General features: G+C 64.7%; 53 protein-coding genes and 1 pseudogene (2 of these 54 running past the window's edge). 32 read left to right on the top strand and 22 right to left on the bottom strand.

Translation table 11 applies throughout. The annotated features are described in order from the left end of the window. A protein-coding gene (locus tag AC5Y46_RS06410) for an SDR family oxidoreductase (protein WP_499946058.1) crosses the window boundary here: on the bottom strand, positions 1-664 show its 5' portion. 182 nt of this gene lie to the left of the window's left edge; 664 of the gene's 846 nt are visible here — the first part of the coding sequence; its start codon is at positions 662-664; its stop codon lies off the left edge, out of view. Between the two features lie 151 nt (positions 665-815). Here AC5Y46_RS06410 and AC5Y46_RS06405 point away from each other — a divergent pair, with 151 nt between their 5' ends. The 5 genes from AC5Y46_RS06405 (at position 816) to AC5Y46_RS06385 (ending at position 5842) form a co-directional block, all read left to right on the top strand. Continuing rightward, complete coding sequence (locus AC5Y46_RS06405; protein ID WP_499990454.1) at positions 816-1832, top strand: LLM class flavin-dependent oxidoreductase; 1017 nt, start codon at positions 816-818, stop codon at positions 1830-1832. Between the two features lie 3 nt (positions 1833-1835). Then, positions 1836-3032 carry a cytochrome P450 gene (locus AC5Y46_RS06400; protein ID WP_499990452.1) on the top strand — a complete coding sequence of 399 codons (1197 nt, stop codon included), beginning with the start codon at positions 1836-1838 and terminating at the stop codon, positions 3030-3032. 158 nt (positions 3033-3190) lie between these two features. Next, positions 3191-3541, top strand: coding sequence for a hypothetical protein (locus AC5Y46_RS06395; RefSeq protein ID WP_499946097.1), 351 nt, complete (start codon positions 3191-3193; stop codon positions 3539-3541). Positions 3542-3851: 310 nt separating this feature from the next. Further along, positions 3852-4964, top strand: a complete 1113-nt coding sequence (locus AC5Y46_RS06390; RefSeq protein WP_499990451.1) for an ABC transporter substrate-binding protein — start codon at positions 3852-3854, stop codon at positions 4962-4964. Between the two features lie 71 nt (positions 4965-5035). Continuing rightward, positions 5036-5842, top strand: a complete 807-nt coding sequence (locus tag AC5Y46_RS06385) for an MBL fold metallo-hydrolase (RefSeq protein WP_499990450.1) — start codon at positions 5036-5038, stop codon at positions 5840-5842. Here AC5Y46_RS06385 and AC5Y46_RS06380 read toward each other — a convergent pair. Together AC5Y46_RS06380 and AC5Y46_RS06375 are read right to left on the bottom strand one after the other, a co-directional pair. Beyond that, positions 5839-6822 (bottom strand): alpha/beta fold hydrolase, encoded by a 984-nt coding sequence (locus tag AC5Y46_RS06380; protein ID WP_499990448.1) that lies wholly within the window; start codon positions 6820-6822, stop codon positions 5839-5841. The genes AC5Y46_RS06385 and AC5Y46_RS06380 overlap by 4 nt on opposite strands. A gap of 11 nt (positions 6823-6833) precedes the next feature. Then, positions 6834-8144, bottom strand: a complete 1311-nt coding sequence (locus AC5Y46_RS06375; RefSeq protein ID WP_499990447.1) for a M23 family metallopeptidase — start codon at positions 8142-8144, stop codon at positions 6834-6836. 202 nt (positions 8145-8346) lie between these two features. On the opposite strand from AC5Y46_RS06375, the gene AC5Y46_RS06370 reads away from it, so the two are divergent. Next, entirely contained in the window at positions 8347-9357 is a 1011-nt protein-coding gene (locus AC5Y46_RS06370; RefSeq protein WP_499990445.1) for a 5'-methylthioadenosine/S-adenosylhomocysteine nucleosidase family protein, read from the top strand. 138 nt (positions 9358-9495) lie between these two features. On the opposite strand, the gene AC5Y46_RS06365 is transcribed toward AC5Y46_RS06370, so the two are convergent. From AC5Y46_RS06365 to AC5Y46_RS06355, 3 genes are read right to left on the bottom strand one after another with little or no spacing between them, the layout of a single operon-like run. Beyond that, positions 9496-10350, bottom strand: a complete 855-nt coding sequence (locus tag AC5Y46_RS06365; protein WP_499990444.1) for a sulfurtransferase — start codon at positions 10348-10350, stop codon at positions 9496-9498. 19 nt (positions 10351-10369) lie between these two features. After that, positions 10370-11089 carry a hypothetical protein gene (locus AC5Y46_RS06360; protein WP_499990443.1) on the bottom strand — a complete coding sequence of 240 codons (720 nt, stop codon included), beginning with the start codon at positions 11087-11089 and terminating at the stop codon, positions 10370-10372. Continuing rightward, positions 11086-11952, bottom strand: a complete 867-nt coding sequence (locus AC5Y46_RS06355; RefSeq protein ID WP_499946068.1) for an LLM class F420-dependent oxidoreductase — start codon at positions 11950-11952, stop codon at positions 11086-11088. The genes AC5Y46_RS06360 and AC5Y46_RS06355 overlap by 4 nt, the downstream gene beginning before the upstream one ends. A gap of 17 nt (positions 11953-11969) precedes the next feature. Here AC5Y46_RS06355 and AC5Y46_RS06350 point away from each other — a divergent pair, with 17 nt between their 5' ends. Both AC5Y46_RS06350 and AC5Y46_RS06345 read left to right on the top strand, forming a co-directional pair. After that, a complete protein-coding gene (locus tag AC5Y46_RS06350) occupies positions 11970-12515 on the top strand; it encodes a TetR/AcrR family transcriptional regulator (protein WP_499990442.1) in 546 nt (181 codons plus the stop codon). Further along, positions 12512-13762: a cytochrome P450 gene (locus AC5Y46_RS06345; protein ID WP_499990441.1), complete on the top strand. Its 1251-nt coding sequence runs from the start codon at positions 12512-12514 to the stop codon at positions 13760-13762. Before AC5Y46_RS06350 ends, AC5Y46_RS06345 begins: the two co-directional genes overlap by 4 nt. 75 nt (positions 13763-13837) lie before the next feature. Here the strand turns inward: AC5Y46_RS06345 and AC5Y46_RS06340 are convergent, their stop codons facing one another. Together AC5Y46_RS06340 and AC5Y46_RS06335 are read right to left on the bottom strand one after the other, a co-directional pair. Next, positions 13838-15433 carry a Na+/H+ antiporter gene (locus AC5Y46_RS06340; protein WP_499990440.1) on the bottom strand — a complete coding sequence of 532 codons (1596 nt, stop codon included), beginning with the start codon at positions 15431-15433 and terminating at the stop codon, positions 13838-13840. 31 nt (positions 15434-15464) lie between these two features. After that, on the bottom strand, positions 15465-16580 hold the full coding sequence (locus AC5Y46_RS06335) for a DUF5685 family protein (protein WP_499990439.1): 1116 nt from the start codon (positions 16578-16580) through the stop codon (positions 15465-15467). Positions 16581-16648: 68 nt separating this feature from the next. Between AC5Y46_RS06335 and AC5Y46_RS06330 the strand changes: the two genes are divergently transcribed. Together AC5Y46_RS06330 and AC5Y46_RS06325 are read left to right on the top strand one after the other, a co-directional pair. Continuing rightward, complete coding sequence (locus AC5Y46_RS06330) at positions 16649-17065, top strand: protease inhibitor I42 family protein (RefSeq protein WP_499990438.1); 417 nt, start codon at positions 16649-16651, stop codon at positions 17063-17065. Between the two features lie 2 nt (positions 17066-17067). Continuing rightward, positions 17068-17763 carry a mycothiol-dependent nitroreductase Rv2466c family protein gene (locus tag AC5Y46_RS06325; protein ID WP_499990437.1) on the top strand — a complete coding sequence of 232 codons (696 nt, stop codon included), beginning with the start codon at positions 17068-17070 and terminating at the stop codon, positions 17761-17763. Here the strand turns inward: AC5Y46_RS06325 and AC5Y46_RS06320 are convergent. Further along, on the bottom strand, positions 17743-18882 hold the full coding sequence (locus AC5Y46_RS06320) for an acyl-CoA dehydrogenase family protein (RefSeq protein ID WP_499990436.1): 1140 nt from the start codon (positions 18880-18882) through the stop codon (positions 17743-17745). The two genes, AC5Y46_RS06325 and AC5Y46_RS06320, sit on opposite strands and share 21 nt — an antisense overlap. A gap of 25 nt (positions 18883-18907) precedes the next feature. Then, complete coding sequence (locus tag AC5Y46_RS06315) at positions 18908-19429, bottom strand: TetR/AcrR family transcriptional regulator (protein ID WP_499990485.1); 522 nt, start codon at positions 19427-19429, stop codon at positions 18908-18910. Between the two features lie 71 nt (positions 19430-19500). On the opposite strand from AC5Y46_RS06315, the gene AC5Y46_RS06310 reads away from it, so the two are divergent. From AC5Y46_RS06310 to AC5Y46_RS06300, 3 genes are all read left to right on the top strand, one after another. Then, entirely contained in the window at positions 19501-20928 is a 1428-nt protein-coding gene (locus AC5Y46_RS06310; protein ID WP_499990434.1) for a serine/threonine-protein kinase, read from the top strand. A 139-nt stretch (positions 20929-21067) separates the two neighbouring features. Further along, on the top strand, positions 21068-21298 hold the full coding sequence (locus tag AC5Y46_RS06305; protein ID WP_499946077.1) for a FitA-like ribbon-helix-helix domain-containing protein: 231 nt from the start codon (positions 21068-21070) through the stop codon (positions 21296-21298). Then, positions 21285-21680, top strand: coding sequence for a type II toxin-antitoxin system VapC family toxin (locus AC5Y46_RS06300; RefSeq protein ID WP_499946078.1), 396 nt, complete (start codon positions 21285-21287; stop codon positions 21678-21680). The genes AC5Y46_RS06305 and AC5Y46_RS06300 overlap by 14 nt, the downstream gene beginning before the upstream one ends. 24 nt (positions 21681-21704) lie before the next feature. Here AC5Y46_RS06300 and AC5Y46_RS06295 read toward each other — a convergent pair whose 3' ends face one another. Beyond that, entirely contained in the window at positions 21705-24944 is a 3240-nt protein-coding gene (locus tag AC5Y46_RS06295) for a DEAD/DEAH box helicase (protein WP_499990433.1), read from the bottom strand. A 108-nt stretch (positions 24945-25052) separates the two neighbouring features. Continuing rightward, positions 25053-26417: an FAD-binding oxidoreductase gene (locus AC5Y46_RS06290; RefSeq protein ID WP_499990484.1), complete on the bottom strand. Its 1365-nt coding sequence runs from the start codon at positions 26415-26417 to the stop codon at positions 25053-25055. A gap of 103 nt (positions 26418-26520) precedes the next feature. On the opposite strand from AC5Y46_RS06290, the gene AC5Y46_RS06285 reads away from it, so the two are divergent. Further along, positions 26521-27894, top strand: a complete 1374-nt coding sequence (locus tag AC5Y46_RS06285) for a WS/DGAT/MGAT family O-acyltransferase (protein WP_499990432.1) — start codon at positions 26521-26523, stop codon at positions 27892-27894. A 74-nt stretch (positions 27895-27968) separates the two neighbouring features. Here the strand turns inward: AC5Y46_RS06285 and AC5Y46_RS06280 are convergent. Beyond that, positions 27969-28240 (bottom strand): annotated as a pseudogene (locus AC5Y46_RS06280) (cytochrome P450); the annotation flags it as partial. A 65-nt stretch (positions 28241-28305) separates the two neighbouring features. Between AC5Y46_RS06280 and AC5Y46_RS06275 the strand changes: the two are divergent. From AC5Y46_RS06275 to AC5Y46_RS06250, 6 genes are all read left to right on the top strand, one after another. Next, entirely contained in the window at positions 28306-29550 is a 1245-nt protein-coding gene (locus AC5Y46_RS06275) for a M24 family metallopeptidase (protein WP_499990431.1), read from the top strand. After that, on the top strand, positions 29547-30707 hold the full coding sequence (locus AC5Y46_RS06270; RefSeq protein WP_499990430.1) for a M24 family metallopeptidase: 1161 nt from the start codon (positions 29547-29549) through the stop codon (positions 30705-30707). Before AC5Y46_RS06275 ends, AC5Y46_RS06270 begins: the two co-directional genes overlap by 4 nt. Beyond that, positions 30707-31159, top strand: coding sequence for a VOC family protein (locus tag AC5Y46_RS06265; RefSeq protein ID WP_499990429.1), 453 nt, complete (start codon positions 30707-30709; stop codon positions 31157-31159). Before AC5Y46_RS06270 ends, AC5Y46_RS06265 begins: the two co-directional genes overlap by 1 nt. 1255 nt (positions 31160-32414) lie before the next feature. Continuing rightward, complete coding sequence (locus AC5Y46_RS06260; RefSeq protein ID WP_499990428.1) at positions 32415-35516, top strand: DEAD/DEAH box helicase; 3102 nt, start codon at positions 32415-32417, stop codon at positions 35514-35516. 63 nt (positions 35517-35579) lie between these two features. After that, positions 35580-38018, top strand: coding sequence for an AAA family ATPase (locus tag AC5Y46_RS06255; protein WP_499990427.1), 2439 nt, complete (start codon positions 35580-35582; stop codon positions 38016-38018). Then, positions 38015-38377, top strand: coding sequence for a hypothetical protein (locus AC5Y46_RS06250; protein WP_499990425.1), 363 nt, complete (start codon positions 38015-38017; stop codon positions 38375-38377). The genes AC5Y46_RS06255 and AC5Y46_RS06250 overlap by 4 nt, the downstream gene beginning before the upstream one ends. A 5-nt stretch (positions 38378-38382) precedes the next feature. On the opposite strand, the gene AC5Y46_RS06245 is transcribed toward AC5Y46_RS06250, so the two are convergent. Further along, positions 38383-39006, bottom strand: a complete 624-nt coding sequence (locus AC5Y46_RS06245) for a helix-turn-helix transcriptional regulator (protein ID WP_499990424.1) — start codon at positions 39004-39006, stop codon at positions 38383-38385. 268 nt (positions 39007-39274) lie between these two features. On the opposite strand from AC5Y46_RS06245, the gene AC5Y46_RS06240 reads away from it, so the two are divergent. Then, positions 39275-39964: an ankyrin repeat domain-containing protein gene (locus AC5Y46_RS06240; protein ID WP_499990422.1), complete on the top strand. Its 690-nt coding sequence runs from the start codon at positions 39275-39277 to the stop codon at positions 39962-39964. Positions 39965-40011: 47 nt separating this feature from the next. Continuing rightward, positions 40012-41475, top strand: coding sequence for an ADP-ribosylglycohydrolase family protein (locus AC5Y46_RS06235; RefSeq protein WP_499990421.1), 1464 nt, complete (start codon positions 40012-40014; stop codon positions 41473-41475). Between the two features lie 75 nt (positions 41476-41550). On the opposite strand, the gene AC5Y46_RS06230 is transcribed toward AC5Y46_RS06235, so the two are convergent. Next, positions 41551-41865: a hypothetical protein gene (locus AC5Y46_RS06230; RefSeq protein ID WP_499990420.1), complete on the bottom strand. Its 315-nt coding sequence runs from the start codon at positions 41863-41865 to the stop codon at positions 41551-41553. Between the two features lie 22 nt (positions 41866-41887). On the opposite strand from AC5Y46_RS06230, the gene AC5Y46_RS06225 reads away from it, so the two are divergent. Next, positions 41888-43570, top strand: a complete 1683-nt coding sequence (locus AC5Y46_RS06225; RefSeq protein ID WP_499990419.1) for a nuclease-related domain-containing DEAD/DEAH box helicase — start codon at positions 41888-41890, stop codon at positions 43568-43570. Here AC5Y46_RS06225 and AC5Y46_RS06220 read toward each other — a convergent pair. Next, entirely contained in the window at positions 43512-44555 is a 1044-nt protein-coding gene (locus AC5Y46_RS06220; RefSeq protein WP_499945300.1) for an ERCC4 domain-containing protein, read from the bottom strand. The genes AC5Y46_RS06225 and AC5Y46_RS06220 overlap by 59 nt on opposite strands. A gap of 87 nt (positions 44556-44642) precedes the next feature. On the opposite strand from AC5Y46_RS06220, the gene AC5Y46_RS06215 reads away from it, so the two are divergent. After that, a complete protein-coding gene (locus AC5Y46_RS06215) occupies positions 44643-45077 on the top strand; it encodes a hypothetical protein (protein WP_499945301.1) in 435 nt (144 codons plus the stop codon). A 48-nt stretch (positions 45078-45125) separates the two neighbouring features. On the opposite strand, the gene AC5Y46_RS06210 is transcribed toward AC5Y46_RS06215, so the two are convergent. The 3 genes from AC5Y46_RS06210 to AC5Y46_RS06200 all read right to left on the bottom strand — a co-directional run bounded on the left by AC5Y46_RS06210 (position 45126) and on the right by AC5Y46_RS06200 (position 46469). Then, positions 45126-45512, bottom strand: a complete 387-nt coding sequence (locus AC5Y46_RS06210) for a type II toxin-antitoxin system VapC family toxin (protein WP_499945302.1) — start codon at positions 45510-45512, stop codon at positions 45126-45128. Beyond that, complete coding sequence (locus AC5Y46_RS06205; RefSeq protein ID WP_499945303.1) at positions 45509-45778, bottom strand: hypothetical protein; 270 nt, start codon at positions 45776-45778, stop codon at positions 45509-45511. Before AC5Y46_RS06205 ends, AC5Y46_RS06210 begins: the two co-directional genes overlap by 4 nt. Positions 45779-45890: 112 nt before the next feature. Continuing rightward, a complete protein-coding gene (locus AC5Y46_RS06200; protein WP_499945304.1) occupies positions 45891-46469 on the bottom strand; it encodes a TerD family protein in 579 nt (192 codons plus the stop codon). A gap of 503 nt (positions 46470-46972) precedes the next feature. On the opposite strand from AC5Y46_RS06200, the gene AC5Y46_RS06195 reads away from it, so the two are divergent. The 4 genes from AC5Y46_RS06195 to AC5Y46_RS06180 all read left to right on the top strand — a co-directional run bounded on the left by AC5Y46_RS06195 (position 46973) and on the right by AC5Y46_RS06180 (position 49764). Beyond that, positions 46973-47491, top strand: a complete 519-nt coding sequence (locus AC5Y46_RS06195; protein WP_499990483.1) for an O-acetyl-ADP-ribose deacetylase — start codon at positions 46973-46975, stop codon at positions 47489-47491. 174 nt (positions 47492-47665) lie between these two features. Then, entirely contained in the window at positions 47666-48289 is a 624-nt protein-coding gene (locus AC5Y46_RS06190; protein WP_499945305.1) for an AIM24 family protein, read from the top strand. A gap of 9 nt (positions 48290-48298) precedes the next feature. Continuing rightward, a complete protein-coding gene (locus tag AC5Y46_RS06185) occupies positions 48299-48997 on the top strand; it encodes an AIM24 family protein (protein WP_499945307.1) in 699 nt (232 codons plus the stop codon). After that, complete coding sequence (locus tag AC5Y46_RS06180) at positions 48994-49764, top strand: AIM24 family protein (protein WP_499945309.1); 771 nt, start codon at positions 48994-48996, stop codon at positions 49762-49764. Before AC5Y46_RS06185 ends, AC5Y46_RS06180 begins: the two co-directional genes overlap by 4 nt. 2 nt (positions 49765-49766) lie before the next feature. Here AC5Y46_RS06180 and AC5Y46_RS06175 read toward each other — a convergent pair whose 3' ends face one another. From AC5Y46_RS06175 to AC5Y46_RS06165, 3 genes are read right to left on the bottom strand one after another with little or no spacing between them, the layout of a single operon-like run. Beyond that, the gene (locus AC5Y46_RS06175) at positions 49767-50468 is read right to left on the bottom strand and encodes a TerD family protein (protein WP_499945311.1); all 702 of its coding nucleotides are present in this window, start codon (positions 50466-50468) and stop codon (positions 49767-49769) included. Between the two features lie 29 nt (positions 50469-50497). Next, a complete protein-coding gene (locus AC5Y46_RS06170) occupies positions 50498-51652 on the bottom strand; it encodes a DUF475 domain-containing protein (RefSeq protein ID WP_499945314.1) in 1155 nt (384 codons plus the stop codon). Further along, on the bottom strand, positions 51636-52211 hold the full coding sequence (locus AC5Y46_RS06165; RefSeq protein ID WP_499945316.1) for a TerD family protein: 576 nt from the start codon (positions 52209-52211) through the stop codon (positions 51636-51638). The genes AC5Y46_RS06170 and AC5Y46_RS06165 overlap by 17 nt, the downstream gene beginning before the upstream one ends. A 253-nt stretch (positions 52212-52464) precedes the next feature. Here AC5Y46_RS06165 and AC5Y46_RS06160 point away from each other — a divergent pair, with 253 nt between their 5' ends. The 4 genes in view from AC5Y46_RS06160 to AC5Y46_RS06145 are tightly spaced (each overlapping or abutting the next) and all read left to right on the top strand, a layout consistent with a single transcriptional unit that may run on beyond the window. Then, positions 52465-53568 (top strand): hypothetical protein, encoded by a 1104-nt coding sequence (locus tag AC5Y46_RS06160; RefSeq protein ID WP_499945318.1) that lies wholly within the window; start codon positions 52465-52467, stop codon positions 53566-53568. Continuing rightward, on the top strand, positions 53565-54752 hold the full coding sequence (locus AC5Y46_RS06155) for an HpcH/HpaI aldolase/citrate lyase family protein (RefSeq protein WP_499945320.1): 1188 nt from the start codon (positions 53565-53567) through the stop codon (positions 54750-54752). Before AC5Y46_RS06160 ends, AC5Y46_RS06155 begins: the two co-directional genes overlap by 4 nt. Next, positions 54749-55957, top strand: coding sequence for a phosphoribosyltransferase family protein (locus AC5Y46_RS06150; protein ID WP_499945321.1), 1209 nt, complete (start codon positions 54749-54751; stop codon positions 55955-55957). Before AC5Y46_RS06155 ends, AC5Y46_RS06150 begins: the two co-directional genes overlap by 4 nt. Next, positions 55954-56567, top strand: the 5' portion of a protein-coding gene (locus AC5Y46_RS06145; protein WP_499945323.1) for a cysteine protease StiP family protein. 496 nt of this gene lie beyond the right edge of the window; only the first 614 of its 1110 coding nucleotides appear in the window; the start codon lies at positions 55954-55956; its stop codon lies off the right edge, out of view. Before AC5Y46_RS06150 ends, AC5Y46_RS06145 begins: the two co-directional genes overlap by 4 nt.

Here is a 56567-nt window from a genome sequence, read left to right as displayed (position 1 = left end):
CGGTGCCGGTGTCGTCGCGGTAGTCCTGGGCGAAGGTCAGCCACAGGTCGGCGTTCGCGCGGGCCAGCGGAGTGTCGGTGGGGCCCGGGCAGACGGCGTTGATCCGGATGCCCTTCTTCTGGAAGTGGTAGCCCTGCCAGGCGACGTAGCCGTTGATCGCCTTCTTGCTGAAGCCGTAGTGGATGATTCCCTTCGGCTCGCGCTCCTGGCACCAGTCGTGCGCCGACTTGTAGTCGGGCGTGGCCAGGAAGTCCTGCACCAGTTCCAGGTCGTTCTCCCACCCCATGCCTGCCACCGACGAGATGAAGCAGATGGCCGCGCCGCGCTGGAGCAGGTCCTTGTCGAGCAACCGTTCGATCAGGTGGCGGTGCCCGATGAAGTTCACCTGCATCAGCTTCGGGCCGTCGGCGACACCGGCGGCGGAGAACAGCGAGTGGACGGGTCCGTCAAGCTCGTCGACCGCACGGTCGATCGAGTCCTGGTCGCTGAGGTCGAGCGAGATCACCTTGTCGGTGTCGAAGTCGACGGGCGCGAAGTCCATCACCGTGACGTGTGCGCCGAGATCCTTGGCGATCTGCGCCGCGGCTGCGCCCATGCCGGTCGCACCACCGACCACCAGAACGCGCTTTCCTTCATAACCCAGTAAGTCTGACGCCGTCGTCATCTTTCCTCTTTTCGCTGGTGGTTAATGCACCGACGTTACAATATCCGGACCAGCTGTAAGTTACAAACCTGTCCCGGTTTCAGCGGTTGACCTCGATCGCGGGTCCCACGTAGCGTACGTGAGACAAATATTAGGTCGGCTAGGAGTAGCTGTGTTCACCCTGCGCTTCGACATGCGGGCTCCGGCGTTCGGAGCCGACCCGACGGCGCTGTATGCCGCCGCGCCGCAGATGTGCGCGTGGGCGGAGGGGCACGGGTGCCTGGCAGCCGTCGTGTGTGAGCACCATGGTTCCCCGGACGGTTATCTGCCGTCACCGATGCTGCTGGGTTCGGCGGTGGCGGCGTGCACCGAGCGCCTGGCGCTCAGCTTGATCCTGATCCTGCCGTTCTACGACCCGGTCCGGCTCGCTGAGGACATCGCCGTGCTCGACATTCTCAGCGCCGGCCGGGCGTCCTACATCATGGCGCTGGGATACCGCCCCGAGGAGTACGACATCTTCGGGCTGGAACTGGGTGATCGGGGTCGGCTGGCCGACGAGAAGCTGGGTCTGCTGCGCCGACTGCTGGCCGGTGAGACGGTCGTCGAAGATGGCCGGCGGATCTTCGTGACGCCTCAGCCGCTCACCAAGGGCGGTCCGGCGATGATGTGGGGCGGCGGCAGCCTGGCCGCGGCGCGCCGCGCCGGTCGCTACGGACTCGGGATGCTGGCCAACGGTAACGTCCCGGGAATGCGTGCGGCATACGAGGATTCGTGCCGCAAGCACGGACACGAGGTCGGGCCGGCCTTCTTCCCCGACCGCAACACGCCCTCGGTCACTTTCGTCGCCGACGACGTCGAGCAGGCCTGGTCGGAGCTCGGTGAGCACCTGTTGCATGACGCGCGCACTTATGCCGAATGGAATCCCGGCAACCAGACGTCCGCGGGTTTCTCGCACGTCACGACCGTGGACGAGCTGCGGGAGACGGGCACGTCGCACGTGATCATCACCGTGGACGAAGCCGTCTCGCGGGTGCGGGCCGGAAAGATGCTGACGTTGTCACCGCTGTGCGGCGGGCTCCCGCCCGAGGTGGCGTGGCCGTATCTCAAGCGCGTCGGCGAGGTCGTGCTACCGGAGGCGTCCGGGGCGCCGCCCGGCGACGGCGAGTTGCTCTCCAACAAGAACGGGTGACCCATGACCGGGGCGAGCGCCACTGAGATCTATTATGACCCTTTCGATTTCGACATCGACGACGACCCGTACCCGGTCTGGAAGCGGATGCGGGACGAGGCTCCGCTGTATCACAACGAAAAGTACGACTTCTACGCGTTGAGCCGGTACGAGGATGTCGCGCCTGAGCTGACGAACTGGGAGACCTACCGGTCGGGCCGCGGCACCACCATGGACATCATCATGAGCGGTGTCCAGGTGCCGCCGGGGGTGATCCTGTTCGAGGATCCGCCCCTGCACGACCTGCATCGCCGTTTGCTGTCAAGGGTTTTCACGCCGCGGCGGATGGAAGCGATCGAACCGCTGACCCGGGACTTCTGCGTGCGGGCGCTCGACCCGCTAATCGGGTCGGGCCGGTTCGACTTCATCGAAGACCTCGGCGCGATGGTACCGATGCGCACCATCGGCTATCTGCTGGGGATTCCCGAAGAGAATCAGGCGGCGATCCGCGACCGCGGCGGACGGGCAATCAACTTGCGCGAGGGCACCTTTCGTGCGGTCGACGCCGACCTGTTCGAGAAGAGCTACGAAGTGTTCTCCGACTACATCGACTGGCGGACCGAGCATCCGTCCGACGACCTGATGACGGCGCTGCTGAACGCCGAGATCGAAGAGAACGGTGTCACGCGACGGTTGGACCGCACCGAGGTGCTGATGTACACCAGCACGATCGCCGGCGCCGGCAACGAGACCACGACACGGCTGATCGGATTCCTGGGTCAGCTGCTCGCCGAACACCCCGAGCAGCGTCGCGAACTCGTGGCGGACCCGTCGCTGATCCCGATGGCGATCGAGGAGACCCTGCGCTACGAGGCTCCCTCACCGGTGCAGGCACGTTACGTCGCGCATGATGTCTCATGCCGCGGCACGCTGGTACCGGAAGGCTCGATCATGTTGCTGCTCAACGGGTCAGCCAATCGCGATGAGCGTAAGTTCGCCGACGGCGAGCGCTTCGACATCCACCGCGGCGCCAGCCACCTCAGCTTCGGGCACGGACTGCACTTCTGTCTTGGGTCGGCCCTGGCGCGCATGCAGGCGCGGGTGGTCTTGGAAGAGGTGATCAAACGCTGGCCGCAGTGGTCGGTGGACTACGACAACGCCGTCAAGGCGCACACCAGTAGCGTGCGCGGCTGGGCGAGCCTACCGGTTATCACCGCGTAGCTGTGTTCACCGGGGTTCTCTGTCACACGCGCCCCATCCGTCACCGCGTCGAGACAGTTGGCGCCATGCCCGCCTCAGCGCGACTTGCCCACCCATGCGCGACACCCTGTGCGCGTGACGCTTCTATGCCCTCGAAGTGGCCGCTGAATGTCATACCAATGTGTAACGGTAGCCTCATGACTCTCATCCTGAGCGGAATCGAACTGCGTTACGTACTTGCCTGGCAGCTACAGTTGCACGGGCAGGCGACTATCCCCGAGATGACGAAAGCATTGAGCCATCACGGCTTTGGCGTCACCGGCCGACCGTCGAAAGCCATCTCGGATGCTTTGCGTTGGGAAATTTCCCGAGGCCGAGTAAAGCGAATCGGTTGGGGCAAGTATGGTCCATCCGGCATTCCGCGCAGCACCCAGCACCGTATACATCAACGAGTGCTGGCGCTCCGCGGTGAGGCGGACGCGCGACGGATGCTTGAGGAGATTGGGTACACCGACCCACGCGATTCTTAGGCGGCGTGGGTCGCGGCAATGCTGGCGAATGTCGCGCTGGGGCGGGCAAGTCGCGCTGAGGTGGGCATCAGGCGAACTATCCGCGGATGTTGACCGATGTGGGGGGTGTGCTTCAGTGCCGGAACTGCTTCGAGCGGGAATGTCGCGCATGGGTGGGCAAGTCGCGCGGAGGTGGGCATACGGCCAACTGTGTTGGGACGGTGACTTATCTGGTGCATGTGACCCAACGGGCGGGCGATTGTTGACTCGGCACTCAGGTCTCTGCACGATGAACAACTGTTAGGTTTCAATCCTCAGGCTAGGAGAATGAGTGTCCTACGAAAGCACCGCGCAGCCAATCAAAATCGGCTACCTGATGGACTTTCTGCTACCCGAAGGCTTCCCGAAGACCTACTTCGAGGACTTGACCCAACCGTTCGATCTGGTGTTCAAACAAGCGGTCGAACAGGGGTTGATAGACCGGCCGATCGAGATCCTCTACCGCGAAGTGGAAGGCCTGCCGAAGGGTTCGGTCAAAGCGGTCATCGACGCCTACGGCGCGTTGTGCGACGAAGGTTGCCTGGCGATCTTCGGCCCCAGCATCGCCGACAACGCGATCCCGGCGCGGGAGGCGATCGAGGAACGTTTCAAGGTGCCCTGCATCAGTGTGACGGGATCCGATGTCGCACTTGGCGAATGGTTCTTCGCTTTTCCGATGGGCTCACACACCGACGAGCCGATCTTCTGGTCCGACCTGTTGACGAAGGCGGGCCACACCGAAGTCGGCGTACTGGTCGAGCAGTCGATAGTCGGGGAGACCTATCTGCGGAATCTTCGGGATGCGTGCAGGCGTAAGGGTATTCGGGTGGTGGCCGAAGCGTCGATAGCGCAGACGGCGCAGGACGTGACCGCCGCGGTGAACACCCTTCACGCAGCCAAGCCGCAGGCAATCGTGCACTGCGGCTTCGGGTTCGGCGTGGTCTTCGTCAATCCCGCACTCCAGGCCCTGGGCTGGGACCCGCCGCGCTACTGCGGCACCGCTTTCCAGAACGCCTGGCTCAATCCGATCATGTGGAACGCGTTCATGGGCTGGACAGGTGTGGACCAGTACGACGAGGGCAATACGGTCGGGCAGAAGTTCCTGGACGAATACCGCCAGGAGTACGGTCGCCGGCCGGAATGGTGCGTGCCGGTGGTCAACAGGGACATCGCATGCACCCTGCTGCGGGCACTCGCCGACGCACACCCGTTGAGTCCGCGCGGTGTCAAGGAGGCGCTGGAGCGGGTGAAGATGATGCCGGCGGCGTCCGGCGCACCCGGCACGCGGGTGTCGTTCGGCAACTGGACGCGTCGGGCGTGGATGGGTGCGGGTTACCTGGTGGCCCGTCGGCTCGATGCCGACGGCGTGAACTCCCACCTGATCGACCGCTTCGGGGAAGAGTAAGTCCCGCCTGCGCCTGACCGGATCAACGACGACACGTTTTGTCCGCCGTTCTCCGGGAACTCGCAGCAATCATGGACATCACCGTCACGTTCATCGGCAACGCCACCACGCTCATCCGTGCCGGCGACATCACCGTGCTCACCGATCCCAACTTTCTGCACAAGGGTCAGCACGCCTATCTCGGCTACGGCCTGGTATCCAAACGCCGCAAGGCACCCGCGCTGACGATCGACCAGCTCCCGTCCATCGACGTCGTGCTGCTGTCGCATCTGCACGGCGACCACTGGGACCGGGTGACGACGAAAGGGCTGGACCGTGAACTTCCGGTCCTGACCACCCCGGCGGCGGCGAACCGGTTGCACTCCAAAGGTTTCGAGCACGCCGCCGCATTGTCGACGTGGCAGGCGCACACGATGGTCAAGGGGGATGTCCAGCTCACCGTGACGGCGCTGCCGGGTCGTCACGCCCCGCTGTGGACGAAGCGCCTGCTCCCGCCGGTCATGGGCAGCATGCTCGAATTCGGAACAGTGGACAGCCCGACCAGGCGGCGTCTCTACATCTCCGGAGATACGCTGCTCATCGACGAACTCGGCGAGATCCCGGTCCGGTTCGACGCCATCGACGCGGGCATCCTCCACCTCGGCGGAACCCGCCTGCCCGCCGGCGCGCGATTGCCGTTCGGGTTGACCGTGACCATGGACGGGCAGCAAGGTAGCGGGCTCGTCGAACGGCTCGACCTGCCCAAGGTCATCCCGGTTCACTTCGACGACTACACGGTGTTCGCCTCACCGCTGTCCGACTTCAAGGCCGAGATGAAACGCCGCGGTCTCGACGACCGCATCCTGGAGATCGAACGCGGTCACTCGGTGTCGGTTTAGCTCGCCTGATCCACCAGCACCGCGCCCTCGGGCCGCTCGCCGAGGGTCTGCAGCTGCAGCGCGATGTCGGCGCCCTGCGCGGTCAGACGAATGATCTGCGCCAGTTCGGCGGGTGCGTCACATTGCAGGTAATGATCGGCCGTCGGGACCACCCAGTAGCGGCTCCGACCGGGCATCCCCCGCAGGTAGGTATGCCAGACATGGTTCGCGACCCGCAGCGGGGCGACAGTGTCGTGCAGGCCCCAGATCAGGGTCACGTTGACCGGCAACTGCGAAAGCGCTTCCAGCCAACGCTTCTCGTCGGCGGCCCGCTCGTGCAGGTACTGGATCGTGTCCGGCAGCACCCTAATCCCGTCGTTGTAGGCGAAACACTTTGTCAGCGCCGAGATCTCCGGATCGTCCGGCATCCGGCGCGGCATGAACGTGGTGACCCCGAGGCCGGCGGCCAACAGCTCCGGCGTCGTCTCGGCAGCAGCGGCACGACCCGACGCGGCGTCGAGGAGCGCGAGCTGAAAGGCGGTCAGATTGGACAGCGGGAGATAGATGTTGCCGTTGGTGATGATCAAATCGACAGGCAGCGCTGACTTCTCAGCGAGCAGGCCTAGCGCGATCATGCCGATGCTGCAGCCGCGGTCGTGGGTGATCATGCGGTAGTCGCTCAGTTTCCACACCTCGGTGATGGCATGCACGAGCAGTCGCGCGTCGTCGTAGAGCGAATAGACGTACGGCTCGGGTGGTTTGTCGGAGACGCCATAGCCCGGGAAATCCAGCGCGAAAATCTCGAATTCGCCGCCCAATTCCCGCGCCAGCGGAAAGTAGTCGATGCTCGACGTGGGAAAGCCGTGCACACAGACCAGCGCTGGTTTGCCCGGTGTACCGAATCGTCGCAGGAACACCGTGACCGGCTGCCGGTCGTTGGCGTCGGTGGTCGACCAGCTCAATTCGGTTCCGCCGGTGTGCCATTCCACGAAGATGTCCATCGTCGAGCCTCTCAGGTTTGCGGGAACGTCACGACGGCCAGCAGTAGCGGCAACTGGTTGCCCTTCAGTTGCGGGGTGGGCAGCATCTCCGGGCCGAGAAAGGAGCCGCTGAGGTAGTTGTCGGCATTGAACACCGCCGTCGTACTGACCTGGCCCTGGTAGCTGAAACCCTCGAGCGCGTAAGGCAATCCGTCGGCTTCGAGCAGAGACGGACCACTCATCAGCTGAAAGTGCAGATGCGGCGCATTCGAATTGCCGGTATTGCCCAGCTCGGCGATCTGCTGTCCCTTCTTGACCTTGTCGCCCGGTTTCACCAGCAGTGATCCCTGGATGAAATGGGCGTACATGGCATAGACCCCGTCGCCGATGTCCATGATGATGTGATTGCCGTCGATGTTCTCCACGGTGAGTTTCGCGGCCAACGCGGGATCGGATGACGGCAGGATGCCCGGCTTGTTGGCTTCGATGCTGTCCAGCGTCGACACCACGGTGCCGTCGGCGACCGCGTAAACCGGTGTCCCGTAGCTGATGTAGCTCTCATTCACCGTCCGGTCGCCCACGTAGAAATTGCCTTGGTCGTTCATCCGCATCCAGTCGATCGCGAATCGCTGGCTGTTGTTGAGTTTCATGTTGACCGGAAGGATGGCGTCACGGTGCGCCCACCCCGGTTCGCAGCAGCCGTTGAAGGCGACCCAATTGTTGCCGCGCAACGGGGAACCGATGATGCGCGGCGTCCCGGCCGAGATGTCGAACGGTGCGCCGAGGGTGTCGATGGGGCCGGATGTCTTGGCGGCGCTCGGATTACTCACGCCGGTGCCGTGCAGCCGCAGCATCACCGCTTTCGGGAAATCCGAGAGGTTGTCGAGCCGGAAGTCGACGAGCAACGACCGCGACGACTGCGGCGCGATGGTGAAGTCGGGTGCGGGCGCGGCGGGCACCAGGCGCAGCCGGTTGCAGTTGCCGTAGTTGCAGGCGGGATCGACCAGTTGATTTCCCGAATATGACGCCAACACCCTCTTGGGGTCCCGGCCGTCGACCACGTCCACACCGGTCAGGCTGGCCGGCTCCGCCGTCGAGTTGGTGACCTGCATGTCGAACGCCAAGTGGTACTTGTCGTCGGTACCGGGAAACGCGAAGGTCGGCCGGCTGATCGGTGACACCGTCAACGGCGTGAAGGCATCCGGGACGGTGACGCCGGCCAGCGGGTCGCTGTTCGGGGGTGCGCCGCCGGCGGGCTGCTTGGGCGCCGATGTACAGCCGGCAAGCACGAAGGCGAACCCGATGGCTGCCAGCTTTACCCAGCAACGGTGCCGCTTCGCCATCTGGTGTTGCCTCCTTGGTCAGCCGTACGCTCGGCCACCGTCGGCTCCCTCGAGTCGCGGTTGCGTCACGGCACTTGAAAAGAACGGTAACGAATCTCCAACCTCTCGCCGTGTCGCGCGAAAATCAAGCCGTTGTTGTTCCAGCCACGTCCATGAGAGTCCCGGCCATGACCGACGAAGCCTCGACGACGAGAGGGGGACTGTGCTCAAACGGTTGCGCGCTGTCCTCGTCGTGGTCGTCGCGGTCTGCGCGGGCGGCGGATTGGCCGTCGCAGATCCCGCCGGGGCCGCGGGCGTGACGGCGGCGACGTGCGAACAGCGAACGCTGGTGCTGACCCCCTTCCCAGCCGAGGCCGACGCCGTCTTGGCGCACACCACGCTGGACGCGAATCCCATTGCGATACATGACAATCAATATTTCTATCGCGGTTCGATCGCCGGCAAGAAGGTGTTCGTCGCCATGACCGGGATCGGCATGGTGAACGCCACCCGCGTCACCGAGACCGCGCTGAACCGGTTCACCTGCGCCTCCGGCGAGACCATCGCAGCGGTGTTGTTCTCCGGGGTCGCCGGAGGAGCCGGGCGGACCAGCATCGGCGACGTGGCCGTGCCCGCCCGCTGGAGCCTGGACAGCGGAGCGACGTTCGCTGCCGTCGATCCCGGCATGCTGGCCGCGGCGCAAGCGCTCACCGTCAACCTCAGCAGCGTCAACAACCTCGGCAATCCAATGTGCCTGTGCCGTCACGTCCCGACCGTCAAGCTGATCGATCTGAAACGGTCGCCGCAGCTGTTCGTCGGCGGCGACGGCTACAGCCACGACGCCAACAACGGCCAGGCCTTCCCGTGTGTGCCCAACGGCGGCGACGTCTTCGGATGCCAGCCGTGCAGCCCGCCGGGGCGTTCCTTCTTCTACACCGGGAACTTCGTGCAGGCCATCGGGCCCTTCCTGGCCAAAGGGTTGCTGAGCAACCTCAACATCCAGACTGCCGAGAATCCGGCCTTCGATGCGGTGGACCAGGAGACGGGTGCGGCGTTGGCGGTCGCCGCGGCGCACGGCATCCCGTTCCTGGGCATCCGGGGCATGTCCGACGGGCCCGGTGACCCGCTGGGCCTGCCGGGCTTTCCGTTTCAGTTCTTCTTCTACAAGCAGATCGCCGCGGAGAACGCCGCCCGGGTGGTCGAGGGATTCTTGGGGACGTGGGCCGGAGCATGAAGTACTTTTGCGGCCGTCGGCCTGACTAAGCGCTTCGCCCTATCCTGAGGTCCCCCGTGAGGGTCCGCAAATGTACGGCAGAGCGCCCTTTTCCTAGCATTTTGCGGACTCTCGTGCACTCAGCGAACCCGCCACGGCCTACTCTGCCCCGCGCTGCACAGGGCGTCCCGGCTCCGAACTCCACTCCGACCACGAACCGGGAAACAACGCGGCTTGATGGCCCGCGGCGGCCAGCGCGGCCACCAGAACGGTGGCGGTGACACCCGAGCCGCAATACGCGCCGACGAGCTCGTCCCGCCCAATTCCGCTGTCGGACAACCGTTGCGCGAGCGCCTCCTCGGAGAGGAACGCACCATCGTCGGACAGCAGAGTCATGAAGGGCAGGTTCTTCGCACCGGGGATGTGGCCGGCCCGTGCGTCGGCGGGTTCGCTGTCACCGCGGTAGCGTTCGGGGGCGCGCGCATCGAACAGCGGCAGCGCGCCCGCGCCGGCCTGCTCGGCGGTCAATGTGGGCCGGCCACCGGCATACAGATCCTCGTGTTGCACAACCACGTTCCCGGGCGCAGGATCCACCGCGCCGGCTTCGAGTCGGCCGCCCGACGCGCGCCATGCGGCCAGCCCGCCGTCCAGGATCCGCACGTCGGGCAGGCCCGCCGCGGTCAGCACCCACCACGCCCGTCCGGAGCCGGCCCGATTCCAGTCGTCGTACACCACCACCGGCACGCCCTGCCGAACCCCCCACCGCCGCAACGCTTCCTGCACGCTCCTGCCCGACGGCAGCGGATGCCGGCCACGCCCGTCGACGCTGTGGTCGCTGAGCTCCTCATCCAGGGACACATACACCGCGCCGGGAAGGTGGCCGTCCAGGTACGCGGGTCGGCCGTCCGGGACGTCGAGTCGCCAACGCACATCGAGAATGCTCAGCGGTTCGCCCGACTCGACGAGGTCGGCCAGTTCGGTGGCGGTGATCAGGACGCGGTTCCGAGGTTGCACACCTTCACCTTAACGACCACTACCGCGGCCAGGCCTCCCAGCTGATCATGCTGCGCAGCGGCCCGGCGAACACCGGCCGCACCGCTGCCGAACGCCAGCGCTCCTCGACCAAAGGCGCCACGGCGGCCGTCACGCTCAGCGGGTCGTCGTCGAGGTAGACGACGGTGACGTAGTGCGGGTCGGTACGCCACCCGCGGGGCGCCGGCTTCCACGTCGACCCGAACGTCCACGCCCCGGCAGTGCCCGGCGTGGCCAGCAGCGCCGGATAGTGTTCGGCGTGCAGCCATTCCAACCAGTGATCGGGGCGCTCGCCGGTCGGTTCTTCGACGATCAGCAGCACGCCGCGGTGCGGCCGCCACGGCACCACCTCCGGCGACACCAGGGCTTGCGGTGCCGAATGCCATTGCAGCAGGCGAAGTCCGGAGATCTGCAGCAGCGGGCGCATGGCCGGCATGCGGCCGTTCTCCCGCAGCGCCCGCCCGAGGTCGACGAAGTCGTCGACCGTCTCCGCGACGGGCTCGCCGACCAAATAGTGCACGACGTTGCCGATCTCACCCAGCGGACCGTTCGACACTAAGAGGTGGTCACCGTCGCCGATCCAGCGCAGCCCGTGCAGAATTCCCGGCAGTTGGAACTGCTCGGGCATGTGGTCCAGCAGGTGCCACCGCAGGTAGCTGCCGTCGTCGTCACGCGGTGCTGCACCCGTGAAGCTGAAAATACCGGCCCGGACGCGGTTCACGAGGCGTTCAGTTCCGCGAGTGCCTGCAGATTCTCCAGATAATGCTGCAGCGAGGTGCTGGCGAAGTTGGCGCTGACGATGGTCGCCCCATGCGCGACGGCCTCGGCGATGAGTTCGCGCGACCGCTCAGGGTCGTGGATCGGATCCAGCCTCCTGGCCGGCGCGAGGACAACGTCGAAGTCCGGGCGAATGTCGAAGCGGCTCAACCAGTCCCGCGCCTGTCGCAGACTCACCGAGAACGGTGTCCAGCCGTCGGCCAGGGTGACCGCACGGCGCAGCGACCGCAAGGTGCGCCCGCCCACCCAGATCGGGACATGATCCTGCACGGCACACGGGTCGACGACCATGCCGCCGAACGAATAGAACTCGCCGCGGTAGGACGGCTCGCGGACCGACAGCGAGGCACGCAGGGCGCGCACCGCGTCGTCACCGCGGGCGCCACGGTCGTCGAACGGTGCACCGATCAGGTCGAATTCCTCTTTCAGCGAGCCCACGCCGACGCCCAGGATGAGCCTGCCGTTGCTGAGCTTGTCCAGCGTGCCGTACCGCTTGGCGATCTCCAGCGGGTGATGGTAAGCCAGCACCAGCACGTTGGTAGCCAACCTGATTCGGCTGGTCCGGGCGGCCAGATAACCCAACGTCGGCAGCGGATCCCAATAGCGCACCCCGCGCCGTTCCTCTTCGGCGGCCGGCAGCGCGATGTGTTCGCTGCATGTCAGATGGTGATAGCCCAATCGGTCCGCGGCCTCGGCGACGCGGGCGAGATCCTCGACTGACGCGGTCCGTTCCCAGTCGGCGTTCATTCCCGGGATCGTGGTGACCACCGGAGAGGCGATCGACAACTTTGCCGTCGGTGTGCTCATCGCGCTAGATTCTAACAATGCTCGAATCAGTCCGGACGAGACGTCCATACGGCGAACTGGACCGCGGACAAGTGGTCTCTTCGCTGCACGCGCTGGCCCGACGAGTCGGGGTGCAGCAGGTCACGATGCGTGAGCTGGCCGCCGAGCTGGGGGCGGCGGTGCCGTCGGTGTACTACCACGTGCCGGGCAAACAAGCGGCCCTCGACCTGCTGGCAGAAACGGTGCTGACCGGTGTCCCGGTGCCGCAGCAGGGACCGTGGGACGTCAGACTCACCGAGTTGTATTGCACAGCAAGGGAAGCGCTGCTCGCGGTCCCGGGGATCGCCGGCATGCTGCAGACCGGCGGCGGTGGGGAGCAGGCGCGACGGCTGGACCGGCTCAGTCGCTCCCTGCTGGTCGAGGCGGGTCTCGCGAAACCGGTTGTGGCGGCGGCTCACACGGTGCTGTACACCTACCTGCTGGGGTCGGTCAGCCTGGAGGAGTCAGCGCCGGCCAAACGGCAGTCCGCCGCACGTTTCCGCGCCGGGCTCGACGTGATCATCGCCGGGATCAGGGCGTCATGACGGTTCCTCAGCTCGGCTCGGTGGTAGTCGAAAACCTGGACAGCCCAGCAGATCGCGACGCCGCCCGGGTGCTTGATCCGGACACTTTCGTCGTCGGCGCTCCGTTCGATGCGATGGCCCGGCTGCGGGCCCAGAACCCGGTGCATCCGGTGCAGTTGTCCGGGCTGCCCAGGGCGTGGCTGCTGACCCGGCACGCCGACGTGCGACTGGTCAGCCGCGACACCGACACGTTCACCAGCAGCAACGGCAACACCCTGATCCAGGTCGAGGCGGGCCCCACCTCGGCGATGCTGCCGGGCATCGACCCGCCGCGACATGTGCTCTACCGCAAGCTGATCAACCAGGGTTTCACCGCCCGCAACGTGCTGCGCCTGGAACCGCACATGCGCCGGGTGGCTCGCGACATCGTCGACGACATCCGCGAGAAGGGCGAATTCGACGCTGTCCCAGACATTTCCGCGGAGATGTCACTACAGGTGATCGCCGACGTGCTCGGGGTACCCGCCGAAGACCGGCTGGATGTCTTCCGGTGGAGCAATGCCATCGGAACCCTGGGCATCGAGGATCCCGACTATGCGCCCACTCCCGAGGCGCTCGGGCAAGCGGCCGCCGAGATGTTCACGTACTGCAACGATTTGGTGAAATATCGACGAAAGCACGGTCTGACCGACGACATCCTGTCGGCGCTGCTGGCCGCCGAGGTCGACGGCGAGAAACTCAACACCGAGCAGCTCAACGAGTTCTTCGTCCTGCTGGCGATCGCCGGCAACGAGACCACCCGCAACACCCTCAGCCACGGCATTCTGGCGCTGTCGCAGCACCCGGAACAGCAGGCCCTGCTCGCCCGTGACCCCGACGCTGTCAAAGCGGCGGTCGAAGAACTACTGCGATGGGCGACCCCGGTGCTCTACTTCCGGCGCACCGTGACCCGCGATGTCGAGATCCGCGGGCAGCGCATCCCGGCCGGCGACTGGGTGCTGATGCACTATCTGTCGGCCAACCGCGACGAGGACGTGTTCGACCGGGCCGATGAATTCGACGTCACCCGAACCGATGCCGGGCATGCCGCGTTCGGCGGCGGGGGTGTGCACTTCTGCCTCGGTGCCCAGCTGGCCAGGCTCGAGCTGCGGGTGATGCTCGAAGAGCTGTATCCGAAGGTGCCCGGGCTCACCGTAACCGGCGAACCCGACCGGCTGCGGTCGTCGTTTTTCCATGGGATCAAACGACTTCCGTGTAGCACGGGATGATCAGCCGTACCGCCGAGCGTGAATCCTACGACGCAGCAGCGGCGTGTTACGCAGCCAGATTCACAGTCGCCGTAGTCAGTCCACGTCGGCCGGGCCGAGCAGTCGCACTTCCTCCAGATCCAGGGCGGCTTGCACTTCGCGCAGCACGATGTCGTCGATCAGGCGTCGGTCACGAAGCTCGGTAAGGGCTCGGCGTTTGCGCTCCAGCACGCGCAGCCGCACCGCACGGATCTGATCGCCGGCTTCGGACAGCCGGTTGCTGTCGTCGGAGTCGTCGCCACCGGCCTCGACCAGTAGAGCGTGCTCTTCGTACTCCTTCTGCAGGCGCGCCCGGATCTTCGGTCCGACACCGAGTTCGTCGGTGATCTCCGGTAGCGCCTCCAGCGCCGCTTGGGCGCCGCGGGTACGGGCCAGCTGCAATTCGTCGGCGCGGGCGACGTCTTCGGGCAACCGCGCCCAGCGCACCACGGCGGGCAGGGTGCTGCCCTGAAGGAGCACGGTCACCAGAATCACGAAGGAGACGACGTAGATGATCAGGCTGCGGTTGGGGAAGGGGCCGCCGTTGAACGTTTCCAGGGGCACGGCCAGCGCCGCAGCCAGCGACACCGCTCCCCGGAAGCCCGCCCAACTGGTGACGCAGCGCTGCCGGAAGTCCGGCTGCTGAATGTCGCGGTGCAAGCCCTTGTCCAGGGCGCGTCCCAAAAGCGTGGTCAATTCCACCCAGGCGAAGCGCGTCACGATGACCACGGCCGTGACCGCCAGGGCGAGGTAGGTGGCGTGGCGAAGGCCGCCCCCGCCGTCGACGATGGCGTGCACGTCGCCGGGAATCTGCACGCCGATGAACACCCACAGCGAGCCGTTGATCAGGAACGTCGAAATGTCCCAGAAGGCGAACGCCTGCAACCGGGATCGGGCCCGGATCACCCGCGGGCCGACGTAGCTGATCACCAGCGCCGACACCAACACCGCGACCACACCGCTGCAGTCGAACTCGACGGCCAGCAGGAACGCCGCGAACGGGGTCAGCACGCTGAGGGCTCCCTCTTCGAGGGGAGCGTCGATGCGGCGACGCAGCAGCGTCACCAGGCCACCGACGATCAGTCCGGCGGCGATGCCGCCGAGGTAGGAGTAGACGAATCGACCGGTCAACGCGAGCGGGCTGACCTCGTTGCCGCCGACGGCGACCGAGACGGTGACGCCGAACAGCACCAGCGCGGTGCCGTCGTTGATCAGGCTTTCCCCGCGCAATACGGTCAGCGCGCGGCGCGGCAGTTTCTTCGCCAGGCCGGCCACGGCCGCGGCGTCGGTGGGGGAGAGCACGGCGCCCAGCACCGCGGCTGCGTGTGATTCCATGCCCAGCGCACGCGCCGTCGAGGACACCGCGACCGCGGTGACGATCACCAGGCCGACGCTGGTCATCACGATCGGCCGCATGTTGGCCTTGATCTCGCGGAAGCTGGTGTTCAGGCTCTCCCAGTACAGGATCGCCGGCAGGAACAGCAGCAGGACCAGTTCCCCGTCGATGTGAATGTGGCCGAACCGCGGGATCAGCCCGAGCAGCGTGCCGAGGAAGATCAGCAGGACCGGGGGGCCGACGCGATAGCGCTGGCCCAGGACGGTGCCGACGACGACGGTGAATACCAGCGCGACGATGACGACAAGCGCAAACACCTGCCCATCCTTGCCTACGGCTCAGCGGCGGCTAGCTGCAGTCACAGCAGTCGCCGCAGTCGCAGCAGCAGCCGTCGCCGTCACAGCAGGAGTCGCAACAGCAATCGCACTCGCAGTCGCAGCAGCAGGCGTCGGTGCACCGGTCCCAGCAGCCGCGCTTCTTCTGCGGCTCGGGCGGCAGCTGACCGGGAGGCGGATAGCCGCCCGGACCGTACATGCCGTATTGGTTGCCGCCGAAGTTGATGCCGTCCTGCTCGCCGTGCGGGCTTCCGTACGGGTAGTTGGCCGTCGGGACGGCGCCGGCGAACGTGCGGGAGACCGAGCGGCGCAATTCCTTGGTCAACAGCCGGCGCGGCAGCCGGCCGTCGGTGAAATCGACGTCGGCCAGGGCCAGTTCGATGCCGAGCACCGCGTCATCGCACAGCTTGCGGACCTCGGCGACGGGAGTTCCAGTGGCGGCCAACGGATTCCACTTCCCGCGCGCCCGGTCGTCGTGGTAGTCCTCCACCGCGTCGAGCAGGTGGGCCACCCGCCCGAACAGCAGCCCGATCTCACGCAGCGGCGCCTCGTTGGCCGGGCGCCCGGCCAGCACGGCGGTGTGTGCGAACGCGGCGGCCACGGCCGTCTCGGTGGGCTCGGTGACGGCCAACAGCGAGCTGCCCGGCCCGGCCGTCTCCTCGAGTTCGACCTGCCGGTCCATCGCGGCCACCAGCACACCGGTGTCGAAGCCCAGGGTGTGGCCGGTGTCGGTGCCGCGGCGGACCCAGCTTTCGGCGATGCGCCGCGCGGCCGGTCGGATCGCCGCCGCGCCGACCAGGCCGTCGCGGTCGTCGACGTGGTCGCGGACCTTCGCCGCCGCCAGCGCCAACGACACCACTGCCGCGAGGCGTACGCATTCGCCGGTCGCCACGTCGGCGCGCTTCATGCCGCGCAGCGGGCACGGTCCGGCGGTGCGGCGGGTGGGCTTGGCCTCGGACTGGGCTTCCACGAGCAGCGAGACGATCAGGCCGTCGTAGTTGGTCGCGATCCGCGCCGCCTGCCCGTAGTCGTCGCGCAGCGCCAGGCACAGCCCGCACAGTTGGGCTCGCCAAGCCGCGGTCAGTTCGCCGCCGAGCCGGTGACGGCAGGGCCGAATGATGCCAAACACGGATTGAAGCTACCCGACCAACTGCGGATTTGGGCAGATCTGTGGGCTCACGGCCTAGTGTTCGTCTTATGAGAATCAGGCTGCTGGCATTCGCTGCCGTGCTCTTGCTGGTGGGTTGTTCGAGCCCGGGTGCGGCATCGACCAAGACCGTGGAAGTGTCCATGGACGATGTGTTGAAGCAAGGCAACATCATTCGTGAGGTCACGCTTCGGACCGGCGACACGCTCAAGGTGTCGCTGGGCGCCAACCACAGCACCCCGTACCGGTGGACGCCCGAGCCGAAGATCAGCGACGCCGCGGTCCTGAAGCAGGACAGTCATGAGTATTTCCGCGGCAACACCGACCGCATCGGTGCGCCCGGCACGGAGGTGTGGACGTTCACGGCGTCCAAGGCCGGGAAGACCAGCATCGTCACCAGTTACGGCCCGGTCACCGGCGATGGCGCGCCGTCGTGCACGTTCACCGCGAATGTGACGGTGCAATAGCGATGACCGTCGACTTCCACTTCGACCCGATGTGCCCCTTCGCCTACCAGACTTCGCTGTGGATCCGCGAGGTCCGCGCGCAACTCGGGATCACCGTCGACTGGCGGTTCTTCAGCCTGGAGGAGATTAATCGTGTCGAGGGCAAAAAGCATCCGTGGGAACGGGATTGGTCCTACGGGTGGTCGCTGATGCGGATCGGGGCTTTGTTGCGGCGCACCGGAATGGACCTACTCGATCGTTGGTATGCCGCAATCGGCCATGAGCTGCACACGCTGGGCGGCAAGCCGCACGATCCCGATGTTGCCCGACGACTGCTGGTCTCGATCGGCGCCGAAGCCTCGATTCTCGATGCGGCGCTTGCCGATTCGACGACGCACGACGAGGTGCGTACCGAGCATCAGCGGGTGGTCGATGCCGGCGGGTTCGGGGTGCCGACGTTGTTTATGGACGGGCAGTGCCTGTTCGGGCCGGTGCTGGTGAATCCGCCTGTCGGAGAGGATGCGGTGAAGTTGTGGGACGTGGTCAGCGGCATGGCCGAGTTGCCGCACGTCTACGAATTGCAGCGGCCCAAGTCGGCCGCGGACGCCGAGTTGATCGGGCGCAGCCTGCGGCCTTATCTCGACGGGCGCGATTGGGTCAGCATCAATCGCGGCGAGGTCATTGACCTGGAGGGCCTTTCACACCATGGCGAGCGGTGAGATCTTGAGCCCGATTGCCAACGCGCCGGCCAGTTCTCGGCTGGTGTCGTAGTCGAAGATCACGTGCCCGCCCAGCACGTCGACGTCGCGTTTAGCCCGCTGCAGCGGGTTGTCGAGGAAGTGCACGCTGGCGCCGGATGCTTCGAGCAGCTGGCCTATCACGGCACGCGACTCCTTGACGACGTGTGCGGCGGCCAGTCGGGCATCGGCTCGTACGGTGCGCGGAACTCGTTCTCCGACTTGGAGAATCGCTTCGATGCGGCCGATGGTGTCGGCGGTCAGTCCGTGTAGAGCGCGCAGCCGGACCCGGGCTTCACCTAACCTGGCCTGCGCTGCCGGTTTGTCTTTCTGCTTGCTGCCCTCGTAGGCGATGACCCGCTCGCCGAGGCGCTCGGCGAACAATTCGACGACCCGCTCGGCCGTGCCCAACGCCGGCATCGACGCCAGAAACGCGAGCGCGGGCACCATCGGCCAGCGGTAGAGCGTCGCGTCGTGCAAGACGGCTCCCGGTGCGGTGCCGCCGTAGATGTCGGTGACTTTGACCAGCCGGTGCTCGGGGACGAACACGTCGGTGATGACGATGTCATTGGATCCGGTGCCGCGCATGCCGTCGGTGTGCCAGACGTCGACGATCTGGTAGTCCTCGGCGGGCAGCAGCGCCAGGGCGGGATAGATCCCGTCGTCCGGGCCGCACAACGCGCCGACGATGGCCCAGTTGCCTTCCATCACACCGGTTGCCCAGGACCAGCGTCCGGTGAGCCGGATGCCCCCGTCGACAGGTGTGCCGCGCCCCGTCGGCGCGAGCGGCGACGAGGCCAGGAATGGTTGGCTGGCGAAGCCGTCCTGCTGAGCCTGCTCGCCGAACAGCGCCAGCATCCAGTTGTGCAGGGTGAAGAATCCCGCGGTCCACGCGGTCGAGGTGCACCCGTGCGCGAGGCGCCGGACCGGATCGAGGATCTGCTGGAAGTCGGCCTGCCGCCCGCCGTAGCGCGCCGGTTTGAGCAGGTCGAAGAGTCCTTCTTCGTTCAGTTCCTTGACGGTGTCGGCAGGTAACCGCCTTAGTTCCTCGGTCTCTTGGGCGCGGTGCCGGATCCGTTCGACGAGGTCCTCGCTGATCATGCAGACACCATACCTTTTGGTATGGTCACCGGCGCAACATGAAGTCCAGGAAGTCCTCGTGGTGCAGCCACTTCTTGGGTGATGGACCGGCCAGGTGCAGCAGGCCGACACCGGCGGCGAACGTGGTGTGGGCACGCAGGTCAGCCTCGTCGTCGTCGAATCCGTACTCGCGGAACGCTTGTCGCACGGCGCTGAGGATTCGACGGTCGGAGGCGTGGACGGCGGCGGCGACGGTCTCGTCGGACCGGGCCCATTCGCGCATCGCCCGCTCCAGCGACCATTGTCTGGGCCGGACCAGCGACGCCATCATCCGGGACAGACGTTCGCGGGGCGGCAGATCGCGCGTTTCCTCGATGTCGCGACGGTCCTGGTCTTTGAGCTGCGCCCACGAGTCGATCAGCGCTTGGCGATAGGCGGCCATGTCGTCGAAGTGCCAGTAGAAGCTGCCTTTGGTGACGTTGAGGCGCGTGCACAGCCGGTCGAGTTTGAGCGCGCTGAGGCCGTCACCCGCGATGATCGCGTAGCCGGCCTGCAGCCAGTCGTCCATCGTCAACCGGGTGTTGGTAGCCACGGACCGCAGCCTACGTAGCGTCCCGGAAAAACGGGTAGCCCGGTGGGATGACTAGCTCGGATTCGCGTGTTGGTACCCGGTTTGGGCCTTACCAACTCCGCTCGCTGCTGGGTGCGGGCGGCATGGGCGACGTGTACCGGGCATACGACACCGAGCGGGATCGGATGGTCGCGTTGAAGCTGCTGCGCCGGGAGCTGGCCGACGACCCGTCCTTCCAGGAACGCTTCCGGAAGGAGTGCCGACTGGCGGCGCGGCTGCAGGAACCGCATGTCATCCCGGTGCATGACTTCGGCCAGATCGACGGCGTCCTGTTCATCGATATGCGCCTGGTCAATGGCGGCACGCTGCAGGATCTGCTGCGTTCGCAGGGTGCCCTGGACCCGGTGCAGGCGGCGTCGATCGTGACTCAGGTGGCGTCGGCGCTGGACGCCGCGCACGCCGACGGGTTGGTGCACCGCGACGTCAAACCGGAAAACGTGTTGCTCACCGCCGACAACTTCGCCTACCTCGCGGACTTCGGGATCGCCCACATCGCCGGCGATGCGAACGTCACGGCCACCGGATCGGTGATCGGGTCGCGTCTCTACATGGCGCCCGAACGCTTCAGCGGCGACCGGGTCGGGCCGCAGACCGACGTCTACTCGCTGACGTGCGTGCTGTACGAATGCCTCACCGGCCGGCCGCCGTTCGAGGAGTCCGAAGTGATTGCGGCACATCTGATGTCGCCGCCGCCGAGACCGAGCATCATGCGCCGCGGGATCGACCGCGCGTTCGACGGGATCGTGGCCACGGGCATGGCCAAACAACCCGCGGCACGGTTCGGTTCGGCAGGGGAGTTGGCGGCGGCGGTGCGCGCGGCGGCCGGGTCCGGTATGGCTCCCGTCGGGCCGAGCCCGCCCACACCTACCCGGCCGTTTTCGGTTCGCTACCCGAATCCGGAGGACAGTGGCTACAGCCCGTATCCTTTGGCGCCGGCTCCGGTTGTGGGTGGTCGACCCAGTCGGGTTCCCGTGCTGGTCGGCGGTTTTGCGGCGGTGATGTTGTTCGTCGCGGCGGTGCTGGCCGTGGTGCTGGCGTTCGGGAGCCGACCCGCGCGCGAGGTTGCCGCGCCCGTTTCGTCCGCGCCGACGACACCGTCGCTGTCCCAGCCCGTCGACGGGGCCGACGGCTTGGGATTCATCGGCCACACCGCCCGCTGTGATCCGGGCAATCCGCCTGCCGCCGTGTTGCGCACTGCCCAGTCGCTGGTGGTGGTCTGTCAGAGGGGACCGCAGAGTTACTACTACCGCGGGGAGCGGATCAGCGACGGCGCCAACATCGAACTCGGCAATGCGGTGCGCACATCCGGCGGGTTCGACGTCACCAATCCGGCCAACGGTGTGCGCTACGAGATTCGCCCGCAACGACTTACGATCCTCAGCGGCAGCCACGTGGACTCCGCGGAACCCGTATTGCAGTACGCCACAGGGGTTTAACGTTTTTGGGACCCTGCACCGGGTGTCACATCCGTCACTGCAGTCACCGGCGTAAAGCGTTTTCTCGAATGCCCGCCTCTCAGCGACAACAGGTTTGTGGTGACTTGCGTTATAGCGCCAGTAGCGCCAAAGTGGCGCCATGCCCAGCGTGCAGATCAAAGACGTCCCGGAAAGCACTCACCGAGTCCTGCGTGAACGCGCGGCGCGTGCACATCAGTCGCTTCAGGAATATCTTTTGACTCGCTTGATTGACGAGGCGAATCGCCCCACGCTGGATGAGGTTTTTGACCGGGTGACCAAGCACAGTGGTGGACGGGTATCGGTCAAGGCCGCCGTGGAGCACATCCGGGCCGACCGTGATCGTCGTTGATGCCAGTGTCTTGGCTGTAGCGCTGGGCGACGACGGGGATGACGGCGAGCGCTGCCGGCACCGGATAGTGGGCGAAACAATATTCGCCCCCGAACTCGTTGACCTCGAAGTGGTTTCGGTATGGCGTCGGCACGTTTGCGCCAAACTGATGACAGCGCGGCGGGCTTCGGCTGCGGTCGCAGACCTGGCGGATTTGCCGCTGCGTCGTTCCACTCATCAGCCGTTGCTACCGCGCATCTGGGAACTGCGGCACGTCGTCCCACCCTACGACGCTGCGTACGTTGCGCTGGCCGAGCAGTTGGATGCACTACTGGTTACTGGTGATGCCCGCCTGTCACGTGCGTCCGGAGTGCGCTGTGCGGTCGAGGTTGTAGTCGGCTGAGGCGCTCAACCCGTCGGGCGCGGCTCACGCAAGCAATCCGCGGATGTCGTCGGCGGTAAGCGCGGAGCCGAACGCGTTACCGTCGTCGATCACGCTGGCGAAAAGTTTGGCTTTGCGGGCGTTGAGGGCGACCACCTTGTCCTCGATGGTGTCGTGGGCAATGAGGCGGTACGCCATGACGTTACGGGTCTGACCGATGCGATGGGTGCGGTCGATTGCCTGGGCCTCGGTGGCCGGATTCCACCACGGGTCGAGCAGAAAGCAGTAGTCGGCCTCGGTGAGGTTCAGACCGAATCCGCCGGCCTTCAGGCTGATCAGGAAAACCGGTGCGTCTCCGTCCTTGAACCGCTGCACGACTGCTGCCCGCTGACGTGTTCGCCCGTCCAGATAGCAGTAGTCGATGCCCTCAGCGTCAAGGCGATCGCGGACCATGGCCAGAAACCGGGTGAACTGACTGAAGACGAGTGCCCGGTGGCCACCGTCGGCGACGTCGCGCAGCTGCTCGGTCAGCAGTTCGATCTTCGCGCTCGCCAGCCCCTCTTGAGCCGGGTCGACCAGCCCGGGATGCAGGGCCATCTGTCGCAGCACGGTCAACGACTTAAGGATGGTGAATCGGTTCTGCTGCATGTCATCGAGCAGGCCGAGCACCTTCTGCCGCTCTCGTTGCAGTCGCTTGTTGTAGAGGGCGCGGTGCCTGGGCGGCAGCTCGATCTGAAGGATCTGCTCTTGTTTTGCCGGCAGCTCGGCAGCCACGAGCTCCTTGTTGCGGCGTTTGACCAGAGGTTTGATGCGACGACGGAACAGAGCCAACAGCTCTGGGTCCCCGGTCTTTTCGATCGGCTTGGCAAAGAAGTCGGCGAATGTCGTCGGGTTGGGGAACAGTCCAGGAGCGGTGATCGACAGCAGCGACCACAGCTCCATGAGGTTGTTCTCTAGCGGAGTTCCGGTGATCGCCAGCTTGAACGGCGCGGTCAACTTGCGAGCACACTGGTAGGTCTTGGCGTGACGGTTCTTCACGAATTGGGCCTCGTCCAAAATCAGGCCGGACCAGGCCGTCTTGGCGTAGGCGTCGAAGTCCAGTCGAAATAGCGTGTAAGAGGTGACCACGATGTGCGCGCCGGCCGCCAGTTCTTCGAGGTCGGCACCGGAGCGGCGCAGCGTGTCAGAGACAGGCACCACGGTCAGGTCGGGCGCGAACCGCGCTGCCTCGGTCGCCCAGTTCGCGACCACACTGGCCGGCGCTACCACCAGAAACGGCGCCATGTGCGGATTCTGTTGACGGACATGACAAATCAACGCCAGCGACTGGATGGTCTTGCCCAGACCCATGTCATCGGCGAGGATCCCACCGAGACCATGGGCATACAGAGTCGCCAACCAGGCGAACCCATCGGCTTGATACGGCCTGAGCGCGGCGTGCAGGCTGCTTGGCACCATCACTGGTCTCAGGCCGTTCAGCGCGCGCAGCCCCTCGGTCTGACGGCGCCACTCGTCGGCCTGGCGCGACACGACTCCGAGCTCGGCGAGTTCGTCGAACAACCCGACCTGGAATCGGCTGATCCGGGGTGGTCCGTCCTCGGCGTCGGTGAGTGCACGGGCCTCTTCGATGAGCTCGCGCAGCTTCACCAGCTCCGGTTTGTCCAGCGCGAAGTAGGCACCGCCGGGAAGCAGGAGGTGCGACTGCCCCGACGCGAGCGCGGTGAACACGCTCGCAAACGAAACCTGTTTTCCTTCGATGCTGATCGTGACACCAAGGTCGAACCAGTCCGTCTCACCGGACGTCGCGTCCGTCGTCACCGCGATGACCAGGGAGCCGCTCGCCTCTCGGTAATCCACCTGGTCGCCGAACATCTCCAGCGCGACGTCGGGTAGCTCGGCCAGCAACGGTTGAATTTCGGTGGCGAACCGCATGGTTTCGAGGCCGGACAACCTCACGCCGGTGATCAGCGTTCCTTCGGCGGTGCGCAGCCCCACTTGCTCCACCGGAGCTTCGATGCTGCAGGCGAGCATGTTCTCCGCTTCCAGATCGCGATAACCCAGGTGTTCGGATGCGCCGATCGGCACGCGAAAGTCGTTGTCGCTTATCCGGTATAACCACTCCCAGGTCAGTTCGAGCTCATGCTCAGGCTGGTAGTCGGCGCGCAGGACCAGCGTCGGCCCAATGATCTCCGGCAGTATGAACGACTCGTCCGATGACATCACCGTGGTGATCTGGCGCAATCTCGGGTAGTAGTCTGCGGCGAAGCGCGGTCCCTGGTCGGCGGGAACTATCAGGGCTTCAGCACCGAGTGCCATGCGCTGCAACGCTTCCGGTGCCGGCTTATCCAGCCGGGCAAGACACAATCCGTTGTCGTCGTATACCACGCCATGACCAGACGAGCCGATGAACGCCAGCGGCTGCCCCGTGACGCCGCCGACCCGAAGCACAGGTTCGACGGCGAGATCGCCCGTCTCGCCGACCGTGACGTCCAAGCACATCAGCGCATTCGCGGACACCGGTACATCCTGTTGAGTCCCACCCTGGATCAGCCGCACCCCGGCTTGGCGTGCCTCGTCCAGCAGCGGCCACAGCTGCGGTGATCCGAAGTGCGACAGCGAGATTGACTTCGCGTCGCTGTGGACATAGCTTCTGTACGAATAGCTGTAATAGCCAGCGGAATGCGAGATCGACGATCGATAGGTCGCATAGAGCTGTCGCAACACCCCTACCTGAGTGTCGGAATAGCCGAAGCCGCCTAGCACGTGCAGCCTTGCCCAGCTCAGATCCCCGGCCACCCAGCGGCCGCGCTTTCCCTGGCGAACGAGTCGTGCGTCCAGGGTCCGCCACGACCCGTTCGCCGTCAGGGTCAGCTCGATCGCCAGCGGCGTCCCGGTGTTGGCGTCTGTCGAAACCGCGGGCAGCAGTGCATCCAGTGAGTGTTGCCACGCCGCCTGGTTCGTACGGTGGGCACCTGGCATTGCAGCCTCCGCTACGGCGATGGCGAGTGCTGCGACGTGCTTACAGGACCGGTGTACGGGGCAACTGCAGAACCCGTATTGGACGCCCCAGATATCGGCGTCTCGCGGCCGAAGCTGCATCAAGGTTGCGTAGGTGCGGCCCTGGCTACCTCGCACACTTCCGGCAAGGTTCTGCAGCTCTGGGTCCCACGCGCAATTCAGCACCCGACCCTCATTTGCATAGGCCTGCCCGCGGGCGTAGGCAGGCTCGCCAACCAGCTTGAGCGCGCTGGCAAGGTCGATCGAGGGATACTTCCGTGACTGCATGCCCGCACGGTAACGACACGGTCTGACAAGTAGGTCGAGGCATGCCGCGTGACAGCCGGAAATGGTGCAGATGAGGTTGAAGAGGTTTTGGCCTGCGATGTGGCGATGTTATTCGTTTCCGAACACAACCCCCGGGTTCAGGATCCCAGCCGGGTCGAAGCTCTCTTTGATACGCCGCAACAGCGCGACCTTGGCCGGATCTTCGAGCTTCACAAAGTAGGGCGTCTTGGCGCGGCCCAGCCCGTGCTCACCGGAGATCGCACCACCCAATTGCATTGCCAGCGCGAAGATGTCGGTCATCAGCTGCTTTCGCTTCGCACCGTCCTGGCACAGTATCGCCAGATGCACATTGCCGTCCCCGGCATGCCCGCACCCGGCCACCGCGGCACCGGTGGCGGCCGCGAGATCGCGTGCAACAGAGAGGAACTCGGGCATGGCACCGCGCGGCACAACGGTGTCGACGATGTCGTCGGCACCGATCGTCTTGGCCGTCCAGAACGCCCTTTCACGCGCCTCGATCAACCGGCGCGCCGCACCGCCGTCGAGCACATAGGCGTCGACCGCGCCCAAATCGGCAAGCAGTTCACCCGTCCGCTGCACATCCTCGTCCAACCGATCCGGCGTCCGGTTCTCCAGTGCCACAACCAGATACGCCTGACAACTGTCGCGGATCTGGTCGGGTATGCCCAGCTCGAGGTTCTGAGTATGGATGATCGCGGCCATCGTCATGTTGTCGATGTATTCGAGAATGTAGGGCGCCAATCCACCAGCCAACACGGCAGGCACCGCCGTCATCACCTGGGCGAGATCGGCGAAAGGAGCGAGCACGGTGGCGCTGTGGTCGAGCTTCGGATGCAGTTTGACGATCACCTCGGTTGCCAGCGCCAGCGTGCCCTCGGAGCCGACAATGAGCTGGGTCAAGTCGTAGCCGGTGGACACCTTGGCGATCTTGCCGCCGGTGCGGATGATCTCACCCGTCGGCAACACTGCCTGCAGCCCGAGGATGTTGTGCCGGGCGACCCCGTACTTGACCGCCCGCATCCCGCCGGCGTTGGTGCCGACGTTGCCGCCGACGCTCGACGACAACTCACCCGGGTACACCATGTAGCGCAGACCGGTTCCCTCGGTGGCGGCGTCCAGGTCGGTCAGCGTGACCCCGGGCTGGACGACGGCGACCTGGTTGGTGGTGTCGATCTCCAGGACCTTGTTCATCCGCTCGAACGAGATCACCAAGCCGTCGGGGTGCGGGCGTGCGGCGCCGGACAGACCGGACCCGGACCCGCGGGCCGTCACCGGGACCTTGTGCTCGGCCGCGATTTTCAGTAGTTCGGCGACTTCGTCGGCGGTGGCCGGCTTCGCGACATACAAAGGCTTGATCGGCGGTAGCGACAATTCCTCGTCGTGCGAGTAGTCCTCGGGAATCGCGTCGCCGGTCAGCAAGTTGTGGTCGCCGACGATCTGCGCCAAACGCATCGCAATGTCACCCACAGCAGGTCAATCTATCGTCCAATCGGCCCATCTGGTTGAGGACTTCCGGCCCTGACCCCACCGGCCTTCGCGGCGAATAGTGAGCCGCATGGAGCGATTGTCAGCCTTGGATGCAGCTTTCCTCGAAGTCGAAGACTCCGATCCACACGTCAGTCTGGCGATCGGCGGTGTGTCGATCATGGAAGGACCCGCACCGAGCTTCGACGAATTCGTCGCCGCCTTTTCCGAGCGGGCGCAGAGCATTCCGCGTTGCTCCCAAGTGCTGCATACACATTCACTCGACCTCGGTTCGCCCGAGTGGGTGGACGATCCGCATTTCGACATCTCCCGGCACCTGCATCACGTGGCGTTGCCGCAGCCCGGCGGCGACGAGGAACTGTTCGAGGTGATCGCCAGTGTGATGGGGCACCGGCTGGACCGCGACCGTCCGCTGTGGGACTGCTTCGTCATCGAGGGTCTGCGCGAAGACCGGTGGGCCGTGCTGACCAAGCTGCACCATTGCATCGCCGACGGCATCGCCACCACTCGCATGCTGGCCAAATTCGGCGACGACGGCGACATGGCGTCGTTCGCCACCGATATCCGCGCCGCCAAGGAACCCGAACAGCGTGGGCTCTGGCGGCCCAGCCTCAACCCGCTGAACTGGGCCCGCGGCGCATTCGGCGCGGTTGCTAGTGCCGAACATATGGCGGTGGGTGCTCTCGAGCTGACTGCCAACCTGTTCAACTCGGCGCCGCGGACGTCGTTGAGCGGACCCGTCACGGCGATGCGGCGGTTCAATGCCGCGCGGGCGCGACTGTCCGATCTGCACGAGGTGGCTCAAGCGTTCGACGTGACGCTCAACGACGTGGCGCTGGCGGCCATCACGCACGGCTACCGGCGGGTGCTGCTCGACCGCGGCGAACATCCCGCACGCAACTCGCTGCGCACGCTGGTGCCGGTCTCGGTGCGCGGCATGAATCACTTCGACATGACCGACAACCAGGTGTCGGCGATGCTGCCGCTGCTGCCGGTGGACGAGGACGACCCGGTGACACAGCTGGAGCTGGTGCACGACCGATTGACAGCGGCCAAGGGCAGCGGACAGCGCGAGGGCGGCAACGCCCTGTTCTCGGCCGCCCGGAATGTGCCGTTTGCGTTGTCGGCGTGGATGGTTCGGTTGCTGAGTCGGCTGCCGCAACGTTCCGTGGTCGCGTTGGCGACCAACGTCCCCGGTCCGCGGGCCGAGCAGAAGCTGCTCGGACGTCGGGTGCTGGAGATGTTGCCGATCCCGCCGATCGCGCTGCAATTGCGCACCGGCGTCGCGATGGTCAGCTACGCCGACAACTTCGTCTTCGGCATCACCGGTGACTACGACACCGCGCCCGACGTGTCGGCGCTGGCGGCCGGGATCGAGGAGGGCGTGGCGCGACTGGTCGCGGCGAGCCGGCGGCTGCGAGTCAAGCGCGGGGCTGCGGTGTGAAGGTGACCGGTAGTCTGGCCAGTCCGGTCATGCTCGGGTTGCCGAGGTAGCGCTCGACGTCGTCTTCGGCTACGCGCCGGTTGACCTGCGGGTCGTGGCACGCTTATCTCACCCTGGCAGTCGATGCCGTCTGTAGAGTCGGGCTCGTATTTGTGGGCGAAGGTGTCGCTGGCTCGTGCCGCCTGGCTGACGCCTGATAGCTGGACAGGAACCAGAAGCCGCCGTAGTTGCGGTTGCAGGCGATGGGGCATTTGTGTCTTCGCTCGGCGCTGATGTTGAGTTCGTTGAGGTTGAAATCCTCTGAGTGGTGGTCGAAGTCGACCGTGGCGTCAGGGCGCGGTGCCATCGAAGCCTCATGGGCCTTCAGGTCGCATGCCGGCTATTAGGCTATCTTTGCGTTATTGCGCTTGGGTGCCCAACTTGAAGGTGGTGGACGTCATCGAGGACTGGGCATCGGGAGCGACCATCGGCGGCATTGCGATTCCGGAGCTGCCCGATCTCGCCCGCATGCGCCGGGAGAGGTATGCCCGGTTGCAGTCCGAGCTGGTGGCGCAGAAGTTGGACGGTCTGGTGCTGCTGACGTCCAGTGCGGTGGCGTATGCGACGGGTGCCGCGACGCCGGCGATGGACGGCGACCGGGCGGCGCTGTTCCGCGCGGTGGCCATCGTGGTCAAGGGTGAGCCGATGCCGCATCTGTACTCGATGTTCGGCGACGGAGTGCCCCTCGGCGTGCATCTGCATCCACCGCTGTTTCCCGACCTGGAAGACGGGATCTCGGAATTCAGTGCGGCGTTGTCGGACCATTTCTCGGCCGGTGCCCGGGTGGGGATCGACCACTTCTCGCACGCGATGATCCGTGGCTTGCAAGGTGTTTCGTGGGCGGACTCGTCGGGAATCATGGGCAAGGTCAAGGTGATCAAGACGGTGGACGAGGTCGCCTGTATCCGCCAGGCGCAACGGCTCAACGAACTGGCGATGGAAGATGCGTTGCGGGCGTTGCGCGTTGGGGTGCGACAGACCGACCTGAGCGCGGTGTTTCTGCGGCAGATCTTCGAGCTGGGTGCGTCGGCGGGCGGGACCGACCCGATCTGGCAGGTGATGGCCCCGTCGCTGGACTCAGGTCCTTGGACCTCCCACGGCGATCTGGCGTACCCGACCGTGACCACCGACCGGTTCCTTCGGTACGGCGACGTGATCTGGGCGCACACCGCGATCACATGGGAGGGATACGCGTCGAACTACGGTCGGACCTGGGTGGTGGGACGGGAACCGAATGCCGCTCAGCGCGGGCAGTTTCGTCGGTGGCGGTCGGTGATCGATGCTTGCCTGGATGTATTGGCGCCGGGGGTGTCTGCTCTGGAGCTTTGTCGGGCGGCTGTGGCGGCCAACGGCGGAGCGCGGCCGTGGATCTCGCACTTTTATCTGGCGCACGGGGTGGGTGTCGATAGTGCCGAAATGCCCTTGATCGGAACCGATCTGGGGGATGAGTTCGATGCGCAACTGAGTCTGCAACCAGGCATGGTGCTGGTGCTGGAGCCGGTGATCTGGGAAGACGGTGCCAGCGGATATCGCGCGGAAGATATTGTGGCCGTGACGGATCGGGGCTGGGTCAAGCTTTCCGGTCCCGACTACGCACCCTTCGGAAGTGTTCCATGAGTCCGGCGCCGCGTGACCCCGGGGTGCGTCTGGGGGTTTCCAGCCTCGAAGATGGCGCGCGGATCGACTTCGGCTGGCTACGTGGTGAGCGGCGGTTGAAGATTCTGGCGGGCATGGAGACTCATGATCTGGACGCGCTGATTCTGGGTCGTTCGGGCAACGTGCACTACGTGTCAGGGGCTCGCTGGCTGGGGCGGGCCGGGGTGCTGCCGTTCGCGCCGCTGGCTGTTGTGGTCAGGTCTTCTGGGCATGTGCATCTGCTGCGTTCGTGGGATGAGGGGGTGCCGCCGGAGATCGCTCGTGAGGATCTGTACCCGTTGAGCTGGAATCCGATGAAGGTGATGGAGTCGCTGATGTCGATTCCGGGGCTTCGGGAGGCGCGGCGGATCGGCACCGACGGGATGACGGCATCGTTCGTATTGCTCGCCGGGATGGCCGGCATGTCGGATTTCCTGGACGCCGGCCCGGTGCTGGAGGCCGCTCGCAGCGTCAAGACAGCGGAAGAAATCACGTGTCTGGAAGTGGCGGCGGCCATTTCGGAATCCGCTCTGGGGGCAATGGAGGCGGCCTTGCAGCCCGGTGTTTCTGAGCGGGAGCTGCTCGGGGTCTACTACTCTGCGGTGGCATCGCTCGGTGCTCCGGTAGCGCCTACTGAAAGTGTCTGTTTCGCAACGGCTTTGCGTGGTTCGGTCCCTTTTCGCTTCCTGGCTTCGGATCGTCCGGTGCGGGAGGGGGAGTTGGTGGTGCTGGCGCCTTCGGCCCGGTATGCGGGATACGAGGCGGGGCTGGCGTGTACGCGGATGGTCGGCGGCTCGCGGTCGGTCCGTGCTGCCGCGCTGTCTTCCTCTTGCGGATCAGGATTGGATGCGTTGGTCGCGGCGTGCCGGCCGGGTGCTACCGGTACCTCGCTATATCGAGCTTGGGAACGGCTCGGGTTCGGATCCTCTGCGGTGTTGCTGGCACACGGGCTGGGGCTCGGGGCTGAGCCGCCGGTGATCGGGCTGGGGCGCGGACGGGATGCGGTCTTGGAGGAGGGGATGGTGTTGAGCGTGCAGTCCTGGGTGACGCAGCCTGGGGTGGGGGGCTGTCTCGAACGGGCGACCGTACTGATTTCGGCTGGCGGCCCACAGGTTCTGTCGCGGTACGGGAGGTTGTAATGGGTTCGCAGCCGGTCGTTTTCAACCACGTCGGCCTCGTTGTTCGGGACCGTGCTGCGTCCCGGCGCTTCTACGAGGAGCTACTCGGGTTTCAATTCTGGTGGGAGATCGAGCCGCCGGACGATCGCACATCACAGCTCATCGGGTTGCCCGAGCCGTTGGGGACGCACGCGACGTATCTGGTGCTCGGATCGTTTGTGTTGGAGCTGATCGACTATTCGGCGCGCGAGGTGCATACCGGGTCGGAGCGGACGATGGATCAGGTTGGGCTATCTCATCTTTCATTCTCGGTGTCGGATCTGCCTGGGGTTTTGGATCGGGTTGCTTCGTTTGGAGGAACCGTTGTGGAGGGGTCCGTCGGGGAGGGGATGGCGATGTTGCGGGATCCGGATGGGCAGTTGTTGGAGGTGCTTTCGGATGGGTGGTTGGGGATGCTGCCGGTGCGGCCATAGCGCACGCGTGCAGATGCCGGATGACCTCCTGCGCAGGTGCCCGCCCCGACACGGCGAGACACGAGCACAATCGGTTGTTGCCGATGAGGTCCACGTCGTCGGCCGAGATCCGACCAGAGCGGCGGGGTTGTCAGATCAGGGAATTACAGTGACCCGTGATCCGCGTCACCGTTGTAGGACAGACATTCTATGAGTCCACTATGTGTGCCATGAAAGCTCAGCCGGTCACTGATAGAAGGCCTAGTTTGGCACGAGTTCGGAGCCATATGGAGGGTTCGTATGAAGGGTCTATTCGTTTTCGTAGCGGTTGTATTCACGGGTTGGTTAGGCGTCAGCTTTTCAAACTTGGTGCCGATCGCATCCGCGGATCCTTCCTGGACGATGCCAAATCTAATTGGCAAGGACCTGCAAGGAGCTCAGGATGCGATTCAGTCGTTGACGAATGGTTCGGTCTGGTATTCCGGATCAACTGACTTGACTGGCAAGGGCCGTGCTCAGGTTGTCGATCGGAACTGGGTGGTGTGTACTTCGACGCCGCCACCAGGAGCAAGTATTACCGCTAGCACCAACATCACATTCGGCGTCGTTCGCATTGACACAGAGAAGTGCCCGTAGCATCGCCGCGAAGAACCTTAATCGCGTGCACGAAGCGGCAGACCACTGCTAACCGCACGGCGTCCTCTCACGGCGGAGAGTCGGAAGAGAAATTGCGCACCTCCTTAACCGCGCCATTTCAATGGCAGTACGCCGCGTCCATATCAGCTCAGACAATTCGCTAAACGAAAGCGGCTTGTCGCCTCTGAGATTCCGGTTACCAAGCCAACCGGCCCGTGTTGCCAAGACAGTTGGGACCTCGCAGCGTCGATTTAGTGCCGCCGGCCGAACTCGCACACCACCTGTCAGACTCGTGGTTGGGTGAGGATCTACAGTCTGTGGAGTAACTTTTTCGTGCGGTGCTGGATCGGCTCGGATTGCTCCGCCTTGCGGAGAATGCACGGTGGGTGCTGGCCGCTGCCGCTGCTTGATGACCGAGGCCGATCCGGAAGCGTCCGCCGCGCGCATCGATTAACTCGACCTGGCGAGTTCCCGTGCCGTCAGTGCGTAGCTTCTAGAGGCCGTCGAGCGACAATGCACCGATCGAGACATTCTTGAGCCAAGGTGCTGGGCGCCGGCCGACCAACGCAGGCAGGCCCTTTGCGAAGAATCGTCGAACTGCCTTCCACAATTGTCGTGGCAGTCCGCTAACGTCCGATTCGTGTACCCGGGGATCTACGAATCGCTGCTCACGGTTCAGCTCGAAGACGAGCTAAATCGGCGGGAAGATCTTGTTGCCAAGTACGGCTTTGTCGACGATGCGGAACAGGCGCTGACCATCGCGCGTCACCTTGTGCCGATCGTCGCGCGCGCCATGCAAAGAGCGCGCACTGCTGAGGACCGCGTCGAACTTGTTCGACGAATCTTGGAGGTCCTGCCCGACGCAGAAGTTGAGGAGGAGGCGCTGCGTCAGGTCGAGCCCGGCAAGATTATGCGGCTCGACGAGGTAGCGGAGTCGAGTGCTCTGGGTAGTACTCGTTTGCCGCGGCCAGCTACTCCGTTTTCGGACGCTGCACTCATGACGAATGCACGTAACGAACCGACCTTGGCCGCGGAACTTCGCGCCGAACTCGCAAGCGCCGACCAGGTCGATCTGCTTTGCGCTTTCATCAAATGGCAAGGTCTCCGTTTACTTGAGGACCAACTGAACGAACTGCGCCAACGCGATATCCCGTTGCGTGTGATCACTACGACGTATCTCGGTGCCACGGATGCTCGCGCCCTTGACGCTCTTGCCAATGACTTCGGCGCCGAAGTTCGGATTAACTATGAAATCGACCGCACCCGGCTACACGCCAAGGCTTGGATGTTGCGGCGCAACACCGGGTTTCACACCGCGTATGTCGGTTCCAGCAATCTTTCCCATGCCGCACTTGTGGATGGATTGGAATGGAACGTCCGTCTGTCCGCTAAGACGACTCCGCATCTCTTAGAGAAGTTCCGCGCCACCTTCGACTCGTATTGGGAGACCAGGGAGTTCGAGCCTTACAGGCCGTCAGAAGACGGAGACCGTCTGCGGGCGGCGCTACAGACCGCATCGGGGAACCGTGCACGCGACGGGATAACGGTTACCCTCTCTGGTCTTGAGGTCGCTCCCAAGCCCTATCAGGCCGAGATACTCGAAGAGCTCGACGCAGAGCGCACAATTCACGACCGCCACCGCAATCTGATCGTTGCCGCCACTGGAACCGGGAAGACCGTCATCGCGGCCTTGGATTATCGACGGCTTTCGCGAGAAACCCACAATCGTGACCTGACGCTCCTGTTCGTCGCGCACCGCAAGGAGATTTTGCAGCAATCGCGGCGCATGTATCAGGAAGTCTTGACTGATCCTACTTTCGGTGAACTACTTGTTGACGGACACGAACCGACTAGCTGGCGCCATGTGTTTGCCAGCATCCAGTCTCTTTCACAGGCAAGGCTTTCGGCGGTTGCGCCCGGGCGGTTCGACGTCGTAGTCATCGACGAATTTCATCATGCTGAGGCCACGTCCTATCGGCGCCTCCTTGAGCATGTGCGTCCGATCGAACTATTGGGACTCACCGCCACCCCTGAACGTGCCGACGGCGTCGATGTGCGAGTCTTCTTTGACGGGCGAGTCGCCGCTGAGCTGCGCTTATGGGAAGCGTTGGAACAGAATCTTTTGTGTCCGTTCCACTACTTTGGCATTTACGACGGAACTGATCTCGAGGCGATCCAATGGAAGCGCGGACGGTACGATTCCACAGCGCTAAGCACTGTCTATACCGGTAACGATGCCCGCACGCGCATTGTGCTGAAAGAGCTGAGCGACAAGGTTACTGACGTTGCGGCCATGCGTGCGTTGGGCTTTTGCGTCAGTGTTGAGCACGCGCGGTATATGGCACAACGCTTCAACGAAGCTAATATCCCTGCGCGAGCGGTATCTGCCGAAACTTCAGCCGGTGACCGGCGTGCCGCTCTCGAGGACTTGCGCAGCCGCACCATCAATATCCTCTTCGCAGTTGATCTCTTCAACGAAGGCCTGGACATCCCTGAGGTCGACACCGTGCTGTTTCTCCGCCCCACAGAGAGCGCAACTGTCTTCTTGCAGCAGTTAGGCCGCGGACTGCGGCTGACCCGGGGCAAGACCGTCCTGACCGCACTAGATTTTGTTGGACATCAACGTCGTGAGTTCCGGTTTGATCAACGTTTCCGAGCCATGACAGGCCTTGGCGGAAGAGCGCTGCAGCGGCAGATGGAGGAAGGTTTCCCGTTCCTGCCCTCGGGGAGTCAGATCGTCCTTGACCGGGTCGTGCAAGACCTTGTCTTGGACAACATCCGCCAACAGGTCGCTCCGAGATGGGCCGTATTGGTTTCCGAGGCGCGAGCACATCCGGACAACCAGTTGGCTTCCTATCTCAGCGCTTACGGGCGTGGCCTGGAAGACGTTCTAAAAAGCAATCGTTCGTGGACGTCGTTGTGTCGCGATGCCGGCAAACTCGACTCCAACGTCGGACCCCGCGAGACCGACCTAATCAAGCGCGTTCGTGCGGTCGCCCACGTCGACGATCGGCGTCGTTGGCAGGCATACCGCGCCATTCTGGATGGGACTCGCGAGCCGGACAGCCTCATAGGGAGGCGATTGGCGGGGATGTTGTTCTACTCGTTGAACCCGAATGGTGGCGGATTCGACTCCGCTGCAGTGGGACTCGATGCGCTCCAAGGTGAAGCTGTGGCTGACGAGCTGCGCCAGGTGATCGACATTGCTTTTGACAGCGCCCGGCGGACCACCTACGAGCTGGGAAGCCTCGTGCCTGAGCTTTCCCTGGTGCCCCTCGAAGTGCATGCGAGCTATTCGCGCGAAGAAATTCTTGCTGCGCTGGGGTTTGCGTCCCAACGCCGCACGCCCAGCACGATGCGCGAAGGAGTGGCCTGGTGTGAGGAGGTCAACGCCGATGCGTTCTTGATCACTTTGAACAAATCAGACCGTGATTATTCGCCGACGACGATGTACCGCGACTTCGCCCTGAGTCCGAAGCTATTCCATTGGGAGTCTCAATCGACCACCTCTTCAATGTCGCCGACGGGGCAGCGGTACATCCATCATCGTGAGCGAGGTTCCCACATCCTGCTTTTCGTGCGCCGAAACAAGAGCAATGCTCTCGGCGCGTCGCCCTATGTGTTCTTGGGACCGGCTGAATACGTGTCGCACGAGGGGGACCGCCCAATGGCGATCACGTGGCAGCTCCGTCATCCGATGCCGACAGAGGTGTACCAGGCATCGACAGTAGCCGTGGCCTAGCAGACGCGCGCCGACGCTGATCGCGCGAACCGCACTTCTAGTCTCTGACCAAGGAGGAGACACATGGGGACAGACACACTGAAGAATTACGTGCTGGCGCTGGCCGACGCCGACGATTCACTCAGTGAAGCGGCGCAATACGCCGTACTGGCGGCACTCGAAGATCCCGACGTCTTGTCGGAGGCACTCGGGGGAGCCGACGCGTCGTCGCATATCGCGGAAAGCTTGACGGCAGCAGACGATTCACCAGAAGAACCGGTCGGCGCTTACCTAGCGTCGATCACGGTCTCCGGATTCCGCGGCGTAGGTCAGGAGGTGAGCGTCGCCCTCCAACCGGGTCCCGGCCTCACGGTGATCGCCGGACGCAACGGCTCAGGGAAGTCGACGCTTGCCGAAGCGTTGGAACTGGCGCTCACCGGTGTCAACTCGCGGTGGAAAGACAAGCCGGTGGTGTGGTCGCAGAACTGGCGCAACCTTCATGCCGGCGATCCTGCCCGGATCCGAATCGGCATCGCCGAGGAAGGTTCGGGTGCAACGACCATCGGCGTCGACTGGGCCGCCGGTGACGTCCCGGTCGAGCAGATGAAGCGATGGGTTCAGCGCAAAGGCCAGAAACAGGAACCCGTCAGTGCGTTGGGCTGGGAAACCGCCCTGACCATGTATCGACCGCTGCTGAGCTACGACGAACTCAGCAGCATCCTGGAGGGCAAGCCCAGCGAGTTCTATGACCAGCTCTACCGTCTTCTTGGTCTTGAGCAATTGACCACTGCCATCGGCCTTTTGGATGCGGAGGTCAAAAAGCTCAAGGAACCTTCGATTGAATTGAAGAGGATCAGCGACGTACTCAAGCCCATCCTGAGCGCGCACGAGGATTCTCGAGCCGCCACCGCGCTCACGCAAATCAAGAAGAGCAAACCGAACCTGGATGCCTTGCGGCCGCTGATCGTGGGTGCGGCGCCTGACGTTCCGGCGCCGTGGTTACAGGCGCGGCAGTTGGTCGTGCCCAGTGCTGACGAAGTTGAACCAAAGCTCGCCGTCCTACGGTCCGCGGCGCAGGCGGAGCTGCAGGAGGCCAGCCGTGCGGACTCGGTGGCCGCTGATCGCGCACAGCTTTTGGAGTCGGGTCTGGAGTTTCATGAACAGCACGGCGACCAGTCTTGCCCGGTTTGCGGACAAGGCGTTCTCGACGGGAATTGGGCCGTCGCCGCCCGAGCCGCGTTGGAGCGTGCCGAGAGCGCCGCTCGAGACCTGACCGCAGCCCGGGCCGAGAGCCGGCAAGCCCGGTCGGCGGTAGTTGCGATGGTGCGCTCAGTGACACGGCCACCGCTTTCTGCGGCGGACTTGAGCACGCTGGTGGCGGCGCGGTCGGCCTATGACGACTTCGCCGAATTCCCCGTCGACGATGATCAAGCGCTCGTCGACCATGTGAAGACGACGCTGCCGCCGCTGCGGGCCGCGTACAGAGAACTTGCCCAAGAGGCGGCGCAACTCATTCAGGCTCGCGAGGACGCTTGGAGTCCGGCAGCGGTCAAACTTGCAGAGTGGCTCAGCAAGGCTGAGGCAGTCGACGCGGTGGCTACCCAGCGTGCAGTCGCTGCGGAAGCACTGAAATGGTTGCAGGACAACGCCGGTCAACTACGCAACGAGCGATTGTCCCCGCTGACCGAGAAATCGAAGCAGATCTGGGACGCGCTACGCCAGGAAAGCAATGTCGCCCTCGGCGCGATCCGCCTCGAAGGACAGAAGACGACTCGGCGAGTTGTGCTACACGCTGAGGTCGACGGATCCGAGACCGAAGCTTTCGGAGTGATGAGCCAAGGTGAACTCCAGGCCCTGGCGCTGGCCATTTTCATTCCGCGCGCAACGTCGCCCGAAAGCCCTTTCCGGTTCCTGGTATTCGACGATCCGATCCAAGCCATGGACCCGTCCAAGATCGACGGGTTTCTCGATGTGCTCACAGAACTAGCCGAAACCCGCCAGGTAATCGTCATGACCCACGACAACCGACTACCGGCCGCTATCCGCAGTTCTCGAGCTCCGGCGCGCATCGTCGAAGTGACGCGAGCGACGAATTCGGCGATAAGCGTGGTGGATTCGACGCGGCCGGCAACCCGCCTGTTGGAGGATGCCTACGCTATCGCGGCCGATGAAGCGGTACCCGAAGACATCAAGCGGTCCGCAATACCAGCGTTGTGCCGCGAAGCGTTGGAGTCCACTGCATGGGATACCTACTCGGCAAAAGCCTTCGCGAACGGGCGATCTCGCGAAGACGTCGAACTGACTTGGGAGAGCGCCACCAAGACCACGCGTCGCTTGGCGCTGGCTTTAGTTGGTAATGCCGATGATCAACTGGCCGTTGACAAGTGGAAGGCCGGCGGGCAGGCCCGGCGAGACACGTTGACGGTAGTCACCAAGGGTGCCCATCAAGGGGTATCGGACTATAAGTCAGCGGTGAACGATGCGCGACTCGCTGTCGGTGACCTCGCAAAGGGCACGGCGTGATCGCCCGAACCAAACTGATCGAATATGCCGAGCAGATTCTGGGCGGCCAGATCGCGCTCGGGCCACGTGCCGCGCGCACTGCGGCGCTGCTGACCCGGATGGCGCTCGAGGATTGGCTCGATGAGGAAAGCGCAGCCTGGTGCGCGTCGGGGCAGAAGCCACCTACGACCACGTCGAAACTTGTTGTGCTGGGGCACAAAAAGGGATACGAGGTCGGGGAACGGGCCAGGAGAATTTGGCACGCGCTGAGTCGGGCGGTGCATCACCACGCGTATGAGCTGCAGCCGTCGCAGGCGGAGGTTCGCCACTTGGTTGGCCAGGCGCGATCGCTATTAGACGGCGTCGACGTCACGGTTTAGCAACGCTACCGACGCCACCCCTGACGCCGTCCGCCCCGTCGTCCGGTCCGCGAAGGCTCCACACCGATGTCGTCTTTGAACCACTTCTCGTGCACGGGCGGCAACTCGTCGACTCCGACGAGGATCCCTTCGCTGACCGCACGGAGCAGTTGACGCTTCAAACGCTGATCCGACCGGCTCCGCGTGATGGCGACGCTCTCCTTCGCGACCTCTTGGCGAAACCGATCGACTACCGCGCTGAGCCTGTCCTCGAGCCGGTCGTCGCCGAGACAGTCCGGATTTCGTCGGACGAAATCGATGACGGGGTCGACCGAACGGATCATCTGCACCAGTGCCGCGCGGCCTTCCTTCATCAACCTTGCGACATCGTCTAGGTAGAACTGCAGATTTGCGCGTGGCGCGAGGTTGTCCAGCCCGAATCCGAGAATCCGCGAGATGGCGAGTGCCTCGCTGAGCCGCGGCTCTCGCTGACCGGCCTCGATGCGGGTTATCGCCGACGTGTCGAGCTCGACCGGTGTCTCGCGGCCCAACCTGTCGGACAGTTGTTGTTGAGTCAGGCCAGCCCGTAGGCGCGCAGCCTTCGCGCGTTCCGCGAAAGTGCCTCCGAAGTCGTCATCCGCGGTCTGCATCGCTGCAGTCTAGCCTGCTCAATCGCAGAATGTCGGCAGCGCTATGCTACTGTAATAGTGCAGTAGAAAATGCAGCAGAGCAGCAACAGTTTCAGTAGTCGCTCTACAGAACGTGATTCGGATCAGCGCCGACTTGTCGGTGCCCCGCTCTACACTGACGCTGCTACCAATCGCCAAGCACTAGCACGGCGGTGCTCACTAGCTGCCGACATCAACCGGTGCCGGCACCAGCAACTCGCCTAGCGAGGAGAACCCGAAGGAGGTGCGCATGACGTCGTACAACGAGATCATCCAGGGGGCCAGCCCGTGGCAAGGCGTGCTGGACACCTCCGTCATGGCCGACGACCTGGTCAGTGCCGGACACCGCTTGGCCGATGCTGCGAAAGTCGGCAACTGGCCCGAGGTGATCAAGGTGCTCGACCTCGAGTGGAGCTGGCTGGTGATCAACCAGTGGCGACCGGGCGGTACCGCGTGGTTCACCGTCCTGCACCAAGCGGCCTGGCACGGCGCGCCCACCGCGGTGGTCCAGGAGCTGCTCGACCGGGGCGCGGCCCGCTCGCTGCGGGACGCCAAAGGGCGCACCGCGTTCGACGTTGCGGTCGCGCGCAACCGGGCACAGACCTTGAGGCGGATGTTGCAGCCGCCGCGGTCACCGCTTTCGGATCAGCAGATCCGAGCGCTCGACGCGCGACTCGCCGAGCTCATCGACGGCCGCATCCAGGGACGCATCTACGACGGCGACTTGAGCAAAGTTCTGCGCTATCCGCCGGTCGAAATCCTGCACGAGCTGCCCGGTCAACGACTGTGGTTCCCGCTGCCCGCCAAATACGGCTTCCACATCGAGTTGCAACGCGGAGCACTCGAAGTGAAGAGCTGGTGCGGCTTGGTCGAAGGGTCGGGACAAACCCACCTGGTCACACCGGAAGGAACGGTCCTGGTCGATCAGGGATTCGTCTAATGACCCGCGCAGTGACTCGCCATACATCCGAACTAGAGGAGGAAACTATGAATTTGACTACTGCACAACGTGATCGCGCCTGCGGCGCACTGCTCGGCATGGCAGCCGGCGACGCCCTGGGCGCCGGCTACGAATTCCAGCCCACGCTGGCTCCCGACGCCCCGGTAGACATGATCGGCGGTGGCCTGGGATCTTTCAAACGCGGCGAGTGGACCGACGACACGTCGATGGCCATCGCGATCGCCGAGATCGCCGCCACCGGTACGGATCTGCGTGACCAGGATGCACAAGACCAAATCGTGCGGCGCTGGTGCGAATGGGCCAAGACTGCGCCAGACGTGGGCATGCAGACACGTTCAGTGTTGACGGCCGCAGCGGGCCGCGGAATCTCTGCAGATACCGCACGGGAAGAGTCCGCTGCTCTACACCAACGCACCAAGAAGACGGCCGGCAATGGATCGCTGATGCGGACCGCACCGGTCGCCCTGGCCTATCTCGACGATGAGCAAGCACTGGTCGAGGCTGCGCGGGCGGTGAGCGAGCTGACGCACTATGACCCAGACGCCGGCGACGCCTGCGTGCTGTGGTGCCTGGCCATCCGGCGCGCCGTCCTCACCGGAAAACTCGACGTGCGAGAAGGTCTGGGCCGCATCGACGCCGAGCGACGTGACCTGTGGTCGTCGCGGCTCGACGACGCCGAGGCAGCGTCGCCGTCACATTTCGCCGCGAAGAACGGCTGGGTGGTCGCGGCGCTGCAAGGCGCCTGGTCGGCGATCGTGAATACCCAAGTGCCGGTAGAGAATCCCGCCGCGGAGACATTCCGAGTGGATCACCTGCGCCTGGCGTTGGAGGCTGCGGTGCGCGGCGGTCACGACACCGACACCGTCGCGGCTATCGCAGGCAGCTTGCTAGGAGCGGCGTACGGGGCATCGGCGGTTCCGTCCCGGTGGCGGTTGCTGTTGCAGGGTTGGCCCGGGTTGAGAACGCGAGGTCTGGTCCAGTTGGCGACGAACATCGTCGACAAAGGCCGGCCCGACACGTTCGACTACACCTACAAGGGGTTCCCCGAGGTCCGGGGGCCCGTCCAGCATCCCTACGACGACAAGGTCTGGATCGGCGGGATCGCCGGCTTGCGGGATTTGCCGACGGGAGTCGACGCCGTCGTGTCGTTGTGCCGAGTCGCCGATGCGCAGCTACCGGCCGGTGCGCAACACCTCGACGTCCGGCTCATCGACCGCGACGCCGAGAACGACCACCTCGACTTCGTCCTGCTGGACACGGTGCGCGCGATAGAGCAGCTGCGCGCCGAGGGGCGGACGGTGTTTGTCCACTGCGTCCAGGCGCAGAGCCGCACGCCCACCATCGGGGCGCTGTACGGGGCTCGGCGCAGGGGAGTCGACGTCGACGAGGCGTTGAGTGATGTGGTCGCGGTGTTGCCGGGAGCGTCGCCGAACCGGGATTTCCGCGCTGCATTGCGGCGATTGCACCCCGGAGTAGCTGAGGTGCGGTGACGGTGGTGCCGGGCGCAAGGCGGTAACCGACTCGCGGCACGCAGCGCGCCTCCACCAAAAGTCTCAACTACAGCTTTACCCTTCCAACGTGACAGTCGGGGAGTGCTTACTGCTGCCGGAGTTCCAGGTCCTGTCGGAGCTGGATTTCCAGACCGAGATCCCGTGCATCTGCCGGAAGTTCTGCGACGAGGCAGACCATTCGGCGGACTGGTGGGTCACGCTGTCCTGCGGGTGCTCGTATCCGTTCTGCAACAAGGCATTACGGATGTCGAAGATGCGGCTCAGAATCCGCGCGTTGACGTGTCGGCTGTGCTCGACTCCCGACATCACGATCAGCCGCGTCAAACGGACGTAGCCGACGCGGTTCAGCACACCTTGGAGATCTGTCACCCCCGCGGTGTTCAATCGTGCGATGGCGGATAACCCAACGCAGTCGGTGACGACGATGTCCAGCGCCGCGCCCCGCCTGGCCAACCCCGCCGAGCGCAAGGTCTACCAAGCCCTCCTCGACCAGCTCGACCCGAGCAGCCAGGTGATCCCGAACCAACGCGTGACCGACCACCTCAAGGACCACGAGGTCGACTTCGTCGTCGCGATCGAGGGCGCCGGCATCATCTGCCTCGAGGTCAAGGGCGGCGAGGTCTGGCACGACGGCAGGTCCTGGCGTCAGCGACGCAACAACGACCATCACGAGATCAACCCGGTACGCCAAGCCCGCGAAGCCTGCTACGCGCTGAGAGCCTTCGTGGAAGGCGACGACCGCTGGTCCCAAGGACGACTCCGCTGGGACCACGTCGTCGTCCTGCCGAATACCGAAATCCCCGACGATTTCGCGCTGCCCGACTGCCCGCGCTGGAAAGTGGTCGACCGCAACGACCTTCCGACGCTCGTGGACAAACTCACCTACATCCTCACCAGCCAACAGCTCGACCGTCCCCTGCTCACGGCCAGGGGAATCGAGCAGCTCTCGACGGCGTTGAGCGGCAGGGGATTACCGCAACGCAACGTGGTCGCCCGGGCACTGGCGAACGAGGACGCCGCCGACACGCTCACCGAGCACCAGTCGGTGATCCTGAATGCGATCCAGCTGCTGAACCGAGTCGAGATTCGCGGGGGCGCGGGCAGCGGCAAGACGTTCCTCGCGGTGGAGCAGGCGAGAAGACTGTCAGCGAAGGGGCAGCGGGTCGCCCTGGTCTGCTACTCCCACGGTCTGGCCTCGTATCTGGAGCGGATCACCGCGCATTGGCGTCGTCGTCACCAACTGGCGTATGTCGGTGAGTTCCACGATCTCGGGGTGCGGTGGGGTGCGCCGAAGGGCCCGGACGAGTCGCTGCGGACCGAGGAGACGGTGCAGTTCTGGGAGCACGACCTCCCTGCCCAAATGACCGATCTGGCAGCGCAACTCGCGCCCAATCAACGCTTCGACTCGATCGTGGTCGACGAGGCGCAAGACTTCGCCGACGCGTGGTGGGACCCACTGCTCGCGGCGTTGAAGGACGACGAGACCGGCGGACTCTACGTCTTTTCCGACGAAGGCCAGCGGGTCTTCAGCCGGCACGGCTCGCCGCCGGTACCGCTTGTCCCGTTGGTCCTCGACCACAACCTGCGCAACACCCGCCAGATCGCCAATGCTTTCCAGCCGCTCGTCGATCACCCGATGCGGTTTCTCGGCGGCGACGGCCCCGCCGTCAAGTTCGTCGCCTGTCAGAACGACGACGCGATGGACGTCGGCGACGACGAAGTCGAACTGCTACTCGACCAGGGCTGGCGTCCGGAGGACGTCGCCCTGCTGACCACCGGTTCCCGGCATCCCGAGCAGCGGGAACGCCAACAGGCCGGCAATGCCGCCTACTGGGACAGCTTCTGGGATGTCGACCAGGTCTTCTATGGGCACGTCCTGGGTTTCAAGGGGCTGGAGCGTCGTGCCGTTGTGCTCGTCGTCAACGAGAAGTCGGTCTTCGAGCGGTCTCGCGAACGCCTGTATGTCGGACTCTCCCGGGCGCGCGACCAACTTGTGGTCTGCGGTGACCCCGGCTTCATTCGCGACGTGGGTGGCTCGGATCTGGCTCGACGGTTGGGCATTCCGTCGAGCTAGAAGTTCGATGCGTGTCGTGCCAGGCGGCCCAGATCTCGGGGCGAAGGCGGCCACGATCGGGTACCGCCAAGCCGGTGCTACGGGCCCAGGCACGGACTTCGGAGGTGGATGGTGTTGGCGCTGCCGGCGCCTGGTCAAGGTGGGCGATATCAATCCTGACCGGTGAGATACGTTGCGCGACAGCATGTTCAGTTTTGGCCCACTCGCTGGCTGCGGCGAGGAACCGGTAGGTCCATTCCTCGGCGAGCTGCCGCGTCTCGCAGAACACGATGGGTACGTTCGGCCAGCGAATCTGGAGTTCGGCGAGCCCGTCGGCGACCAGTGCGGGTCGGACATGCTCCAGCTTGAACAACTGCGAGTAGCGATCCTCGACGACAACCGATGCGCGTGGGAGCGCGGCCAGGTCGCCGACCTGATAGCGCAGTTTGCCTCCGGTGAGGCTGCCGACCAGGTCGGCCAAGGACTTGCGTTCCACGCTGGCGACCAGCTGGTCGTCGACGACGATCCCGTAGTCCCCGCACGGCAGCGCGCGCTTGACAGTGTTGACCTGCTGGGTCGCGAACCGATAGGCGTACTGCTCGTGGCTGTCGACCACGATTTGCAGCTCCTCGATGCCGTGGGCGCGGGCGGTCGGGGTGCGGACGTTCGGGCGCGCCTGCTTGCGGGTGCGCGGCGACTGCCAGAACACCACGTCGCGCCCGCGAGCCTGGGTGAACACGAGCTGGGAGCGGTTGTGCCGGGACCGGTCGGCGATCACGTCGATCGCCGCGCCGCGCCGACTGCACGACCGCAGCGGCACCCGTTCGACGATCACCGGATTATCGGGCCAGTCATCCAGCGGTACCGGGTAGGCGAACAAGGCCTTCTCCCGCGGCCACGTCCCCGAGGTGCGGAACAACAGATCGCCGCCAGGAAGCGGGACTCTGAGCAGAAACCTCAGCCGCGAATCCTCGACGGGGTTGACCGCGATCAACAGCTCCACCACAGGCTCACAGTCTGCCACTGCGGTGAATGCGCGGCCTTTGTGCTATAGCAAATCTGTGAGGTAACGCCACAGGGAGGACGCCGCATCATGACCGTTTCACGACGCATCGCCACAATCGTCATGCTCGCCGGGTTAACTGTTGGGTCCGTTGGTACCGCATCGGCGGCGCCGACCATGGACGGCCATTACCTCGCGACGGTGACCTCGGCCTCGGGCGAAATCACTACGAGCGACTGGTACTTCACTCCGTGCGGTGAGGGATGCGCTGCGGTCGCCAGCTCACCCGGTGGCCCAGCCTTCGGTACCGCCCGGATGGCCGACGGACAATGGTCACTGGTCTGGCATTCTGATGCGTTCTGTCCGGGCGGTTCGCGGGTGCCGGGCGTGTATGTCAGTTATGCCACCTGGGATTCGGAAACCCTTGCGGGCAAGGATGATTCGGGTATAGATACGCCGATATGCGGGTCGGGAGGTCGGCCGCCGCGGGTGACTCAGCAGCTGCAGCTCACGCCGGTCCCGTAGGGGCACTCGGCGGAACCGGGCTCACTCGAAGTCGCCTCGCCTGCAACGTCATACCGTGGCCACAGTCAATCCCAGGTCGACCGCCCGAGCCGCGAGCCTGTCGTCGAACGTGGCTATGGTGGCGTTGCACTGCGACGCGGTGTACAGCACACAGCAGTCGGGCATCCTCAGCTTGGTGGTGGCACGTAGCTCGCCCAGGCGGCGGGCGGCGCCGGCCGGAAGGTCCAGGCTCTGGATCTGCAACTGAGCCAGCAGTCGGTCGAGCTGTTCGGTGCTGCCGGTTCGGGCGGGACCGACGTAAACCTCGGCGAGGGTGACGACGCTAGCAGCGAAACTGTCCAAGGCGTGCGCCCTGAGCAGAGCAGTCGCCTCGACATGGTGCGCATCGGCCAACTCGAAATGGCCGATCAGGACGCTGGCGTCGAGGATGATCACTCCGGCCAGTCCTCGCGAAGCTCCCTGAGATAGTCACTTCCGTAGACCCCGGCCAGTGCGCCACTCGTTTCTTCTATTGCTCGCTCGCGTTGGCTGACGGCAGCAGAGTCGTTGTGCGCGATCGTATTTCGTCCTACGAGGATCAACCGGCGCAACAGCGCACCCGGCTTATGGGCAAGATCGGGCCACTCGCGGCGCGCGACTTCCAGTGCGTCGCTGATGTCGTTGGTTTCTGTGATGGCATGGCGACGGTGAGCGGTCGGCATCGCCGAAGTGTAACACTACCTAGGTAGGTGTGACACCGCTGGTGCTGGCATCGGCGCAGCTCGTCGATAGATACAACGGCGCGGAGTCATCCGAAAGGGTGCGCCGCTACGGCTACTCGACGTTGACGCCGTAGTCCAACGCAATGCCGCGAAGACCGGAGGCATAGCCTTGGCCGATCGCCCGGAATTTCCATTCTCCGGAATGCCGGTAGAGCTCACCGAAAATCATCGCGGTTTCCGTCGAGGCATCTTCGGTGAGATCAAAGCGTGCGAGTTCAATGCTGGTCGCCTGATCGACGACTCGGATGTAGGCGTTCGTGACCTGACCGAAGTTCTGGCGTCTGTTGTCGGCCTCGTGGATGGACACGGAGAAGAAAATGTTGGTGATTGTCGGCGGCGTATTAGCGAGGTCTACGTTGATGATCTCGTCGTCGCCGCCGCTACCGCCGACCAGATCGTCACCCGTGTGCTCAATCGTGCCTTCAGGGGTCCGGGGATTGTTGTAGAAGACGAAATGGCTGTCGGAAAGCACCTTTTTGCCGGAGCCGGTCGCGAACGCGCTGGCATCGAGGTCGAAGTCGGCACCGGCGGTCGCGCGAGCGTGCCATCCCAAGCCGACCGCTACTGCGGTCAGATTAGGTGCCTGCTTGGCAAGCGAGACGTTGCCCCCTTTGGCCAGCTTGACCGACATCGATACCTCCGTGAACACACATCGTCGTTGGCGAGTCCTCGCGCTCGATACTAGTAACCGGCAGTCAAACCCCGAAATGGCGGGCTTTGAACAGGGTGCGACGTTGGGACTTCTGTCCTGGCAGGTGCAGCGGTGGCCGTGAGTAATTGATTGAGCAATTGGACGTGCCGGGAATTCCTATGACCGCTGTCGACCTAGGCCAGGTGCACCGTCAGGAACTGAGACGCTAACGGTGACAAGGTAATTAGCGTGCGGCCGATTCGGCCAATACCTGCACGGTCGGAGCCTTCATCAGTAATGTCCGGTCGAGCGCAAGCAGATTCTGTCCAGCAAGGACACCGATCCCGTTAAACGCTTCGTCGACAAGCCGGAGTGAGCATTCAACGAAACATCTTGCAGGCGTTGCCAAATTCAATCTGTCTGACTGACCACTGGCAGCCGCGATGTGTCATCGCGAACTGGTGGCCGATGTCAATGACCGCGCTTCGGCGGATACTGACAGGATGCCGGTTATTACTGCAATTCAGGGAAACATCACCGAGCAGCACGTTGACGCGATAGTCAACGCCGCGAACAACACAATGCGCGGTGGCGGTGGTGTCGACGGCGCGATTCACCGTGTCGGTGGCCCCGCAATCTTGCGCGAGTGCATTGAGCGATTCCCGGACGGGCTCGCGACCGGCGACGCCGGATGGACGACGGCGGGGGAGCTACCCGCCCGATGGGTGATTCACACGGTCGGTCCCAACTACAGAGCCGGGCAGCGGAACCGCTCACTTTTGGAGTCTTGCTACCGCCGTTCGTTAGAGGTCGCCGACGAGCTCGGCGCTCGAAGCGTCGCTTTTCCACTCATCAGCACGGGTAGTTACGGCTGGCCGGGACGCGATGCCATCGCGGCGGCAATCGCGACCATCGCCGCCTCTGAAGCGCGTGTCGAAGAAGTGAGGCTGGTGGCGTTCGGACGGGGTGAGCACGACCTGGTGCTTGAGCAACTGGCGTCACAAACGTCTGATCCACTCTAAAAGCAGTGTGCGCCAACCGGTTTACCGCCAATATCGGCGCACCCCGTCGATGACGACAACCAGCACGCGGCGACGGCAGCCTAACCGGGATTTATCCCCACGTCGCAGTTGATGACCCGAGCCCCCCGATCAGCTAAGGTTCTCGCTGGCAACTCAACCGGCTGGGGAGCGTATATGGCGCAGTTGTATCAGCAGCACAAAAAGGTGATCGAAGCCCATCTGAACAACACCAGCATCCGGGCGCTGACCGGCTCGATGGTCGCCTACGAAGGCAACATCACTTTCAAGAACGCCGGCTTCGGCGGCGGCTCGGGCGTGCTGGCCGGCCTCAAACAGCGCGTCACCGGCGAGGCGCTGAGCCTGATGGAGTGCACCGGCCAGGGTCGGGTCTTCTTGGCGGTCAACGCCCAGAACGTCACGATCATCGACCTGAACAACGAGCAGCTGCAGGTCGAGTCACGCCAACTGCTCGCCATGGCCGGCAACCTGCAGAACAACGTGACTTTCACCGGCCTCAGAGGCGCATCCTCCGGCCAAGGCCTGTTCACCACGGTGGTCACCGGCCAGGGCCAGGTCGCGATTCTTTCCGCCGGCGGTCCCTTGATCCACCTGGAAGTGAGCCCGCAGTACCCGCTCGTCGTCGACCCCGACGCGTTCGTGTGCGCCAAAGGCCAGATGCAGCAGTCGTTCATCACCGACGTGTCGTGGCGGACGGCGATGGGCCAGGGCAGTGGTGAGAATTTCTCACTGCGCTGGGATGGCCAGGGCGTCGTGTCAATCCAGCCGGCCGAGCGGTAGGGGACCACAGTGGTATTCGCCAAGGTCAACTCGAAAGTCGTCAAGGTCAACGTCGCCCAGGCCGGCGGCGTCGTGGCCCGCACCGGCGCGATGCTGTTCTACACCGGCGACGTCGCGTTCGCGCCGCACCAAGTCCCGGGTGCCGGCCAGATGGGCGGCATGGGCGGCATCGCCCGCCTCGCCGGCCGAATGATGCAGGGTGAACACGAACGCACCATGATGGCCCAGGGCAACGGCGAAGTGCACTACGGCTACGCCGGACTGGAAGTGCACGTCGTGGAGATCCAGCCGGGGCAGGTCCTGCGAGTCGAAGCATCGAGGCTGCTCGCCAACACCGCGGGGTTGCAGTCGAGCGTGGTCTCGGTGGCCAGCACCGGCGGCGGGGGCGGCGGCGGCATGATGGGCATGCTGCGCGGCGCGGCCAGCGGCGCCCTGACCGGCCAAGGCCTGTGGACGACGCAACTGTCCGGGCACGGCGCCGCGGTCCTGCTCGCCCACGGCGGAGTGCTGGAACTTCAAGTGGGAGGCCCCAATCCGGTGGTGGTCGACCCCCAGGCCTTCGTCGGCGTCTACGGCAATGTGCAGACCGAACTGAAGAGCGCGATGAGTTGGCGCGACGCCGTCGGACGAGGATCGGGCGAAGCGATGCAACTGAAATGCCATGGGCAGGGAACCGTTTACGTGCAGGCATCGGAGGAAAAGCTGTGAGCCCCTCGTTTGGTCAGATACTCAACCCGAACACGTTGCCCGGCGACGACAACATCCCCGACAACCCGTACGCGTTCAACATCGACCTGCTCAACCCGTGGTTCATCCGCAAGGGCGCCATGATCGCCTACTACGGACAGATGCAGTTCCGCGCCCTGACCCACGGGCTGCAGGGCGGACTGATGCACATGGTCTCCCAACAGTTCTCGGCGCCACTGTATTTCGGCGACTACACGGTCGCGGAGGGCCAGGGCAAGCTGATCATCGGCGACCGCGGCTACGACATCAACTCCTACGACCTCGACGACGGCAACCTGACCATCCGTGCGGCGAATCTCCTTGCGTTCCAACCAGGTTTGTCCCTCAACCAGTCGATCGTGCCCGGATTCGTCACGCTGATCGGCACCGGCAAGTTCCTGGCGTCCTCCAACGGCGCGGTCATGTTCGTCGAACCGCCGGCGCGCGTCGATCCCGAAGCGCTGGTCGGCTGGGCAGACTGCCCGTCACCGAGCCACCACTACGACCAGCGCTGGATCGGCAGCTTCATCGCGGCCGGCGCGGCGCGGTTCGGCATCAACACGGGTGAGGAACGTCAGTTCGACTTCACCGGCGCCGGCACCATCCTGATCCAGTCCAGCGAGAAGGTGCTCAGCGACTCAGCGGTGGTGCGCACCATCGAATCTCAGCTGTACGGGCTGTCCAGCGGCGGCCTGCAACGCCTGAATCAGGTGATCACCGCGCAGATGGCCCAGCAGCACCGCGTCTGAAATTAATCCTTACGACCCGACTGCCACTGCAGGCCCCAGCCGTACGCCTGATCCAGCAGCCGCTGACCGCCGTTGATGTACTGCACTTCCCGGTTGACGTGCAGCGCGCCCTGGGCATAGTAGACCTGGGCGATCGCGCAGATGCGCGCCTGGTTGTTCGGTGAGTCCATCCGCACCTCGATCTGGGGACCCGAGGTCGGGAACATGGTCACCACACCGTCGACCGCCGCCCAGTTCGGTGCGCCCTCGTAGATCATCGCGAAGATCAGGATCCGCCGAAACCGTTCGGGCTGTTCGAGATTGATGCGCATGTTCTCACCGCCGGCTGCCGATCCGGTGCGGTCGTCGGCGTCCAGCGCGATGAACGGCTCGGAGAACTCCGACCCGTAGGAGTTGCCCAGCGCCTGCACGACACCCTTGCGTCCCGTCGACAACTCGTACAGACAGCCCAGATCGAGGTCGACGGCACCGCCGTAGCCGCCGGTGTTCCAGTTCAGGTTGACCCGCATAACCCCTTGCCGCTCACCGGCTTTGGTCAAGCTGATCCGCGGGGCGTCCTTGGTCAGCTTGATCTTGGACAGGCTCACTCCGCCGGCCGACGGCGCAACTGAGGACGGACGCGCGGGGGCGGGGTAGGTCAGTGGCGGCGGAGACGCCGAAGGGCCGGGCTGGGACTGCGGGCGCTTGTTGTAGTCGATACCCATGAGGACCCTTTCGTAGCGGAATCGGCGCGCTAATCGACCTCGGCGGCCTGACGCTCCGGCACCTCTTCGGCACGTTCCCTACGGTTGCGCACCACACTGGTGAGGAAGGCCGCACCGATGAGCACCACGCCGATCATGCCGGTGACGATCTCGGGGATCTCGATCGTCCCGGTGGTTATCAGCAGGATCGTCGCCAAAGCGCCGATCGCCCAGTGCGCTCCGTGTTCGAGGTAGACGTACTCGGAGAGCGTTCCCTTGCGCACCAGGAAAATCGTGATCGACCGAACGAACATCGCACCGATGAAGCCAAGACCCAGCGCGATGAGGATGGGGTCCGCGGTGATCGCGAACGCACCGATCACGCCGTCGAACGAGAACGACGCGTCCAGGACTTCCAGATACAAGAACAGGAAGAAGCCAGCCTTGCCCGCCGCCTTGGCGGTTTCGGAAGGTCCACCGGCCACCGGCGTTTCGGGATCGGTGATCTCGTCGTCCACCTCGAACATCGACCCGAGTCCGTCCACGACGATGTAGACGATCAAGCCGAGCAATCCGGACAACAGCACCGTGGATTGATTTTCTGGCTTCGCGATGAGTTGGGAGGACAAGATGATCGCCACCGCCGCGACCGCCACCGAGAGCTGGTCGAGCTTGCCGGCTTTACCCAGCGGCCGCTCCAGCCAGGACAGCCAGGTGATCTCGCGTTCGCTGAAGATGAAGTTCAGGAACAACAACAGCAGGAACGCCCCGCCGAAGGCGGCGATCTGCGGGTGCGCCCCGGTGAGCGCGGTCTCATAGCTAGGACTGCCGTCGGGGAAATACGGGGCGTGGTTGGCCGGAGGATTGAGTGCCTTGTCGAAAGCCTGCTGCGGATTCAGACCCGCGGTAATCCAGACCACCGCGAGCGGAAAGACCAGCCGCATGCCGAACACCGCGACCAAGATCCCGATCGTCAGGAACATCCGCTGCCAGAACTCGTTCATGCGGCGCAGCACGGTGGCATTGATGACCGCATTGTCGAACGACAGCGACACCTCGAGGATGCCCAGAATCGCACACAGGATGAGTGCCTGGACGCTGCCGTACCAGAAGGCAACGCCTAGTGAAAGGACCGTGACGAGTAGTGACGGCCAAAAGATCCGTAGCGCGCCGACCTTGGGAGCCACGCTAGACGTTGACGCCATAGTCGCGGGCGATCCCCGCCAGCCCCGACGCGTAGCCCTGGCCGATGGCGCGGAACTTCCACTCGGCGCCATTGCGGTACAGCTCGCCGAAGACCATCGCGGTCTCGGTGGAGGCGTCCTCGGACAGGTCGTAGCGAGCGAGTTCGCTGCCGTTGGAGCGGTCGATGACCCGGATGTAGGCGTTCTGGACCTGCCCGAAGCTTTGGCTGCGCGAGTCGGCGTCATAGATCGACACCGGGAAGAAGATGTTGGTGATGTTGGGCGGGGTGTTGGCCAGGTCGACGTTGATCACCTCGTCGTCACCCTCGCCCTCACCGGTCAGGTTGTCTCCGGTGTGCTCGATCGAACCTTCGGGCGAGCGCAGGTTGTTGAAGAAGACGAAGTGCGAGTCGGACAGCACTTTCTTGTTCTCACCGCAGGCGATGGCGCTGGCATCGAGGTCGAAGTCGGTGCCTGTGGTGGTCCGGACGTCCCAACCCAAGCCGACGGCGACAGCCGTCAGATTCGGCGCCTGCTTGGTCAGCGAAACATTGCCGCCCTTACTCAGACTGACACCCATCGAGCACCCCTCCAGATGATGTGAGAAAACTTTGTCGGACTAGGTATCTGCAAACACAGGAACCGATGCCAACCGTAGTACACCGTCGACGGATAAAGCGACGACTATCAGGCGAGGACTTTGTGCCCGCTAAGATCGCGGTGTGCTTGGTCGGTGGTTCAGACGGTCTCGCGAGCCCCGCACAGACGCATCGTTCGACTCGGCGCAAACCGCCCTGACGGCGGCGTTTTTGGACATGGAAAACCGCCGGAACGTGGTCGAATCCCTCTTTCAGGCCGCGACGGCGGTCGAGCCGCAGCGGGCGCTCGAGCCTGCGTTCGACGCGGTCCGCACCGCCTGCGACGACGCCACGGCCGCCTATTTGTCCGCAACGGGATCCGGTAGTGACTTCCCCGGCGGCTACCGCAATTCGTACGATCGGACGGTAACCCTAGACCGAGCGCAGCAACTTCTCGATTCGGCGCGGCGAAGCCTGGACCAGTTCCACGAACGACATCGTGCGACCCTGGACGCGGCGGCGGCTCGCGGAGTTGCTGTGGGCGCCGACGCGGAGGCCGCGATCGCCGAAGCCGACGACGTGGCGCGCAGATTGTCGCAAACCCCGGACGCGTTTCGGGCCTACCCGTCGGTGCAGCGCGCCAACGATCAGTTGAGCGTGGCGTATCGCGACCTGGAGTCGGCGCGCCAGCAGCGTGACCTGGCGCCGGTCGCCGAGCGCAGTCGTCAGCTCCGGGCGGCCGTCCAGTCAGTCGTCGAAGCTCTCGACGCGGCGCCCCAGCGCGACGAGCGGGCGCGCCAGACGGTGGCCTCCCTGCGCACCCGGCTGGATGCGCTGCGCAACCGGGTGGACAGCGTCGATGTCAACAGGTCGGCACTGCTGCGGGAGTTCCATGCCGACAGCTCGAACGACCTGTTGAACAACGGCCCGGCCAGTCGCGGTCATCTGGACCGCGCCGACGGGCTGTTGACGCGCGCCGTGGCCGCCCAGCGTCAGCGCCAACCGGAGGAATCCTTGGAGCTGGGGGTGCAGGCACGCGCCGAGCTGACCGCGGCCGAGGAGCTCATCGACGCCGTGGGCGACCGGCTTGCCATGCTGCGTCAGCTGCGCAGCGACCCGGCCCGCAAGGAAAAAGAAGTGCGGTTTCGGCTGCGCGACGCTCAACGACTGGCGGTCGACCGGGGCGCGGTCCAGGAATGGGGTGCGGCGCTGGACGCCCAGTCCCCGCGCATCGACCTGCTGGTCGAGGGCCTGCAGCGCCCACACCCGGATTACTGGGGCTACCACCGCGGGCTGGAGGACGTATCCAACTTCATCGCGACGATCGTTGCTCGCATCAGGCAGCGGGCCGCGCAATGAGAGGCTCCCCATCGGCAACGGGGATCCGGCATTTCCATCATCTGTCGGATGCCGATCAGGAACGGCTCTTCTTCCTTGCACCCGAGGAGTTGCCCGCCGACGCCGATCGAGATCTGCTGGCGGTCGGTTTGGGTGCCACCCTCTACATCCCCGCTGACCGTCCCGATCTCGCCGCGACGGTGGCGCGGCGCGCCGACACCGGGGTGTGCTCGATGGTGCTCGATCTCGAGGATGCCGTCGACCACGGATCGGCGGAGTCGGCACTGAACGCCGTGGTCACCGTCCTCGACGAACTGGCCGAAACGCGCGAAGCCGTACCGGCCATGCTTTTCGTCCGGGTCCGTAGCGCCGAATGCATCGGCCGGATTGCGGGAGCGCTGCGCGGTGGCCGGGACGTGTTGAGTGGCTTCGTGATTCCTAAATTCGCTGCGGACACCGGAAAGCAGTTCCTGCACGAGACCGCCGAAGCCGGTCGCTGCCTGGGCAAACATCTCTACTCCATGCCGGTGCTGGAGTCCGCCGCGTTGGCGTACTGCGAGAGCCGGGACGCCGAACTGACGGCCATCGCCGATGTGCTTGCCGGCTACCGCGATTCGGTGTTGGCGCTGCGCATCGGGGCCACCGACATGTGCGGAGTGTTCGGGATCCGGCGGGACCGCGATCTGACGATCTACGACGTACGCGTCATCGCTGACGCGATCAGCGACATCGTCAACTATTTCGGCCGGGCCGACGGCACCGGGTACGTGATCACCGGACCGGTGTGGGAGTACTTCGCCGATCACGAGCGACTGTTTCGTCCCATGCTGCGGACCACGCCGTTCGCCGAGCACGACGCGGTGCGGTTTCGCGACCAGTTGGTGAGCCGCGACTTCGACGCCCTGCTGCGGGAGTTGAGTCTGGATCGTGCCAACGGCATGCACGGCAAGACGGTCATCCATCCCTCGCATGTGCCGGCCGTGCACGCGCTGGCGGTGGTGACCCACGAGGAATACCGTGACGCGCTCGACGTGACCGCCGCCGAGGAAAGCGGGGTGCGTCGCTCGGAGTATCGCAACAAGATGAACGAGCCACGGCCCCACAGGATTTGGGCAGAGCAGGTGCTACGGCGCGCGCGTGTCTTCGGTGTCGCGCGCCAGGGGGTGTCTTTCGTAGACCTGCTGACGGTGCTAGCCGGCCGATGACCTCGTCGTCGTGGGCGACACGAACATTCGGCTTCGCGATCTCCGACCGCGATGCGGCGGGCCCGGTTTCGGTGACCGACCTCGTGTTGCCCGGCCTGCGCCGCAATCCGCGCCGCGCGCACCTGTTGGTGTCGACGGTGCTGGGCAAACACATCGCTGCCGAGCCGGCCTCGGTGATTCACGCTGGGCACCAGCTGGGTGAGTGCATCAAGGCGGTGGCCGACGACGACGTCGATGTGCTCGGAATGGCCGAAACAGCAACGGGATTGGGGCATTGCGTCGCCGACCGACTCGATGCCGCCGTGTACCTGCACACGACGCGACGGCCCGCCGAACATGTTTATGCCGGCTTCCAGGAAGGTCATTCGCACGCCACCGATCACACGCTGCAACCCAGAGCCGGCCTATTCGCCGCGCAACGCCCATTGGTGATTGCCGACGACGAAATATCCACTGGAACAACGGCGCTAGCGGCTATCCGGGCGCTTCATCCGCTGATACCCCGGTCCCGCTATGTGGTCGCCTCGCTGGTGGATGTCCGCGAGCCACACCACGAGGAGGCGGTCACCCAGACTGCCGGGGAACTCGGCGTGCGAATAGACTATGTGAGCCTCGCGGTTGGTCGGGTTACGTTGCCGGAGAGCCTTCTTGGCGAGGTCAACGCGCTACCCGCGCCTGAGCTCAATATCCCGTTTCGGGCCCGGCGTGGCACCGTCCGGCGTGTCGAGGTGCCGCTGTCGATTCCAGAAGGCGGCCGGCACGGCTTCACCCGCGCGGACCGCTCAGCGCTGAACAGCGCGCTGGACCCGCTGCTGGGCCGGCTCGACGAGCATCTCGATCCGGGTCGGCCCGTACTGGTGGTCGGCCATGAGGAGTTCATGTATCTGCCGCTGCGGGTTGCCGACGGGCTCGCCGATGCCGGTCGTGCGGTGCGCTACCAGTCCAGCACCCGCTCGCCCGCCTACGTGCACGACGTACCCGACTATCCGTTGCGACGCGGCTACCGCTTCAGTGCCTGCGAGCCGGGCGACGAGGCGCCTCGTTTCTTGTACAACGGCTGGCCCGATGCCGAGCCGGTCCTGGTCTTGATGGTCGACGCCGGCGCGGACACGGTACGCCTCAACGAATCCGGCGGCATTGTCGACGTTTTGACCAAAGCCGGCTACGACGTGTTGGTCGCTGCCGTATACGGTGCCGGCGCGTGAAGCCGCTGCACGGGCCGGGGTTCGGTTCCTATGCGCCCGAGGAGGTCAGCTGGCTGCTCACCGACCTGTCCGCGATGGCCCTCGAGGCAGACACCGCCGAGCGCGAGCGGGCGATTCAAAGTGGCCGCGCACATTACGCCGAGTCCTTGCCAATCGAATACCAACCCGACCAGGACTACCAAGATTTGTTCAGCGATGTGCTGGCCGAAAGCTCCCGGCGGCTGGCCGTCGCTGTCGGGGTGGTCACCGAACTCGTGTCGGCCGAACGCGGCCGCGACGTCGTGCTGGTGTCGCTGGCCCGGGCCGGAACCCCCATCGGGATTCTGATGCGCCGCTGGATGCTGTGCCATCACGGCGACACGGTGCCGCACTACGCGATCTCGATCGTCCGTGATCGGGGTATCGACACCGTCGCACTGGATTACCTTGTCGACGAACACGATCCGAAGAAAGTGGTGTTCGTCGACGGCTGGACCGGCAAAGGGGCGATCACCCGCGAACTCAGCGCGGCGTTGAGCGAATATCGCCGGCAGACGGACGTCGCCTTCAACGAAGATCTCGCGGTGCTCGCCGACCCGGGACACTGCGTGCGCACGTATGGGACTAGGGA

The sequence above is a fragment of the Mycobacterium sp. NGS59 genome, from assembly GCF_059812345.1.
This window is presented reverse-complemented; position numbering and strand designations above follow the sequence as displayed.

Excerpts from the sequence above, each read along its gene's own strand:
- AC5Y46_RS06290 (WP_499990484.1), bottom strand. The coding sequence starts at position 26,417 with ATGCGTTTGGCGCAGATCGTCGGCGACCACAACTTGCTGACCGGCGAC.
- AC5Y46_RS06395 (WP_499946097.1), top strand. The coding sequence starts at position 3,191 with ATGTGTAACGGTAGCCTCATGACTCTCATCCTGAGCGGAATCGAACTG.
- AC5Y46_RS06240 (WP_499990422.1), top strand. The coding sequence starts at position 39,275 with ATGACGTCGTACAACGAGATCATCCAGGGGGCCAGCCCGTGGCAAGGC.
- AC5Y46_RS06195 (WP_499990483.1), top strand. The coding sequence starts at position 46,973 with ATGCCGGTTATTACTGCAATTCAGGGAAACATCACCGAGCAGCACGTT.
- AC5Y46_RS06380 (WP_499990448.1), bottom strand. The coding sequence starts at position 6,822 with ATGGACATCTTCGTGGAATGGCACACCGGCGGAACCGAATTGAGCTGG.
- AC5Y46_RS06385 (WP_499990450.1), top strand. The coding sequence starts at position 5,036 with ATGGACATCACCGTCACGTTCATCGGCAACGCCACCACGCTCATCCGT.
- AC5Y46_RS06305 (WP_499946077.1), top strand. The coding sequence starts at position 21,068 with ATGCCCAGCGTGCAGATCAAAGACGTCCCGGAAAGCACTCACCGAGTC.
- AC5Y46_RS06350 (WP_499990442.1), top strand. The coding sequence starts at position 11,970 with ATGCTCGAATCAGTCCGGACGAGACGTCCATACGGCGAACTGGACCGC.
- AC5Y46_RS06320 (WP_499990436.1), bottom strand. The coding sequence starts at position 18,882 with ATGATCAGCGAGGACCTCGTCGAACGGATCCGGCACCGCGCCCAAGAG.
- AC5Y46_RS06330 (WP_499990438.1), top strand. The coding sequence starts at position 16,649 with ATGAGAATCAGGCTGCTGGCATTCGCTGCCGTGCTCTTGCTGGTGGGT.
- AC5Y46_RS06265 (WP_499990429.1), top strand. The coding sequence starts at position 30,707 with ATGGGTTCGCAGCCGGTCGTTTTCAACCACGTCGGCCTCGTTGTTCGG.
- AC5Y46_RS06310 (WP_499990434.1), top strand. The coding sequence starts at position 19,501 with ATGACTAGCTCGGATTCGCGTGTTGGTACCCGGTTTGGGCCTTACCAA.
- AC5Y46_RS06175 (WP_499945311.1), bottom strand. The coding sequence starts at position 50,468 with ATGGGTATCGACTACAACAAGCGCCCGCAGTCCCAGCCCGGCCCTTCG.
- AC5Y46_RS06170 (WP_499945314.1), bottom strand. The coding sequence starts at position 51,652 with ATGGCGTCAACGTCTAGCGTGGCTCCCAAGGTCGGCGCGCTACGGATC.
- AC5Y46_RS06155 (WP_499945320.1), top strand. The coding sequence starts at position 53,565 with ATGAGAGGCTCCCCATCGGCAACGGGGATCCGGCATTTCCATCATCTG.
- AC5Y46_RS06205 (WP_499945303.1), bottom strand. The coding sequence starts at position 45,778 with ATGCCGACCGCTCACCGTCGCCATGCCATCACAGAAACCAACGACATC.
- AC5Y46_RS06225 (WP_499990419.1), top strand. The coding sequence starts at position 41,888 with ATGGCGGATAACCCAACGCAGTCGGTGACGACGATGTCCAGCGCCGCG.
- AC5Y46_RS06165 (WP_499945316.1), bottom strand. The coding sequence starts at position 52,211 with ATGGGTGTCAGTCTGAGTAAGGGCGGCAATGTTTCGCTGACCAAGCAG.
- AC5Y46_RS06255 (WP_499990427.1), top strand. The coding sequence starts at position 35,580 with ATGGGGACAGACACACTGAAGAATTACGTGCTGGCGCTGGCCGACGCC.
- AC5Y46_RS06285 (WP_499990432.1), top strand. The coding sequence starts at position 26,521 with ATGGAGCGATTGTCAGCCTTGGATGCAGCTTTCCTCGAAGTCGAAGAC.
- AC5Y46_RS06345 (WP_499990441.1), top strand. The coding sequence starts at position 12,512 with ATGACGGTTCCTCAGCTCGGCTCGGTGGTAGTCGAAAACCTGGACAGC.
- AC5Y46_RS06400 (WP_499990452.1), top strand. The coding sequence starts at position 1,836 with ATGACCGGGGCGAGCGCCACTGAGATCTATTATGACCCTTTCGATTTC.
- AC5Y46_RS06375 (WP_499990447.1), bottom strand. The coding sequence starts at position 8,144 with ATGGCGAAGCGGCACCGTTGCTGGGTAAAGCTGGCAGCCATCGGGTTC.
- AC5Y46_RS06150 (WP_499945321.1), top strand. The coding sequence starts at position 54,749 with ATGACCTCGTCGTCGTGGGCGACACGAACATTCGGCTTCGCGATCTCC.
- AC5Y46_RS06315 (WP_499990485.1), bottom strand. The coding sequence starts at position 19,429 with ATGGACGACTGGCTGCAGGCCGGCTACGCGATCATCGCGGGTGACGGC.
- AC5Y46_RS06190 (WP_499945305.1), top strand. The coding sequence starts at position 47,666 with ATGGCGCAGTTGTATCAGCAGCACAAAAAGGTGATCGAAGCCCATCTG.
- AC5Y46_RS06200 (WP_499945304.1), bottom strand. The coding sequence starts at position 46,469 with ATGTCGGTCAAGCTGGCCAAAGGGGGCAACGTCTCGCTTGCCAAGCAG.
- AC5Y46_RS06215 (WP_499945301.1), top strand. The coding sequence starts at position 44,643 with ATGACCGTTTCACGACGCATCGCCACAATCGTCATGCTCGCCGGGTTA.
- AC5Y46_RS06235 (WP_499990421.1), top strand. The coding sequence starts at position 40,012 with ATGAATTTGACTACTGCACAACGTGATCGCGCCTGCGGCGCACTGCTC.
- AC5Y46_RS06295 (WP_499990433.1), bottom strand. The coding sequence starts at position 24,944 with ATGCAGTCACGGAAGTATCCCTCGATCGACCTTGCCAGCGCGCTCAAG.
- AC5Y46_RS06355 (WP_499946068.1), bottom strand. The coding sequence starts at position 11,952 with ATGAGCACACCGACGGCAAAGTTGTCGATCGCCTCTCCGGTGGTCACC.
- AC5Y46_RS06270 (WP_499990430.1), top strand. The coding sequence starts at position 29,547 with ATGAGTCCGGCGCCGCGTGACCCCGGGGTGCGTCTGGGGGTTTCCAGC.
- AC5Y46_RS06245 (WP_499990424.1), bottom strand. The coding sequence starts at position 39,006 with ATGCAGACCGCGGATGACGACTTCGGAGGCACTTTCGCGGAACGCGCG.
- AC5Y46_RS06325 (WP_499990437.1), top strand. The coding sequence starts at position 17,068 with ATGACCGTCGACTTCCACTTCGACCCGATGTGCCCCTTCGCCTACCAG.